52 protein-coding genes (2 of these 52 only partly in view) are annotated in these 57509 nt (G+C 62.2%); 42 read left to right on the top strand and 10 right to left on the bottom strand.

Annotated features, from left to right (window positions below; genetic code table 11):
- Positions 1-409, bottom strand: partial view of a TetR family transcriptional regulator gene (locus tag HMPREF2806_RS01140; RefSeq protein WP_049155313.1) — the 5' portion only. The gene continues 140 nt to the left of window position 1, outside the view; only the first 409 of its 549 coding nucleotides appear in the window; the start codon lies at positions 407-409; the stop codon falls past the left edge of the window.
- 176 nt (positions 410-585) lie between these two features.
- On the opposite strand from HMPREF2806_RS01140, the gene HMPREF2806_RS01135 reads away from it, so the two are divergent.
- The gene (locus tag HMPREF2806_RS01135) at positions 586-1341 is read left to right on the top strand and encodes a hypothetical protein (protein WP_049155315.1); all 756 of its coding nucleotides are present in this window, start codon (positions 586-588) and stop codon (positions 1339-1341) included.
- 8 nt (positions 1342-1349) lie between these two features.
- A complete protein-coding gene (locus HMPREF2806_RS01130; RefSeq protein WP_232745218.1) occupies positions 1350-1892 on the top strand; it encodes a hypothetical protein in 543 nt (180 codons plus the stop codon).
- Here the strand turns inward: HMPREF2806_RS01130 and HMPREF2806_RS01125 are convergent.
- The gene (locus HMPREF2806_RS01125; protein ID WP_046648000.1) at positions 1889-2812 is read right to left on the bottom strand and encodes a YbjN domain-containing protein; all 924 of its coding nucleotides are present in this window, start codon (positions 2810-2812) and stop codon (positions 1889-1891) included. The genes HMPREF2806_RS01130 and HMPREF2806_RS01125 overlap by 4 nt on opposite strands.
- A gap of 166 nt (positions 2813-2978) precedes the next feature.
- Between HMPREF2806_RS01125 and hisD the strand changes: the two genes are divergently transcribed.
- The 14 genes from hisD (at position 2979) to pyk (ending at position 15456) form a co-directional block, all read left to right on the top strand.
- Entirely contained in the window at positions 2979-4328 is a 1350-nt protein-coding gene (hisD, locus tag HMPREF2806_RS01120; protein WP_070515711.1) for a histidinol dehydrogenase, read from the top strand.
- Positions 4329-4331: 3 nt separating this feature from the next.
- The gene (locus HMPREF2806_RS01115; protein ID WP_070515709.1) at positions 4332-5435 is read left to right on the top strand and encodes a histidinol-phosphate transaminase; all 1104 of its coding nucleotides are present in this window, start codon (positions 4332-4334) and stop codon (positions 5433-5435) included.
- 43 nt (positions 5436-5478) lie between these two features.
- Complete coding sequence (gene hisB, locus HMPREF2806_RS01110) at positions 5479-6111, top strand: imidazoleglycerol-phosphate dehydratase HisB (protein ID WP_070515707.1); 633 nt, start codon at positions 5479-5481, stop codon at positions 6109-6111.
- 6 nt (positions 6112-6117) lie between these two features.
- Positions 6118-6300, top strand: coding sequence for a hypothetical protein (locus tag HMPREF2806_RS01105; RefSeq protein ID WP_070515705.1), 183 nt, complete (start codon positions 6118-6120; stop codon positions 6298-6300).
- Between the two features lie 50 nt (positions 6301-6350).
- Positions 6351-7571: an MFS transporter gene (locus tag HMPREF2806_RS01100; protein WP_049155324.1), complete on the top strand. Its 1221-nt coding sequence runs from the start codon at positions 6351-6353 to the stop codon at positions 7569-7571.
- Positions 7568-8203: an imidazole glycerol phosphate synthase subunit HisH gene (gene hisH / locus HMPREF2806_RS01095; RefSeq protein WP_046648004.1), complete on the top strand. Its 636-nt coding sequence runs from the start codon at positions 7568-7570 to the stop codon at positions 8201-8203. Before HMPREF2806_RS01100 ends, hisH begins: the two co-directional genes overlap by 4 nt.
- A 30-nt stretch (positions 8204-8233) precedes the next feature.
- The gene (gene priA, locus HMPREF2806_RS01090; RefSeq protein WP_070515704.1) at positions 8234-9016 is read left to right on the top strand and encodes a bifunctional 1-(5-phosphoribosyl)-5-((5-phosphoribosylamino)methylideneamino)imidazole-4-carboxamide isomerase/phosphoribosylanthranilate isomerase PriA; all 783 of its coding nucleotides are present in this window, start codon (positions 8234-8236) and stop codon (positions 9014-9016) included.
- A 4-nt stretch (positions 9017-9020) separates the two neighbouring features.
- Entirely contained in the window at positions 9021-9824 is an 804-nt protein-coding gene (locus HMPREF2806_RS01085; protein WP_046648132.1) for an inositol monophosphatase family protein, read from the top strand.
- Positions 9825-9985: 161 nt separating this feature from the next.
- Positions 9986-10750 carry an imidazole glycerol phosphate synthase subunit HisF gene (gene hisF, locus HMPREF2806_RS01080; protein WP_046648005.1) on the top strand — a complete coding sequence of 255 codons (765 nt, stop codon included), beginning with the start codon at positions 9986-9988 and terminating at the stop codon, positions 10748-10750.
- A complete protein-coding gene (gene hisI / locus HMPREF2806_RS01075) occupies positions 10747-11145 on the top strand; it encodes a phosphoribosyl-AMP cyclohydrolase (RefSeq protein WP_070515701.1) in 399 nt (132 codons plus the stop codon). Before hisF ends, hisI begins: the two co-directional genes overlap by 4 nt.
- Positions 11138-11767 (top strand): TIGR02234 family membrane protein, encoded by a 630-nt coding sequence (locus HMPREF2806_RS01070; protein WP_046648007.1) that lies wholly within the window; start codon positions 11138-11140, stop codon positions 11765-11767. The genes hisI and HMPREF2806_RS01070 overlap by 8 nt, the downstream gene beginning before the upstream one ends.
- 177 nt (positions 11768-11944) lie before the next feature.
- Positions 11945-12772 (top strand): indole-3-glycerol phosphate synthase TrpC, encoded by an 828-nt coding sequence (locus tag HMPREF2806_RS01065; protein ID WP_046648008.1) that lies wholly within the window; start codon positions 11945-11947, stop codon positions 12770-12772.
- A 41-nt stretch (positions 12773-12813) separates the two neighbouring features.
- Entirely contained in the window at positions 12814-13734 is a 921-nt protein-coding gene (gene lgt / locus HMPREF2806_RS01060) for a prolipoprotein diacylglyceryl transferase (RefSeq protein WP_049155334.1), read from the top strand.
- 300 nt (positions 13735-14034) lie between these two features.
- On the top strand, positions 14035-15456 hold the full coding sequence (pyk, locus tag HMPREF2806_RS01055) for a pyruvate kinase (RefSeq protein ID WP_070515803.1): 1422 nt from the start codon (positions 14035-14037) through the stop codon (positions 15454-15456).
- A gap of 169 nt (positions 15457-15625) precedes the next feature.
- Here the strand turns inward: pyk and HMPREF2806_RS01050 are convergent, their stop codons facing one another.
- Together HMPREF2806_RS01050 and HMPREF2806_RS01045 are read right to left on the bottom strand one after the other, a co-directional pair.
- Positions 15626-18016, bottom strand: coding sequence for a glycogen/starch/alpha-glucan phosphorylase (locus HMPREF2806_RS01050; RefSeq protein WP_070515700.1), 2391 nt, complete (start codon positions 18014-18016; stop codon positions 15626-15628).
- Between the two features lie 99 nt (positions 18017-18115).
- Positions 18116-19324 carry an amidohydrolase gene (locus HMPREF2806_RS01045; protein ID WP_070515698.1) on the bottom strand — a complete coding sequence of 403 codons (1209 nt, stop codon included), beginning with the start codon at positions 19322-19324 and terminating at the stop codon, positions 18116-18118.
- Positions 19325-19360: 36 nt separating this feature from the next.
- Between HMPREF2806_RS01045 and HMPREF2806_RS01040 the strand changes: the two genes are divergently transcribed.
- Positions 19361-19759, top strand: a complete 399-nt coding sequence (locus HMPREF2806_RS01040; RefSeq protein ID WP_046648013.1) for a hypothetical protein — start codon at positions 19361-19363, stop codon at positions 19757-19759.
- Positions 19760-19773: 14 nt separating this feature from the next.
- Here HMPREF2806_RS01040 and HMPREF2806_RS01035 read toward each other — a convergent pair whose 3' ends face one another.
- Positions 19774-20892, bottom strand: coding sequence for a glycerate kinase (locus HMPREF2806_RS01035; RefSeq protein ID WP_046648133.1), 1119 nt, complete (start codon positions 20890-20892; stop codon positions 19774-19776).
- 171 nt (positions 20893-21063) lie between these two features.
- Between HMPREF2806_RS01035 and gdhA the strand changes: the two genes are divergently transcribed.
- Positions 21064-22410 (top strand): NADP-specific glutamate dehydrogenase, encoded by a 1347-nt coding sequence (gdhA, locus tag HMPREF2806_RS01030; protein WP_070512568.1) that lies wholly within the window; start codon positions 21064-21066, stop codon positions 22408-22410.
- 115 nt (positions 22411-22525) lie between these two features.
- Entirely contained in the window at positions 22526-23272 is a 747-nt protein-coding gene (locus HMPREF2806_RS01025; RefSeq protein ID WP_046648014.1) for a DivIVA domain-containing protein, read from the top strand.
- Here the strand turns inward: HMPREF2806_RS01025 and HMPREF2806_RS01020 are convergent.
- A complete protein-coding gene (locus tag HMPREF2806_RS01020) occupies positions 23211-23852 on the bottom strand; it encodes a hypothetical protein (RefSeq protein WP_232745217.1) in 642 nt (213 codons plus the stop codon). The two genes, HMPREF2806_RS01025 and HMPREF2806_RS01020, sit on opposite strands and share 62 nt — an antisense overlap.
- A gap of 133 nt (positions 23853-23985) precedes the next feature.
- On the opposite strand from HMPREF2806_RS01020, the gene HMPREF2806_RS01015 reads away from it, so the two are divergent.
- From HMPREF2806_RS01015 to ffh, 17 genes are all read left to right on the top strand, one after another.
- Positions 23986-24525: a YceD family protein gene (locus HMPREF2806_RS01015; RefSeq protein WP_070515696.1), complete on the top strand. Its 540-nt coding sequence runs from the start codon at positions 23986-23988 to the stop codon at positions 24523-24525.
- Complete coding sequence (gene rnc, locus HMPREF2806_RS01010; RefSeq protein ID WP_070515694.1) at positions 24522-25295, top strand: ribonuclease III; 774 nt, start codon at positions 24522-24524, stop codon at positions 25293-25295. Before HMPREF2806_RS01015 ends, rnc begins: the two co-directional genes overlap by 4 nt.
- Positions 25296-25309: 14 nt before the next feature.
- On the top strand, positions 25310-26158 hold the full coding sequence (gene mutM, locus HMPREF2806_RS01005; RefSeq protein ID WP_070515692.1) for a bifunctional DNA-formamidopyrimidine glycosylase/DNA-(apurinic or apyrimidinic site) lyase: 849 nt from the start codon (positions 25310-25312) through the stop codon (positions 26156-26158).
- Between the two features lie 34 nt (positions 26159-26192).
- A complete protein-coding gene (locus HMPREF2806_RS01000; protein WP_046648018.1) occupies positions 26193-27719 on the top strand; it encodes an alanine/glycine:cation symporter family protein in 1527 nt (508 codons plus the stop codon).
- Positions 27720-28025 (top strand): acylphosphatase, encoded by a 306-nt coding sequence (locus HMPREF2806_RS00995; protein WP_046648019.1) that lies wholly within the window; start codon positions 27720-27722, stop codon positions 28023-28025.
- A gap of 10 nt (positions 28026-28035) precedes the next feature.
- Positions 28036-31539, top strand: coding sequence for a chromosome segregation protein SMC (gene smc, locus HMPREF2806_RS00990; protein WP_070515690.1), 3504 nt, complete (start codon positions 28036-28038; stop codon positions 31537-31539).
- Between the two features lie 74 nt (positions 31540-31613).
- Positions 31614-33491, top strand: coding sequence for a signal recognition particle-docking protein FtsY (gene ftsY, locus HMPREF2806_RS00985; protein ID WP_070515688.1), 1878 nt, complete (start codon positions 31614-31616; stop codon positions 33489-33491).
- 188 nt (positions 33492-33679) lie between these two features.
- Entirely contained in the window at positions 33680-36661 is a 2982-nt protein-coding gene (locus HMPREF2806_RS00980) for a DUF4040 family protein (RefSeq protein ID WP_070515686.1), read from the top strand.
- Entirely contained in the window at positions 36658-37095 is a 438-nt protein-coding gene (locus tag HMPREF2806_RS00975; RefSeq protein ID WP_010190439.1) for a cation:proton antiporter subunit C, read from the top strand. The genes HMPREF2806_RS00980 and HMPREF2806_RS00975 overlap by 4 nt, the downstream gene beginning before the upstream one ends.
- Positions 37096-38637 carry a monovalent cation/H+ antiporter subunit D family protein gene (locus HMPREF2806_RS00970; RefSeq protein WP_070515684.1) on the top strand — a complete coding sequence of 514 codons (1542 nt, stop codon included), beginning with the start codon at positions 37096-37098 and terminating at the stop codon, positions 38635-38637. It begins immediately after the preceding gene.
- Positions 38638-39192, top strand: a complete 555-nt coding sequence (locus HMPREF2806_RS00965) for a monovalent cation/H+ antiporter subunit E (protein ID WP_049155361.1) — start codon at positions 38638-38640, stop codon at positions 39190-39192.
- Positions 39189-39479 (top strand): cation:proton antiporter, encoded by a 291-nt coding sequence (locus HMPREF2806_RS00960; RefSeq protein WP_070515683.1) that lies wholly within the window; start codon positions 39189-39191, stop codon positions 39477-39479. Before HMPREF2806_RS00965 ends, HMPREF2806_RS00960 begins: the two co-directional genes overlap by 4 nt.
- Positions 39480-39483: 4 nt before the next feature.
- Positions 39484-39852: a Na+/H+ antiporter subunit G gene (locus HMPREF2806_RS00955; protein ID WP_046648025.1), complete on the top strand. Its 369-nt coding sequence runs from the start codon at positions 39484-39486 to the stop codon at positions 39850-39852.
- 157 nt (positions 39853-40009) lie between these two features.
- Entirely contained in the window at positions 40010-41395 is a 1386-nt protein-coding gene (locus tag HMPREF2806_RS00950; RefSeq protein ID WP_070515681.1) for an ammonium transporter, read from the top strand.
- Between the two features lie 3 nt (positions 41396-41398).
- Positions 41399-41737, top strand: a complete 339-nt coding sequence (locus HMPREF2806_RS00945) for a P-II family nitrogen regulator (RefSeq protein ID WP_046648027.1) — start codon at positions 41399-41401, stop codon at positions 41735-41737.
- A gap of 3 nt (positions 41738-41740) precedes the next feature.
- Entirely contained in the window at positions 41741-43840 is a 2100-nt protein-coding gene (locus HMPREF2806_RS00940; protein ID WP_070515679.1) for a [protein-PII] uridylyltransferase, read from the top strand.
- A 49-nt stretch (positions 43841-43889) separates the two neighbouring features.
- Positions 43890-45485 (top strand): signal recognition particle protein, encoded by a 1596-nt coding sequence (gene ffh / locus HMPREF2806_RS00935; RefSeq protein ID WP_049155367.1) that lies wholly within the window; start codon positions 43890-43892, stop codon positions 45483-45485.
- A gap of 69 nt (positions 45486-45554) precedes the next feature.
- On the opposite strand, the gene HMPREF2806_RS00930 is transcribed toward ffh, so the two are convergent.
- Complete coding sequence (locus HMPREF2806_RS00930) at positions 45555-47807, bottom strand: acyltransferase family protein (RefSeq protein WP_070515677.1); 2253 nt, start codon at positions 47805-47807, stop codon at positions 45555-45557.
- A 294-nt stretch (positions 47808-48101) separates the two neighbouring features.
- Here HMPREF2806_RS00930 and rpsP point away from each other — a divergent pair, with 294 nt between their 5' ends.
- On the top strand, positions 48102-48626 hold the full coding sequence (rpsP, locus tag HMPREF2806_RS00925; protein WP_046648030.1) for a 30S ribosomal protein S16: 525 nt from the start codon (positions 48102-48104) through the stop codon (positions 48624-48626).
- Positions 48627-48679: 53 nt separating this feature from the next.
- Here rpsP and HMPREF2806_RS00920 read toward each other — a convergent pair whose 3' ends face one another.
- Both HMPREF2806_RS00920 and HMPREF2806_RS00915 read right to left on the bottom strand, forming a co-directional pair.
- Complete coding sequence (locus HMPREF2806_RS00920) at positions 48680-49348, bottom strand: TetR/AcrR family transcriptional regulator (RefSeq protein WP_046648031.1); 669 nt, start codon at positions 49346-49348, stop codon at positions 48680-48682.
- Positions 49349-49371: 23 nt separating this feature from the next.
- On the bottom strand, positions 49372-49770 hold the full coding sequence (locus tag HMPREF2806_RS00915) for a cupin domain-containing protein (protein WP_070515676.1): 399 nt from the start codon (positions 49768-49770) through the stop codon (positions 49372-49374).
- A gap of 33 nt (positions 49771-49803) precedes the next feature.
- Between HMPREF2806_RS00915 and rimM the strand changes: the two genes are divergently transcribed.
- The 4 genes from rimM to HMPREF2806_RS00895 are packed head-to-tail and all read left to right on the top strand — an operon-like array spanning position 49804 to position 53846.
- Positions 49804-50304 carry a ribosome maturation factor RimM gene (rimM, locus tag HMPREF2806_RS00910; RefSeq protein WP_070515674.1) on the top strand — a complete coding sequence of 167 codons (501 nt, stop codon included), beginning with the start codon at positions 49804-49806 and terminating at the stop codon, positions 50302-50304.
- Positions 50301-51143, top strand: coding sequence for a tRNA (guanosine(37)-N1)-methyltransferase TrmD (trmD, locus tag HMPREF2806_RS00905; RefSeq protein ID WP_070515672.1), 843 nt, complete (start codon positions 50301-50303; stop codon positions 51141-51143). Before rimM ends, trmD begins: the two co-directional genes overlap by 4 nt.
- Position 51144: 1 nt before the next feature.
- Positions 51145-51513 carry a hypothetical protein gene (locus HMPREF2806_RS00900; protein ID WP_070515670.1) on the top strand — a complete coding sequence of 123 codons (369 nt, stop codon included), beginning with the start codon at positions 51145-51147 and terminating at the stop codon, positions 51511-51513.
- Positions 51514-51554: 41 nt separating this feature from the next.
- Positions 51555-53846 carry a Tex family protein gene (locus HMPREF2806_RS00895; RefSeq protein WP_070515668.1) on the top strand — a complete coding sequence of 764 codons (2292 nt, stop codon included), beginning with the start codon at positions 51555-51557 and terminating at the stop codon, positions 53844-53846.
- Positions 53847-54036: 190 nt separating this feature from the next.
- Here HMPREF2806_RS00895 and HMPREF2806_RS00890 read toward each other — a convergent pair whose 3' ends face one another.
- Complete coding sequence (locus HMPREF2806_RS00890) at positions 54037-55173, bottom strand: HNH endonuclease signature motif containing protein (protein ID WP_070515666.1); 1137 nt, start codon at positions 55171-55173, stop codon at positions 54037-54039.
- A 319-nt stretch (positions 55174-55492) separates the two neighbouring features.
- Here HMPREF2806_RS00890 and HMPREF2806_RS00885 point away from each other — a divergent pair, with 319 nt between their 5' ends.
- Positions 55493-57509, top strand: the 5' portion of a protein-coding gene (locus tag HMPREF2806_RS00885; RefSeq protein WP_070515664.1) for a YhgE/Pip domain-containing protein. The gene runs 149 nt beyond the window's last position; the window shows 2017 of its 2166 coding nt (coding positions 1-2017); its start codon is at positions 55493-55495; its stop codon lies off the right edge, out of view.

The following is a 57509-nucleotide window of genomic DNA, read 5'->3' as shown; positions in this document are numbered from 1 at the left end:
CTCCCAGGACGTAATGGATGAGAGCGCGGGCGGCGACGCCACTATCCTCCGGTGATGCCCCGGGGGCTTCCCGCTTCAACGCGGAGGTGAAAAGCTCCTCCAAGTCAGAACTTGCTGAGGATTCGGGGAAAGCGGCACCTGCTATGGCGACTTCGGCGCCGTCGCGCCAGCGTGTGAGTTCCCCATGAAGGGAGCTGACCAGCTCCGTTGTGGTCTCTCCTGTAACGGGGGAGAGGATCTCGGAGGTCATTGCGGCGATGAGCGATTGCTTATTGGCCACATGCCAGTACAGCGCGCCGGGAGCAACGCCGAGGTTGGTGGCAACACGGCGCATGGTGACATCGGCGAGCCCGTAGCGTGTCAAGAGCTCGAGGGCGGTGGAAACGATAGCGTCGCGAGAAAGGTGCACAACAACCCACTCTACGCGGCGCGGAAAAACACCAAGCGTGGCTCACAGGAAGCTTCAAGGTGAAGTGTAGGGTTTATACAATCATGCCTTGTTAGGGTTATGTGAAGTGCCCAAGGGCAACTGCCACGCCCAGCGTGGTTTTACTATCGCTCTCTATAGATATTAGGAGTTATCCCTTGTCTTTTCTGACACCTGCCAAGAAGTCCCTCGTCGCTGTTGCGCTCGTCGCGCCGCTCTCCTTGGCTGCTTGCGGTTCCGATGATGAGAACGCTACCGATACCGCTTCCTCCGCGGTGAAGACCACCACCACGACGGAGTCCAAGGACAAGACCTCCGAGGGGCAGTCGAAGGAGAAGGATTCTGAAAAGAAGGAGGGAGACGAAAAGAAGGAAGGCGAAGAGAATAAGGACGGCGAGAACGCCGATCCGAAGCCGGAAGGGGAGAACCCCGAGGGCGGCGAAAACCAGGCCATGGCTAACCCCTTCGAGAACGGTGTGGATCCGTTCCAGAGCATGCCGAAGGTTGAGCCGGTCCAGGGTGAGGCTGCAAGCCAGGAAGACATTGACGGCATCAATGGTCTGGTCCGTGGCATGTACGAGCAGCAGACCATGCGTTCCTTCGTGAAGTACCTCCCGGAGCACACCTGCGCTGAAGTGCGCAACGACCCGAACTCCGGCCTTGACCAGGTGGACTACAACCAGGTTCCGGATGTTCCGATGGACCAGCTCAAGGACATGATGGCGGCAGCTGGCCAGGACACCTCGCAGATGGAAGGCTTTGACTGGTCCAAGACCGGTGTTGAGTCCATCAACGATGTCGTGGTCAACGGTGACGATGCATCCGCAACCGTGAACGTCAACACCAGCAAGGGCATGGACAGCTCCACCATGCGCTTCAAGCGTGAGAACGGCAACTGGACCTTCTGCGGCTAGAACATATCGTGCCTGCACTGCGTGCACCTAGCTTTCGCATACCCCGCGCCATCGGATTTGGTGCGGGGTTGCTCGCGTTAGCGCTCCTCGGGTTTTCTGTGGCCGGCGCCGCGTGGGGGCTGTGGCGTCCTGCCCTGAAGGGGCACCGGGTTGATGATGGCGGCTACGCCCTGCGCAACGTCGCTAACGTTCAGTTTGATTCCTACATCACTTTTGTACTCATTACCGGTGCCCTGGGTATGGCGTTGGGGCTTATTGCCTATCGGCGCGGCGAGCGCTACCGCGGCGTCGGGGTATTGCTGTGGGTAGCCCTGGCTTCCTTGGCTGGCGCGGCGTCGTTCTACGTCTTTGGTGGAGCTACCGCAACGAGTATCCCGGACGATCCCGGGGAAATTGTGGAGTTCGTGCCGAAATTCTCGCCCGGCATCGCCTGGCTCGTGGGGCCGTTCATGGCCATGTTTACGTACTGGTCCGCAGTATTTGTCAATCCTCCTCGTGCCGTGGACGACGAAGAAGCGGAGGCAATGGCGGCTGAGGCAGAGGCTCCTTAGGGCCAAGCGACGGGGGAGGAGCCCACAGCATCGCGTGAAATGTCATCGATGCCGTGGAGGACGTGTTTGATGCCGCGGCCTAGGGCGGTGATCAGTTGGGCGTCGGAAAGCCCAGCGCCCGTCATAACGGCGTAGTCAATGCGCACCTGCAAGCCATCGACGTTGGAGTGGCAGAAGGCAGAAGCCGAGTGGTTGGTGCGGTTCCAGTCATTGCAGATGAGGAAAATTTTGGAGAATTCGCTGCCTGGGAGGTTGGGATCCCAATGGCCTTTAATGATGAGGCTCGGCCCAGAGTCGATAGCGAAGGCAAAGAGGACATCGTTTATCCACGCGTAGACGGCCTCTTCCGCATCTGCTTGGAAACGCGTAATACCGAGGGCGGGTAAAAGCTCCCCGAGACGAGCGGTATCGACTGTGCCGACGGGGCCGTCGAGCTCTATCTGTTCTTCCGGAGCCGCCGGGCGGGGAAGCGTCAAGACGGGGAAATAATCCGCTAATTCCTCAAGGCAGGCCGCCGCGTTGTGCAGCGCAGGGATGACAGAGGCGGAGAGCTGGGCCGCCGTGGGTTTCTGGTGCACGACGAGGAAGGAATGGCCCCACACCTCGACCTCGGTCGGGGAGGAATAATTGAGCACGAGCTGCGGCGAAAGACAATCGTGGTTCCAGTCGTTGACGAACTCGCTGAGCGCGGGGATATCGCCGAAGCCCAAGACCCCGTGGTGGGTGGTGCAGAAACGTAAAATGGGCTCGCCCTCGGTATCCATAAAGGCGCGGGTCTCCCCGAGCGGCGGATGGGGGAAGAGGAGTTCGTGCGCGCTGACCCGGATGCAGTGGAGGCTTTCGCGGTGCGCGAGGTGCTCCACACGGGCAAGCAGATCCGAGGTGGAGTGGCTGTCATTACCTTCGGCGCCGTTGCTCATCTCGCCGCCTCCCTTCGCCGAGTCGGGGTGCCGGAACGTGTTAGTAGTGACACATTCTATAACCTGCACCTGCCAGCTCGCTGGCTTTTTGGCACGGGTATAGTAATGGGAAGGTATAGAAACCGCTGCATATTATGCGGCTGTATATTATGAAAAGGGCTTGAGCATGCTACGAACCATTGACCTGCGCGGAGAGACTCTCACCACCTCCCGCCTGCGCCGAGTATTGCCGCGAGGCGGAACCGATGTTTCCTCAGTCATGGACATTGTTATCCCCATGGTGAACAAGGTGCGAGAAGGTGGTGTTGCGGCGGCCCTCGACTTTGGTGAGAAATTCGATGGCATCCGCCCCGCCGCGGTGCGGGTCCCGCATGAGGAGCTCGAGAAGGCGGCCCAAGAACTGGCCCCTCAGGTCCGGGCAGCTATCGAAGAATCTATCGCCCGCGTGCGCGCCGTTCACGCGGACCAGAAGCCGGCCCCACACACGACAACGCTGGCGCCAGGTGCAACGGTTACCGAGGTTTTTCAACCCATTGAGCGGGTAGGACTGTATGTGCCAGGAGGCAAGGCGGTGTACCCATCCTCCGTCATTATGAATGCCGTCCCGGCCCAAGAAGCAGGCGCTGAAGCGATGGTCGTGGCTTCCCCGCCGCAGAAGGAATTCGGTGGCCTGCCGCACCCGACGGTGCTGGCCACCTGCCACATGCTCGGCGTGGACGATGTCTGGGCAGTCGGTGGTGGACAAGCCATCGCGCTTCTGGCCTACGGCGACGATGAACCCGCCACGGGGGAGGATGCTCTTGAACCCGTGGATATCATCACCGGTCCCGGCAATGTCTTTGTTGCTGCTGCTAAGCGCGCGGTGCAGGGAGTGGTGGGCATCGATGCGGAAGCCGGCCCCACCGAGATCGTTATCCTGGCCGACGAGACCGCCAACCCGGTCTACGTGGCCTATGACCTCATTTCTCAGGCGGAGCATGATCCGATGGCTGCCTCCGTGCTCATCACCGACTCGGAGGAGCTTGCTGCCGCCGTGAATGCGGAAGTAGCTCAGCGCTACACCGCCACCGCGAACGCCGAGCGCGCAGCTGAGGCTTTGCGCGGCGAACAGTCCGGCATCGTGTTGGTCGATGACCTCGAAGCGGGCATTGCTGTCGCGGACGCCTATGCCGCTGAGCACTTGGAGGTTCACACGAAGAATGCCCGGGCAGTAGCGGAGCGTATCCGCCACGCCGGTGCCATTTTCGTGGGTGATTATTCGCCGGTGCCGCTCGGTGATTACTCCGCTGGCTCCAACCACGTCTTGCCCACCTCGGGAACCGCGCGGTTTAGCGCTGGGCTGTCGACGCACACCTTCCTGCGCCCGGTCAACCTCATCGAGTATGACCGCGCAGCACTCGGGGAGGTGGCGGAGAATGTGATTGCCTTTGCCACCGCGGAGGCACTGCCTGCCCACGGCGAAGCAATTGCTGCACGATTCGCCGATGCCCCAGATACCCAGAAAGTAGAGGCTTAAGTAATGGCTGAGTTGAAGGATCTTCCCCTGCGCGAAGAATTGCGCGGCTCCAGTGCCTATGGAGCCCCGCAGCTGACGGTGACCAACCAGCTCAACACCAACGAGAACCCCTACCCGCCGTCGGAGGCGCTGGTCAAGGACATCGTGGCGGCCGTCGAAAAGCACGCCCGAGAGCTCAACCGCTATCCAGAGCGCGACGCCGTCGAACTGCGCACGGCGCTGGCGGGGTATGTCAGTGAGCAGACCGGCGTGAATGTCAGCGTGGACAACGTGTGGGCGGCCAATGGTTCCAACGAGGTGCTGCAGCAGCTGCTCCAAGCCTTCGGAGGGCCGGGGCGCAGCGCGCTGGGATTTACCCCGAGCTATTCCATGCACCCCATCCTGTGCGCGGGCACCCAAACCGAATTCATCTCCTGCCCGCGGAACGAGGATTTCCGCATTGCGGAAAAGGAGGCGCTGGAGGCCGTCGCCAAGCACCGCCCCGACGTTGTCTTTATTACCACCCCGAACAATCCCACCGGTGACGTCACCCCGATCGACCTAGTGGAGAAGATCGTGCAGGCCGCGCCGGGCATCGTCATCGTGGACGAGGCCTACATGGAGTTCTCGCCTTCACCTTCTGCCACCACGCTGCTGGCGAAATATCCGACCAAGCTCGTGGTCTCACGCACGATGTCCAAGGCCTTCGATTTCGCCGGCGGACGCTTGGGCTACTTCGTGGCCGATCCGGCTTTCGTGGAAGCCGTGATGCTCGTCCGCCTGCCCTATCACCTCTCTGTCCTCTCCCAGATCGCGGCCGCCGTGGCTCTGACACACAAGGAGGAGACTTTGGGCACCGTGGCGAAGCTGTCGGCGGAGCGGGACCGGGTTGTCGCACGGCTCCAGGAGCTCGGGTACTACGTGGTGCCGAGCGAATCCAACTTCGTGTCCTTCGGACGCTTTGCCGATCAGCACGCGGTGTGGCAGGGGTTCCTGGACCGCGATGTCTTGATCCGAGATAACGGCGTACCGGGACTCCTGCGCGCCACGATTGGCCTGCCTGAAGAGAATGATGCCTTCCTTTCGGCCGCAGAGGACTTGGCAGATACAGTAGAGATGATTAACTGAGCCCCTCCTATGGGGCACGATTTGAAGGAGGAGCGTGGGGACGATGAGCGCTGATGAAGCTGCACGCCGCGATGGCGGCGACCGCATTGGCCGCGCCGAGCGCGTTACTGGGGAGACAAAAATCTCTGTAGAAATCAACCTCGATGGCACCGGCCAAGCGGATATTTCGACGGGGCTGCCGTTCTTTGATCACATGCTGAATGCTGTGTGCACCCACGGCTCCTTCGACCTTCGCGTCCACGCCGACGGCGATATCGACATCGATGCCCACCACACCGTCGAAGACACCGCGATTGTTCTCGGCCGTGCCTTCCTGGAAGCATTGGGGGACAAGTCCGGTATCCGCCGTTTCGGGTCCCAGCTGCTGCCCATGGATGAGGCACTGGTGGAGGCCGTCGTCGACATTTCTGGGCGCCCCTACTTCGTGATGAATGGCGAACCGGAAAACATGGAGTGGCAGGTCATCGGCGGGCACTACGCCACGGTGATCAACCGTCACTTCTTCGAAACCTTTGCCACGCACTCGGCGACGACTCTGCATGTCAACGTGCGGTACGGCCGCGATCCACACCACATCACGGAGGCTGAGTACAAGGCGGTGGCCCGTGCCCTGCGTCAGGCTACTGAGCGGGATCCGCGCATGACCGGAGTTCCTTCGACGAAGGGAGCTCTCTAAGCCGTTATGAACGTGTTGGTTCTCATTCTCTTTCTGGTCACCGGTTTGCTCGTCGGAGGCGCGTGGGCGGCTTATCAGAATGGCTCGGTGCTACTGACCGTGGTCGCAGGCGCGCTCGCGGCGGTGTCCGCGATCGCTGCGCTGGCCTGGATGCTTGACATCTTCTCAGCGGGGGTGGCAGCGAAGTGACGGAGCACACCCCGCAGAGCGTATGGAAGGTCGCCGGCTTTAGAGAAACCATGATCGCGGTGGTTTCCGCCTTCGGTGCCTGGTCGGTCCTGCTTCCGGTGGTGCCGCTGGCCGTGCTGGATTCTGGCGGTTCCGCGACATTGGCTGGTGCTACGACTGGCGTGTTCATGTTGGCCACGGTGCTTACCCAGATGGCGACGCCGATGCTGCTGCGCATCTTTGGCTATCGCCCGATCATGGCGGCCTCGGCACTGCTGCTGGGACTGCCGGCGTTGGGGCACATGCTGGGCGACGCCGCCCCGATCGCCCTGGGTTTCTCCGCTCTGCGCGGCATCGGTTTCGGCGCCCTCACAGTGGCGGAGAACGCTCTCATCGCAGAAATTACGCCGCGGCGTTTGCTGGGCAAGGCCACCGGTATCTTCGGTTTGTTCATCGGTGCAGCCCAGATGGCGTTCTTGCCTTTGGGTCTCGCGGTGGCTTCAGCCTTTAACTACAACACGGTGTATCTCCTAGCCGCTGGGCTTGGCCTGCTGGGATTCTTTACCTGCATTTTGGTACCGCAAATCAAGGCAGCTCCAGTGGGGTTGCCGGACCCAACGGATACCACTCCGCGGGCACCAATGTGGAAGCTTGTACTCGTCCCAGCGCTCGCTCTGACCAGTTTCTCCGTGAGCTACGGCGTCGCCTCCAATTTCATTTCCCCGGCGGTGCGCGAGCTGGATCCTGAGCGTGGCGCTGTCCTGGGTGGCCTCATGCTGTCCGTAATCGGTGGCGCGGCCATGATTTCACGCTATGTCGCCGGTGTCGTGGCGGACCGCGTGGGCCAGCCAGGCACGTTGATGATTCCAGCCCAGGCTTTCTCAGTCTTTGGCGTGGGCCTAATCGCCGCCGTGCTGTGGCAAGAATGGTCAGTATGGTTGCTCGTCTTCGGCACGGTCATCTATGGCGCGGGTTTCGGCATCGTCCAGAACGAGGCCTTGTTGTCGATGTTCGACCGCCTCCCTCGCGAGCGCCTATCCGAAGGTTCTGCGGTGTGGAATATCTTCTACGACGGTGGAACTGGACTTGGTTCGACGGTTCTCGGCGCCGTCGTGGCTATGTCCGGATACGATGGCGCCTTCGCGGCTGGTGCCGCCATCATCGCGGTTGGCCTGCTCATGTCCGTGGCTGACCGCGCTTTGGGCAAGACCCGTGTGAGCGAGCTGAATGATATTCAGACTCGCCTGCGCATGATTAGAAGGCCGAGGAGGCCCGGAAAGGAGCCACGATGAGCTCATACGACGTAGTAGTCCTGGATTATGGTGCTGGCAATGTCCGGTCGGCAGTGCGCGCGCTGGAGCGGGTCGGCGCTACCGTGACGGTCACCGCGGACCCCAAGACAGCCGTGGAAGCCGATGGCCTCCTAGTCCCCGGTGTGGGGGCCTTCGCCGCCTGCATGGAGGGGCTGCGCGCCGCGCAGGGACCAAGGATTATCGGCCAACGCTTGGCTGGCGGGCGCCCCGTCCTGGGAATCTGTGTGGGTATGCAGATTCTTTTTGACTCAGGTACCGAACACGGCGTACACACCGAAGGCTGCGGCGAGTGGCCGGGAGAGGTCTCCCGCTTGCAGGCTTCCGTTCTCCCACACATGGGATGGAACACCGTGGAGCTTCCTAGCGGAAGCCGCATGTTCGAAGGCGTGAGCGCGGAGGATCGCTTTTACTTCGTGCATTCTTATGCCGCGCGGAACTGGGAGCTCGAGACGGAGATTACCGAGCCACCGAAGGTGGCGTGGTCTGAGTACGGCGGTGACCGCTTTGTCGCCGCAGTAGAAAACGGTGCGTTGTGGGCCACGCAGTTCCACCCGGAGAAATCGGGTGACGTGGGTTCGCAGCTGCTAAAGAACTGGATTGGAACGCTTTAAAGAGCCCGCGTGAAAGGTAGACTACCCACCATGAGCTTTACACTGTTGCCCGCGGTTGACGTCGTTGATGGTCAGGCAGTACGCCTCGACCAAGGAGAAGCAGGAACCGAAAAGTCCTATGGATCGCCGCGGGAGGCCGCCCTTAAATGGCAGGCCCAAGGCGCGCAGTGGTTGCACGCGGTGGATTTGGACGCCGCCTTCGGTCGTGGCTCCAACCACGAGCTGCTCGCTGAAATTACGACGAGCGTGGATCTAGACGTGGAATTGACCGGAGGTATCCGGGACGACGATTCCTTGGCGCGAGCCTTGGCCACTGGTGCCCGCCGCGTCAATATTGGAACTGCAGCGCTGGAAAACCCAGAATGGATTGCCAAGGTCCTCGCAGAACATGGCGACCGCATTGCAGTGGACCTCGCCGTCCGAATGGTGGATGGTGAGTGGCGCACACGCGGTCACGGCTGGGTATCCGATGGCGGAGACCTCTGGGAGGTGCTCGAGCGTCTTGATGCAGCGGGTTGCACCCGTTTCGTGGTGACGGATGTGTCGAAGGATGGCACACTCCAGGGCCCCAATATCGAGCTGCTGCGTGAGGTAGCGGCCGCCACGGACGCCAAGGTGACCGCCTCCGGCGGTATTTCCACGCTCGATGATCTGCGCGAGTTGGCCCTTTACGAGAACGAAGGGATCGATTCCGCCATCATCGGTAAGGCACTCTACGAGGAGCGCTTTACCTTGGAGGAGGCTCTTGCAGCCGTTGCGGAGGTTTCCCCGCTGCCGGGAGAGGAATACATCGACCCGATCGAGGAGAAGTAAGCCTATGGCCCCGATGACAGGAACTTCAGCGTCGGATCCGCGCGAACTTGTTGCCTTTGCGGAAGCCGCAGTGGACCAGGTTGATGATCTCTTCCGCAGGGGCCTCGGCGCGGCACCCGCGCGCTTCAAAGGCGAAGGCGACTTTGCCACCGAGGTGGATCTGCTCATCGAACAGCAGTTGCGCCAGACATTGGGCCAGCTCACTGGCATTCCGGTGTTCGGCGAAGAGTCCGGTGGCAACCTGGAGGAGACGGTGTGGGTTGTGGATCCGGTAGATGGAACCGCGAACTACTCGGCCGGGAATCCGTGCTGCGGCATTCTTGTGTCGCTCCTGCACGACGCAAAGCCGGTCGTCGCCGTCGCCGACTTTCCATTGTTGAACCGCCGTGTTGTTGCGGCGCAAGGGATGCCGCTGCGCACGAGCGGCGGCCCAACGACTGGGTTTGGGGGAGGAGAAGAAGCCCAAGGCTTCGACGAAGCGCGCGGACACGTGGGTTGCTCCTCGCACCTGCCCACGAGCCTCTTCAACGACCTTCGTGAGACCGGGCTGCGCCCCCGTATGACTGGATCGGTGGGGCTAGACAATGCCTTCGTGGCTCAGGGCGTGTTCGACGGTGCAGTGAATTTCTCGCCGCACCCATGGGATAACGCGGCGGGCGCGCTCATCATTAAGGCCGCTGGTGGCCGAGTGAGCGACCCCGAGGGCAATGAGTGGACTGCAAACTCGAAGGGCTTCGTGGGCGGGACCCCGCAGGTGCATGCCACGATTTTGGAGGCCATTGCTCGAAATCCCCGTGGGGACCGCTAGCTAGCTCCCGTCCCGGGGGCTGGCACCGGTGCTCAGCACTGGCGCTGAATCCCAGACTTGTTTTTACCGTTTTACCGGTTTCCTACTATGTTCATCACCGTTCGGTGGGCCCAAGTGGACTGCCGTTCATCTCACCTTTAGCTATGAGGAGGATTGTCACCATGGCGCTTGCCGTGCGCGTGATCCCGTGTCTGGACGTTGATAATGGCCGCGTGGTCAAAGGCGTCAACTTTGAAAACCTGCGTGATGCCGGCGACCCAGTGGAGCTGGCCGCTCGCTATGGTCAGCTGGGCGCTGATGAGCTGACATTCTTGGATGTCTCCGCCTCCAAGGATGGCCGCGGCACCATGCTCGACGTCGTTCGCCGCACGGCTGATCAGGTGTTCATCCCGCTAACCGTCGGCGGCGGCGTGCGGTCGGTGGAGGACGTTCGCGAGCTGTTGCGGGCTGGTGCCGACAAGGTGTCCGTCAATTCTTCCGCCATTGCGCGGCCCGAGTTGTTGCGCGAACTCGCGGATGTGTTTGGTTCTCAGTGCATCGTGTTGTCCGTCGATGCTCGCCGTGCGGCGGGCTTTCCCAGCGGGTTTGAGGTCACTACGCATGGCGGCACACGCTCCGCGGGGATCGACGCTGTGGAATGGGCCAAGCGCGGCGAGGAATTGGGGGTCGGCGAGATTCTGCTGAACTCCATGGATGGTGACGGAACCAAGGCGGGCTTCGACCTCGAATTGATTGAGGCCGTGCGTGCGGCGGTTTCGGTGCCGATCATCGCCTCGGGTGGGGCGGGGAAGGCCGAGCACTTTCCACCGGCTATCGACGCCGGAGCGGATGCCGTGCTCGCGGCTAGTATCTTCCACTTTGGCGAGGTGGAGATTTCCGAGGTCAAGCAGGCATTGGCTGCTGCGGGAAAGGAGGTCCGTCAGTGACAAAGGACAGCACTGGCCCCGCCGGCACCACGAACGTCGGGGACTATGAGCTGAGTGACGACATTGCTCAGCAGCTCAAGCGTAATGAGGCGGGCCTGGTCCCGGCTATCGTGCAGTCGGAGCGTGGTGAGGTACTCATGCTGGCGTGGATGGATGACCACGCGCTGGCTTACACGCTGGCGACGCGCCGCGGGACCTACTACTCTCGCTCGCGTCAAGAGTATTGGATCAAGGGGCTGACGTCCGGCAATACCCAAGAGGTAGTGGGTGCGCGCCTAGATTGCGATGGTGACACCATTTTGCTCACCGTACGTCAGCGCGGCGGGGCATGCCATACCGGCGACCGAACCTGTTTCGACGCTCGAACCCTTCTTGGGGAGGAAGATCATGGCTAAGCGCAGCGGACCCGTACTAGTGTTGGTCGGGGCCATCTTATTGTGGCTATCCTCCCGCATGACGTGGGTGAAGGCGGCGGTCGAAGACGATAAGGCCGGATCGAGCGTGGTGGAGCTGTCCGGCTCCTTATGGTCCCTTGAACTCATCGCGCTGAGCGTGGTGGTCCTAGCCGGTGGCGTGGCTGCCTTCGCTCTCCGGCGCACCGGCCGGCGCATCGTCTCCGTCATCACCGCCCTCGCTGCTGCGGCTGCGGGATGGCGTCCGGTGGCGCTGTTGACTGCCGGCCCCGAGGCGGAGCGTGCCCAGGAGCTTCTACAAGGCGGGACCAACGATACCTCCGTGGATACGACGACTATTTCCGATTGGGCCGTCGTCCTCACCGCGGACGCGTCGATCGCGGGCCCAGTTCTCGCTCTCGTCGGCGCCGCCTTGGCGCTCTTTGGTGCGGTGCTGGTGGCGAGCAACCCGGGTGCCGATAAAACCCGCACAACCAAATACGAAACCCCGGCGGTGCGGCAGGAGCGCCTACAGGAAGAACTCGAAACCTCCCAAGATTCCGGCCGCGTGATGTGGGACGCGCTGGATGCTGATATTGATCCCACAGATCCCCGCTCCTCCTAAACTCCCCGCTCCTCCTAAACACTCGCAGCATGATGGAGAGCCTAGTGAGAAAGGCCCTGTTGCGGGGAACGGGTGCCCCGGATTTCTAGTTAGAGGTGGGGGCGCGCTAGCCTAAATGTGATCTCGAACGCCCCTGTTTCTTTCTTTGAGTTTCCTTCGGGGAAGGGAGGTGGAATCATGCCTACCCCGATCGCCGTCGATCACCTCGTGGCCGGAGTGCTGGCTGATGTAGCCGCGCGGGAGGCCCGTGTCCCGTTCAAGGAAATCAAAGCAAGGTCCCGCGACATGGACGCCCCACGCGATGCCGCGAAAGCTCTGCTGCGCCCGGGATGCTCTATCATCACAGAAATCAAACGCGCCGTGCCCTATGGCGGTGAAATTGCCCATTTGGATAGCCCGAAGTCGGTGGCAGAATTGGCACATAGCCTGGAGGAAGCAGGGGTACATGTGATGGCCTGCCAGACAGATCGTCGCCGCTTCCACGGGTCACTCGAGGACATGCGGGTCGCCCGTGCAGCCGTCGACATACCGATGCTGTGCCGCGACACCATCGTTGATCCCTATCAGATTCATGAGGCGCGGTGTTATGGGGCAGACGCGATTCCCTTGCAGGTGGAGCTGCTCAGTCAAGCTCGCCTCGAGTCACTTCTCGATCGCGTGGAATCCCTCGGGATGACCGCCATCCTGGAAGTCCGCACCTGTGCCGAGGTGGATCGCGTTATCAAGGCAGGGGGAACTGTCGTGGCGATCAACGCGTGGTCATTGGCCTCCGATGCTATTAATCGGGAGGCCTTTTCTGCTATTTCGCCCGGTCTTCCTGAGAGCATCACTCGCATCGCGGTGGGCGGTGTTAATAGCCCGCGCAACGTGCTGTCTTATGCCTCGCAAGGTGCTGATGCCATCCTCGTTGGTGAGTCCATCATGGCTGCCCAGGACCCGATGACCTTGGCCCGTTCCTTGGTGGCCGCAGGCCAACATCCTGCGTGCCCTTCGCGTAGAAGCTAAGCGCGTTGTAGCGGCCGTCATTTTCAGGCACACTGTTTCCCGTGCAGATTTACAACCTCGCCAATATTCCTTCCCCGCCACAAGGCGTGTGGCATCTCGGCCCGGTCCCGATTCGTGCTTATGCCATGTGCATCATCGTCGGCATTCTCGTCGCGATGTGGATGACGCTGCGCCGTTATACCGCTCGCGGAGGCAACCCTGACGTGGTGTGGGATGCTGCCCTAGTGGTGATCCCGGCCGGCATCATTGGCGGGCGCCTCTATCACGTGATTACGGATTACGATAAGTACTTTTGCTCCACGTGTGATCCCATCGATGCAGTGAAAATCACCAACGGGGGGCTCGGTATCTGGGGAGCAGTCGCGCTGGGCGCGGTGGCACTGTGGATCATGTTCAAGATTAAGGGTATTCCGTTGGGGCCCTTTGCTGATGCCGTCGCCCCAGGGCTTATCCTGGCCCAGGCCATCGGCCGCTTGGGCAATTGGTTTAACCAGGAACTGTATGGCCGTGAGACCACTGTCCCGTGGGCCCTCGACATCTACTACCGAATTAATGAAAGCGGCGAGTATGCGCCCATCAGCGGCCGCTCGACTGGGGAAGTAGTGGCCTCTGTGCATCCGACCTTTCTCTATGAGCTTGTGTGGAACGTGGCGGTATGCGTGTTCCTGCTTTGGGCGCACAAGGCGTTCAAGCTTGGCCATGGTCGTGTCTTCGCGCTGTATGTTGCCGGGTACACCGCGGGCCGCTTCGTCGTGGAAAACATGCGTGCGGACGATGCCACGCACATCTTCGGCCTCCGGGTCAACGTCATCGTTTCCGTGGTCTGCTTTGTCGTGGCGCTTATCGTGTATTTCCGGTTGCCGCGCGGGCAGGAGTCGCCGGAGGAAGTCGATCCCACCCGCGCCACGGAGACTGCGGTGGGCAGCGCTGCCGAGGGTAGCGCCGGTGAGTCTAAATGGTGACGGTGCGGGTAGTGCCCACCGTATATAGGCCCTGAGATTCTGTGGAGTAGCCGGGATCACACGTGGCTTTTGCGGTGCCTAACACGGCAACCTAAAGACCGGTGCGGCGGAACTGAAATGCCCGGATGTGCCCGGTTATTACCGTTTGTAGCTGTAATACGGGCGTCGCGTTTTCCGCTTGGAATACCGGCGTTACGGGTCGAAAACCCGGCATGAGCTTCGTTCGTGGTGGCCGAGACCAGTAAACGGGGGTAGTTTAGGAACCGTTAGAAACTCCCGATGTGAATAAGGCACTCCATGTTGGATAGAAGAACCAAAATCGTTTGTACGTTGGGTCCTGCAGTCGCAAGCAAGGAAGGAATCCTTGGGCTTGTTGAAGCAGGCATGAACGTGGCGCGTCTGAACATGTCCCACGGCGAGCATGCGGACCACGAGGCGAACTACCGCTGGGTCCGCGAGGCCACCGATGAGACCGGCCACGCAGTCGGCGTCTTGGCGGACCTGCAAGGCCCGAAGATTCGCCTAGGTCGTTTCGTCAACGGTGAAGAGATGTGGAAGGACGGCGAAATCGTCCGCATCACCGTTGATGACGTCGAAGGCACGCACGACCGCGTGTCCACCACCTACAAGAACCTGGCACAGGACGCGAAGCCAGGTGACCGCCTGCTGATCGACGACGGCAAGGTCGCCGTCGTGTGCAAGGAAGTCGACGGCAACGACGTTGTCTGCGAGGTTACCGAGGGCGGACCGGTCTCGAATAACAAGGGCGTGTCCCTGCCGGGAATGGACATTTCTGTTCCGGCGCTGTCGGAAAAGGACATCGCAGATCTTCGCTTCGCCTTGAAGCTCGGCGTAGACATGGTTGCCTTGTCCTTCGTGCGCTCCCCGGCCGACGTGGACAAGGTCCACGAGATCATGGATGAGGAAGGTCGCCGCGTTCCTGTCATCGCCAAGCTCGAGAAGCCGGAGGCAGTCGACGCCCTCGAGTCCATCGTCTTGGCCTTCGACGCCATCATGATCGCCCGCGGTGACCTCGGCGTCGAGGTTCCTCTGGAACAGGTTCCGCTGTTCCAGAAGCGCGCTATCCAGATCGCTCGTGAGAATGCCAAGCCGGTGATCGTGGCAACGCAGATGCTCGATTCCATGATCTCCAACCTGCGCCCGACTCGTGCGGAGGCCTCTGACGTTGCCAACGCAGTGCTCGATGGCGCCGATGCGGTCATGCTCTCTGGTGAGACCTCCGTCGGCATCGACCCCCACAATGTTGTGCGCACGATGTCCCGGATCGTGATGAACGCTGAGCAGGGCGGCCAGGTTCCTCCGCTGACGCACGTCCCGCGCACCAAGCGTGGTGTTGTATCTTACTCCGCACGTGATATTGCTGAGCGCCTTAACGCGAAGGCTATCGTGGCCTTTACGACGTCCGGTGATACCGCTAAGCGTGTGGCTCGACTGCACTCCCCGTTGCCGCTCTTGGCCTTTACCCCGCACCCGGCGGTGCGCTCGCAGCTGGCCTTGACGTGGGGCGCGGAGACCTTCCTGAGTGACGCGGTTGAGTCCACCGATGACATGATGGCAGCCATCGATGAGGCCCTGCTGGGGATGGACAAGTACAAGGAGGGCGATATGATCATCGTCATCGCCGGTACTCCTCCTGGAATCTCCGGTAACACGAATATGATTCAGGTCCACGAACTGGGCCAGACCCTGCGCGATAAGTAATACTGTCGCAGATAAGCAGACAGCGCCGCCTCACCCCGGTTGCTTCCTTACCCACTAAGTGGGAAGGAGGAACGGTGGTGAGGCGGCGCTTTGTCTGTGAGGAAAGCCCGTCGGGGGTTAATAGGCAACAGTGCGTCTATAAACCCCTTTTTTGTCTAGACGTTTTTGTCTAGACGTTGGAAATGGGGGTCGGGGCCAGCTTCCACACCTCGTTGGCATAGTCAGCGATGGTGCGGTCGGAAGAGAAGCGCCCGGAGTAGCAGATGTTGAGCCAAGCCTTCTTGGCCCATGCCATCTCGTCGGCGTCATAGTCGGCAGCCATGCGGTCACGGGTCTCGCGGTAGTCTGCGAAATCTCCGAGGACGTAGTAGGTGTCCTGAGCGTGCTCACCAAAGCCGTCGAGCAGCGAGGAGCGCAGATCCCCAAACATCCCGGCGTTCTCAGAGCCCAACGTGCCATCGGTAAAGGCATCGAGGACGCGGGACAGGCCCGGAACCGTGTTGTAGAGCTCGCCCGGGTTGTACTCAGCGCGAAGCTGCGGGATCTCCTCGTTGCGGGCGCCGAAGATGTAAGCATTCTCTTCGCCCACTGCCTCGACGATCTCGACGTTGGCGCCATCCATCGTGCCCAGGGTCAGTGCACCGTTCATCATGAACTTCATGTTGGAGGTGCCGGAGGCCTCCTTGCCGGCCACGGAGATCTGCTCGGAGACATCGGCGGCAGGGATGATGTGCTCGGCAGGGGAGACGTTGTAGTTCTCCACAAAGACCACGTTGAGCACGTCCTTGGTGGCCGGGTCGTTGTTGACCAAGTCACCGATGGTGTTGATGAGCTTGATGATGGCCTTTGCGCGAACGTAGCCCGGGGCGGCCTTCGCGCCGAAAATGAAGGTGCGCTTCGGAACGGTTTCGTCGTCGACCTTGATACGGAAGTACAGGTCCAGAATGTACAGAGCGTTCATCAGCTGACGCTTGTACTCGTGCAGGCGCTTGATCTGGACGTCGAAGATCGAATCCGGATCCACCGTGGCGCCTTGGTGTGCCTCAATCCATGCGGCAAAGTCCTGCTTGTTGGCGCGCTTGATGTTGATGAGCTGGCGCAGCACCTTCTCGTCCTCGGCCAAGGAATCCAGTTTGGCCAGCTCAGTCAGATCGGTGACCCAGGCATCGGAACCAGCCTGCTCAGTGAGCAGGTCGGACAGACGCGGGTTGCACATGCGCAGCCAGCGGCGCGGGGTGACGCCGTTGGTCTTGTTATTGAACTTCTCCGGCCACAGTTCGTACCACTCAGACAGCGTGTCTGCCTTGATGATCTCGGTGTGCAGCGCCGCCACGCCGTTGATGGAATAAGCGGCGTAGCAAGCAATCCATGCCATGTGGACGTGGCCATCGGACACCGGGGCCATGTAATCGATGCGGCCCTGGTCGAGGCCGCGCTGGGCCATGTCCTCGCGGAAGCGGCGGTCAATCTCTTCCACGAGCTCCCAGATGCGCCAGAAGAGCTTCTGGAAGATGGAGATCTCCCAGCTTTCCAGGGCCTCTGCCAGCACCGTGTGGTTGGTGTAGGCAAAGGTCTCGGTGACGACCTTCCATGCCTCGTCCCAGCCCATTCCGTGTTCGTCGAGAAGCAGGCGGAGCAGCTCTGGAATGGCAAGCACCGGGTGGGTGTCATTGAGCTGGATGCAGTTGTACTCGGCGAAGCCGGTGAGATCCTCGCCGTGGTGTTCGATGTAATTGTCGATCATCTGCTGCAGCGAGGCGGACACGAAGAAGTACTGCTGGCGAACGCGCAGAACCTTGCCCTCGTAGGTGGTGTCGTTGGGGTAGAGGACACGGCAGATATCCATGACTCGCTCGCGCTCCACGATGGCCTCGGTGAAGCGCTGCGAGTTGAAGGCGTCGTAATCGAACTCATCGATGGGCTCGGACTTCCACAAGCGCAGCGTGCCCACGTTGTCGGTTCCATAGCCGGTAATCGGCATGTCATAGGGGATAGCGCGGACATCCATGTCATCGAAATGGACCAGGCGCTGCTCGGAGGCGCGGCGAATGATGAAGTCATAGCCATTCTCCATCCACGCATCCGGCTCTTCGCGCTGGAAGCCGTTGTCAAAGGACTGACGGAACAGGCCGTAGCGGTAGAGCAGACCGTAGCCGGTGACGGGGAAGTCTTGGGTGACAGCGGAGTCGAGGAAGCAGGCAGCCAGGCGGCCCAAACCGCCGTTTCCTAGCGCGGCATCGTGCTCGGCCTCGAGGACATCGGCCAATTCGTGGCCGGTGGCCTGGGTGGCGGCGCGGGCCTCGTCGACGAGGCCGATGTTGGTGAGGTTGTTGAGCAGGGCTCGACCCTGCAGGAATTCAGCCGAGAAGTAGTGCTGCTGGCGGGTGGCGGCGTAGGCGCTGCGGGTGGCTTCCCAGTTGTCCGCAATCTGCTCCATTACCGAGGAGGACAGGCCGGACCAGAACTTGCGGTTGGTGGCAGCGGTGGGGGAGACGCCGGCGGCGGCGCGGACGTGTCCGGGAACTGCGGTCTGAAAATCGGAGTGCTGGGGTTGACTCATGAGAATCCTTCACCTTAGGCATAAAAAATGCGGAAAAATACCAACTCCCAAGCTTAACCAGTTCCGTACTCACTCGCAGACCGCGTTGAGTACGGAAAACTAGTTCCCAAGGAAAGACAGCACGGCGGCAGCCCCAGCGCGGGTGGCCGAGCTCATGGTGGGCTCATAGTCCGGGAGGAACGTGGACTGATGGTTGACCGGCGGGTTGTCTAGGAGGTCCTCCGGTGTGGAGCCGATGAACCAGAAGTAGTACGGCACGCCCCAGGCCTGCGGGAGGTAGCAGAAATCCTCGGACACGGTGGAGGGCGTGGCAGTGACGGAGAGATCACCGAAGACCGCGTCGAAGGCCGAGCGAACGGTTTCATGTGCGGCGGCGTCGTTGTCGGTGACTTCGCCGTGGGCGAAATACTCGAAGGTAGGTTCAGCGGGGCATCCGCTTGCTTCACATTCAGCGCGCACCATGCGCTCGAGGGAGGCGTAGACTCGCTTGGCCAACTCCGGCTTGTAGTAACGGGTGTTGAGCACCAGCTCGGCGCTGCCCGGAATGATGTTGTTCTTATCGCCCGAGTGCAGCTCGCCCACCGAGATGACGAAGAAGTCATGGGGAGGTACTTCGCGGCCGACGATGGCTTGCAGGCGGGTCACCACCATGGCGGCCACGTAGGACGGATCGATGGCCTCATGCGGCATGGAGGCGTGCGCGGAGCGCCCCGTGATGTGGATGCGGAGGGAGTCGCAACCGGCCAGGATGGGGCCGGCGGTGGACTGCACTTGGCCGGCGGGACCGGGCATGACGTGTTGTCCTAGGCAGACATCCGGGGTGGGGACTCGGTCGGTGAGTCCGTCAGCAATCATGTACTTGGCGCCCATGGATGATTCCTCCGCCGGCTGGAATAGTGCTAGGAAGGTGCCGCGCCAGGCCGCACGGTGGGCGCCGAGAATCGCGCAGGCACCGAGCAGTGCGGTGGCGTGTACGTCGTGCCCGCACGCGTGCATTGCCCCGTTGGTGGCGGCGAAGGGCACGCCGGTTTCCTCGGTCACGGGGAGGGCATCAAAGTCGGCACGCATGAGGGCGGTGGGGCCGTCGCCATTGCGGAAAATCGCGACGATGCCGTGGCCGCCGATGCCGGTGACGAGCTCGCAGTCGTAGTTCTCTAGTTGTTCGAGGATGCGCCCGGCGGTGCGTTCCTCTTCGTGGGACAGCTCCGGGTGGGCATGCAGATCTTCGTAGAAGGCGCGTTGCCAGCTGAGATCAACGGCGTCCTCCGAAAGGAGTGCAGTCAGCGTGGAAAGTGTGGGATCTGCCATAGTTACCGTCCTTGAAGTTTGGGTAGGGTTACCTACATGCCAATGATTCACTTTGATGTTCTGGTGCCGGATGCCCAAGCGGAGCGTGTGGCCGAAATCTTTAGTACTGCCACCCGTAAGTTGGTGGAAAACAACTCGCTGGCCTCTGCAGAGGTTACTCGTGTGCCTGAGCCTGTATTCCCAGAGGGGTTGGAAGAACAGCTGCGCCAGACTTACCGTGAGGAACACGAAGAGCGGGACCTGGAGGGGGCAAACGTGTATCGCTACGCCATCGCCGTCGATGGCGTGACGGGGTCCGTTAACCAGCTGACGATGGTCCTCGCGCGCCTGCTGACCCCGCATGCGGTGCTACCGAAGGATCATGTGTTGCTGGAAGATGAGCTCGCCCACGAGCGCCCGGCTATCTTCCCGTGGGCGGTGCAGGTAGCCCCTTAGTCCCACAGAAAGCTCTAATTCTGCAGGAAGTTCAGCACAAGACGCTCGGCCGCGGCGCTAAGTTGCTCGGCCACGCTAGCGTGCGCGTCGCCGTCGAGCTCTTCGAGTAGCGCGCCCTGCGGTGCCGGGGCGGTAGCGGAGCCGGCGATGATGCCGAGAGTGGGCGGTCCAGTGAGCTCGGCCAGCGTGCCTACCACCTTTCCGGTGAGTGATTGTTCGTCGAAGCGGCCTTCGCCGGTCAGGACGAGGTCCGCCTCGGCGATGCGGGCGGGAAGATCGAGGGCCTCAGCTACATAGCGGCCGCCCGGCACGATGCGGCAGTGCTCCGAGGTGCCCCAGAGTGTGCGCGAAAGCCAGCTCAGGGCGATGGGGATACCGCCGGCGGCACCAAAGAACTCGGCCTCCGGATCGGTGTCCGTGACCTCGCACAATCGCAGCATCGCGCCGGCCAGGAGCGCGACCTGGTCGCCCTTGGCCCCCTTCTGCGGCCCATACATTGTTGCGGCCTGGATGGGCACGGCGCGGGTATCGGTGACCAAAGTGTAGTCCAACATGGCCGCCTTCATGTTTAGTTGCGCCGTGTCGATGTGGTCGAGGTTGACCAGCGGAGCACCCCCTTTGGGGAGGGCATAGCCGCGGGCATCGTGTGCGGCGGCGCCGAGTGCGGCGAGGATGCCGAGCCCGCCGTCGATGCTGGCGCTACCGCCGAGGCCGAGAACGATGTGCTTGGCGCCGCGCGATTCGGCATCGGCCACCAACACGCCCGTGCCATAGGAGTCCGCATGCAGCGGGTCGAGGGCATCGGAGACAGCAGGCAGCCCAGTGGCGGCGGCGACGTCGATGAAGGCTGTATCGCCGACGAGCTGATAGCTGGCCTCGGTGAGGCGTCCAACAGCATCGGTAGTTGGCAGCGTAATGGTCTGGCCCGCAGTGCCGTGGCGAGCCACGGCGGCACTAGCGAGAACCTCCGCGGTTCCCTCGCCACCATCGGCCGTGGGAAGGGCATGTACCTTCGCCGTGTCGGCATACGGGGAGGAGCTCAGCGCGCGGCGCGCGCCGAGTGCAATGGCAGCAGCGGCTTCGGCGGCGGTGGCGGTGCCTTTAAAGGAATCGGGGGCAACAAGAATGCGCATGTTCACGAGTATATGGCAGAGATGTGAGAAAAAATTTTCGCGCTCTGACCAGCCTTTAAGGCGCGCCGCAGTACGGACGTCTTGCAATTTAGGTCAATTGATAGAAAACTATCGTTTGTTCAATGGATGACGCACCGACCGCGAGGCACGGTGTCGAATGAAAGGATAGCCATGTCCATCGACCAGCAAATCTCCGACTATTACAGCAAGCTCCTCAAGCGTAATGCGGGCGAACCGGAATTCCACCAGGCGCTCGCTGAGGTGCTTGACTCCCTGAAGATCGTCCTCAACAAGGACCCGCACTATGCTGATTACGGCCTGGTCGAGCGTCTATGCGAACCCGAGCGCCAGCTCATCTTCCGCGTTCCATGGGTAGATGACAGCGGCCAGATTCAGGTTAACCGTGGCTTCCGCGTGCAGTTTAACTCCGCCCTCGGCCCCTACAAGGGCGGCCTGCGCTTCCACCCGAGTGTGAACTTGGGCATCATCAAGTTCCTCGGCTTCGAGCAGATTTTTAAGAACTCCCTGACCGGCCTGCCTATCGGTGGTGGCAAGGGCGGTTCCGACTTCGACCCGAAGGGTAAGTCCGATGCCGAGGTCATGCGCTTCTGCCAGTCCTTCATGACGGAGCTACACAACCACATCGGCGAATACCGCGATGTCCCGGCCGGCGATATCGGCGTGGGCGGCCGCGAAATCGGTTTCCTGTTCGGGCAGTACCGCCGGCTGGAAGGCAAGCATGAGTCTGGCGTTCTTACCGGCAAGGGTCTGTCCTGGGGTGGCTCCCTCGTGCGTACCGAGGCTACCGGTTACGGCCTGGTGTATCTGACCTCGGAAATGATGAAGACCCATGGTGAGTCCTTCGACGGTGCCAAGGTTATTGTCTCCGGCTCCGGCAACGTCGCCATCTACGCTGCTGAAAAGGTGCAACAGCTCGGCGGTACCGTCGTCGCGATGTCTGACTCCTCCGGCTACATCACCACCCCGAACGGTGTGGACCTGGAGCTGCTCAAGGAGATTAAAGAAGTCCGCCGCGAGCGTATTTCCACCTACGCCGGCGAAGCGGGTGCGGGCGTGGAGTACCACGAAGGCGGCAACGTATGGGAGGTGAGCGCCGACGTTGCCCTGCCGTGCGCTACCCAAAACGAACTTGACGGTGACGATGCCAAGCTTCTGGTGAAGAATCAGGTCCGCTATGTTGCCGAAGGCGCGAACATGCCCTGTACCCCGGAGGCAGCGCACTACTTTGTGGAAAGCGGCATCGCCTTCGCGCCGGGTAAGGCCGCGAATGCGGGCGGCGTGGCGACCTCCGCGCTAGAGATGCAGCAGAATGCGTCCCGTGACTCCTGGTCCTTCGAATACACCGACCAGCGCCTGCACGAGATCATGTCCAACATCTTCCGCAACATTGACAAGACCTCCAAGGAATATGGCTTGGAGGGCGACTACGTTGCCGGCGCCAACATCGCAGGCTTCAAGAAGGTGGCCGACGCCATGCTGGCACAGGGCGTTATCTAGCCCCGCTCCTGTCCTCTATTGCCAGGTTGAGCCTCCCCGCCTAGCGGGGAGGTTTTCGCCGTTTTGCCCGCGTGGGATACGTGGTGGTGCGCTCTTGCTTGGATAGTCTGGTGCCATGTACCGCGTATTTGAGTCCCTCGATGAACTTGTTCGCAACCTGGAACAGGCCTATGCCGTTCCCATGACCTCCAATTGCATGGTTCCGCGCCACGAGATGCTGGCGCTTCTCGACGATCTCCGCAACGCCCTCCCCGTTGAAATGGATGATGCCCAAGATGTTCTGGACAAGCAGGATGAGATCCTGCAGGGTGCCGAGGAACGCGCGAACCAAATCATCTCCGATGCCAACGCAGAAGCCGATGACACCGTTACCCGTGCGCGCGAGGACTCCGACGCCATGCTGGCTGACGCCCAGCACCGCGCCACCACCATGGTGGCCCAGGCAGAAGATGAGGCCACCAACCTCGTAGAAAACGCGCGCTCTGATGCCGAGCGCACCCGCGCCCAGGCAGATGAGGAGTACCAGCGCACCGTTGCTGCGGGCCAAGCTGAGCAGGACCGTTTGGTCTCTGAATCCGAAGTTGTGCGCCGCGCCGACGACGAAGCGCACCGCATCGTGGAATCCGCCCACTCCGAATCCAACCGACTGCGCACCGAGTGCGATGAATTCGTCGACGCCAAGCTGGCGGAATTCGAAACCACCTTGTCGGATCTCCTGCGCACCGTCAACAACGATCGCTCTGCCCTGCGGCGAGGCGCCGGTGTGCGCTCCCGCGGGGAGTCCCGCGGCGAGGGGCGCACTAGTGCGCGCGAACACCGCGAGCCGGGGCGCCGTGCACCCCGCGCGCCGCGCGACTACTAACGTGAACTAACGCGCGTGCCTCCTCCGCGCGGCGGATACGGGCGGCTTCCTTAGCTGACATGGTGCTCAGTGCCGCGGCAAGTCCGGCGGAGATGAGGCCTGGGAGCGCATAGAGCAGCCACATGATGCCGAAGTCCGTGTCTACGGCGTGGGGTTCTGAGAGAGGGCCCCAGGCGGCGTCGGCAAGCATCAGCAGCACATCCACCGTTCCGACGGTGAGCATCATCAACCCAATCCCCATGCCCGCGGCCGAAAAGGACTCCCGCGCGCCCCACGCGATGAGCGCGGCAAAAAGTGAGAACAGCGCCGAAGAAATAATGACAATCGGCCCAAAGTGCAGGGGGAGAAGCGACACGGCACCGACGATCACACCTGCAAGGGCACTGGCGAGAGCCACGCGGTGCAGGGAAAGGCCAGCATCGCCAAAGATGCTCGGGCGGTATCGAGTGATGACGTGGCGGCACGCCACCCCGGCAACAGCCAGTGCTACGGCGGGGACAAGACACTGCAGCGGAAAGCTGAGTGCGAGGTCGCGTGCCGTGGCGGCCAGAGGCGCCGTGCCCGTCGCGGTGTAACTCATGGGGATTTAGGCTAAAAGCCTGAAGCAGAAGAATCGAGGCTTTTGCGCAAGTGCTTAAGTGGCTATGACCCTGCATTCAGGTCCTTGCCAGTCTAGGGCGCAGGGGGCAGCACAGGGTAAGCTGGTGGGCGCTATGAAATCACCATTGAAGTTCGACGTGACGGAATTGCTCCGCAGCCAAGGAACCGAGGCGCTGCCTGAGCACCGCGTGCAGACCGGACCCGCGCCAGAGCGCATCGGCGTGGAAATGATCGGCATCCCGGAAGGCGCTGAAGTCACGGTGGAAGCCACCTTGACCCCGTTGGGCTCCGGCGTGTTGGTAGATGCTGATGTCACCGGCACCCTCAGCGGTGAATGCGCACGCTGCTTGGCTGAGCTACAACCAGAGCTGGATCTCCACGTGTCCCAGGTGTTTTCCGCAGACGAATCCTTCGTCAGCGGGGATGAGACCGAGGAGGAGGATCGCGGTTCCGGTGATGAGGTTCCCGAGATCAAGGATGGAATCCTCGACCTCCTGCAGACCGTGATCGATGAGGCAGGATTGTCCCTTCCCTTTGCACCAACGTGCGAAGGCGGCTGTGAGGTGGACGTACCCGAAGGCGTGACCACGGGTGTATCCGGGGAAGAAGAACGCGTTGATCCGCGGTGGTCGGGGCTGGAGAAATTCCTATGAGTAAGAAGAAGAAGAAACTGACCGGTGAGCAGGCCCTTGCCGCAGCATTCGCGGAGGTAGACCACGCCCCGCTGTTGAAAGCATTCGGCGTGGAACTCAGCGATGAGCTGCTGTGTTTGGCGCTGACACACCGCTCCTTTGCTAATGAGAATGGGCACCTGCCCAACAATGAGCGCTTGGAGTTCCTCGGGGACGCGGTCTTGGGCTTGTCCGTCGCGGCCAAGCTCTACGACAAGTACCCCTCGCGCCCCGAGTCGGATATTTCCAAGATGCGTGCGTCCATCGTGTCGCGCTATGGCCTGTCCGACGTGGCCCGCGAAATCGGTGTGGGCGACCACGTCTTGTTAGGCAAGGGCGAACAGGCCACCGGAGGGCGCGACAAGGACTCCATCTTGGCCGATACCACCGAAGCGATCCTGGGGGCTATCTACCGCCAGCATGGTTTTGAGGTTGCCCGCGGGGTGGTGCTGAAGCTGTTCGCCGCCAAGATTGACAACGCCGTGGTGTCCGGCCGTCATATGGACTGGAAGACCACCTTGCAGGAGCTGTGCGCGGAGCTGAAGGCCGCGATGCCGGTTTACTCGGCCACCTCGACGGGTCCTGAGCACGACCAGACCTTCAACGCCGTGGCCACCGTGGCCGGCTTGACCGTGGGTAGGGGAACAGGGCATAACAAGAAGCTCGCTGAGCAGCAGGCAGCGGAAGAAGCGTGCCAAGCATTGCGCGAGACACCCTTGTTGGTGCAGGGCACCGCCGGCAAAGAGAGCTAAGCTACGAGGATTCGATGCCAGAACTCCCCGAAGTCGAGTCTGTTCGCAGCGGACTCGAGCCCTATCTTGTGGGCCGCTCCTTTGCTGCAGTAGACGTTCTCCACCCGCGCGCCAACCGGGGCCAGGAAGCCCCGCTGTCCGCGCTGCTGGTGGGCAGGAAGATTGCCGCGGTGGCGCGCCGCGGCAAGTTCATGTGGCTGGAGTTCGCCGACGAGGATCACACCGACCCAGCTCGCGATGTGTTCTTTATCCACCTCGGCATGTCGGGGCAGGTGCGGATCGGCGAGGTGGATTCGCCGCACGTGCGCATCGCCGCCGTGCTGGACGACGCCACCCGCCTTAGCTTCGTGGACCAGCGCACCTTCGGCTATTGGCGTCTCGGGCCGTGGCTGAGGATGGCACATATCGCTCCCGATCCTCTCGAAACAGACTTCGACCTGACCGCGGCAGGGCGGCGCCTGCGCGCGAAACGCACCGCGGTCAAGGTGGCTTTGCTCGACCAAACGGTGCTCAGCGGGGTGGGCAATATCTATGCCGATGAGGCGCTGTGGGCGGCCCAGATTTCTCCGCTGAAGAAGGCTAGCGCTCTGCGGCAGCGCGATGCCGTCGCTGTGATTTCTGCGGCCGCCGACGTCATGCGCTCCGCCCTCGCCGTTGGCGGAACCAGCTTTGACGCGTTGTACGTCAACGTCAACGGCGAATCGGGATATTTTGACCGTTCCTTACATGCCTATGGCAGGGGTGGCCAGCCCTGCGATCGCTGCGGTGAGGAAATCGTGAAAACCGTGCTTGGCGGGCGTGGGACCCACTACTGCCCGTCCTGTCAGCGCCGCGGAGAGGGGAGGCTGTCCGCGGCCAACTAGGACGATTCTGGTGTGAGTTATTAATGTGTAACGCATGCAAGAAATCTTCAGCACCGTGATCGGTGTCATTAACGACAGCCTGTGGTCTTATGTCCTGCCATGGCTGCTCATTGCCGCGGGCCTCTTCTTCGGCATCCGCACCGTCTTGGTGCAGATCCGTATGGTGCCGGACATGTTCAAGGCGGTCGTCGAAAAGCCCAAGGGCGTCGGTGCCGATGAGGATGCCGACTATGGCGGAATCTCCGCCTTCAAGGCATTCACCATTTCGGCAGCCTCCCGCGTGGGCACCGGCAACGTCGCGGGCGTGGCCGTGGCCATCTCCGTGGGCGGGCCCGGTGCGGTGTTCTGGATGTGGCTCATCGCCATCCTTGGTGGCGCGACTGCATTCGTCGAGTCCACTTTGGCGCAGCTATGGAAGGTGCGTGAAGGGGATACCTACCGTGGTGGCCCCGCCTACTACATGTCCCGCGGCTTGGGCTGGAAGCCTCTGGCGACCATCTTCTCCGTCGCCATCGCCATTACTTTTGGCTGGTTCTACAACGCTTTCCAGACCAACGCTATCTCCGATTCCTTGGCGGCCTCCTTCGGGCAGGATTCCAGTGCTTTCAAGGCAGGCGTGGGCATCGCCGTCGTCGCAGTGTCCGGTCTCATCATCATCGGTGGCGTGCAGCGCATCGCCTCGATGACTCAGTTCATCGTGCCCTTCATGGCCGGTGCTTACCTCATCATGGGCATCATCGTGGTGGTCCTGAACTTTGACAAGGTGCCGGACATGCTTGCCTCCATCATTGGATCGGCGTTCGGCTTCCGCGAAGCTGCCGGCGCGACCGTGGGCATGGCGATGCTCAAGGGCATCCAGCGAGGCTTGTTCTCCAACGAAGCGGGTGAAGGTTCTGCACCGAACGCAGCAGCTACCGCGACGGTGTCCCACCCAGTCAAGCAGGGCCTCGTGCAGACCCTCGGCGTGTACTTCGACACCCTGGTGGTGTGTACGATTACCGCCTTCATCATCCTGCTGGGTACTGATTTCGAGCGTTTCGGTTCCGATGCGATTGAGGGCGTAACCCTGACCCAGAATGCGCTCTCCGGTGTGGTGGGCGAGTGGGGCATCCACTTCGTCACCTTCATCCTCTTCTTCCTCGCCTTCTCCTCGATTCTGGGCAACTACTACCTTGCCGAGTCCAACGTGGAGTACCTCTCTGAGAAGAAGTCGGTGCTGTGGATCTTCCGTCTCATCGTTCTGGCCTTCGTCTTCTACGGCGCGGTGGCCCCGCTGGGCACGGTGTTCGACCTGGCCGATACCGGCGCTGCCATCATGGTTCTGCTCAACGTGTGCGCCATCGTGCCGCTGTCGGGCGTGGCCATCAAGCTGTTGAAGAACTACAACGAGCAGCGCCGCAAGGGCCTGGATCCGGTCTTCCACCGTGATATGCTGCCGGAACTGCAGAACGTCGAGTGCTGGGATGGCACGGATCCGGTAACCCGCCGCAGCGCGGAGGACCGCCGCCGTCTCAAGCACGAGCACGACTTGGGTGACCGCACGAACTTGAGGGAGTACTAGATGACGCAGCAGGCAGCGGCCACAGGGAATGAGCGGCTCACGGCTTTCGTCCATGGCCACGTCCAAGGCGTGGGCTTTCGCTGGTGGACGCGTTCCCGGGCACTCGAACTAGGGCTGGCAGGACACGCGACGAACCTGCAGGATGGCCGCGTCCAGGTGGTTGCTGAAGGGCCGCGTGCTGATTGCGAGAAGCTGCTGGCCTTGCTGCGTGAAGAACCGTCGACCACCCACCGCCCGGGCGTGGTGAACGCCGTGGTGGAGCAGTGGGCCGCACCGCGCGGTGAGTCGGGCTTCATCGAGCGCTAAACTAAACCGAATGCACCTCAAATCGCTCACGCTCAAAGGATTCAAGTCCTTCGCGTCCGCGACGAACCTGAAATTCGAGCCCGGCATCTGCGCCGTGGTGGGCCCGAATGGCTCGGGTAAATCGAACGTCGTCGATGCGCTCGCGTGGGTCATGGGTGAAGGCAGCGCCAAGACGCTGCGCGGCGGTAAGATGCAGGACGTCATCTTTGCCGGCGCCGGGGACCGCAAGGCCCTCGGCCGCGCCGAGGTTACGCTGACGATTGACAATTCCGATGGCGCCTTGCCCATCGAGTATTCGGAGGTCTCCGTCACCCGCCGCATGTTCCGGGATGGCGCGAGCGAATATGAGATCAATGGGGCGAAGGCGCGCCTCATGGATATTCAAGAGCTGCTGTCTGATTCCGGCATTGGCCGCGAGATGCACATCATCGTGGGCCAGGGAAAGCTGGCAGAGATTCTGGAATCCCGCCCGGAGGATCGCCGCGCCTATATCGAAGAAGCCGCGGGCGTGCTGAAACACCGCCGCCGCAAGGAAAAAGCGCAGCGCAAGCTGACCGGCATGCAGGCCAACCTGGATCGCCTGCAGGACTTGACCGATGAGCTGGGCAAACAGCTCAAGCCGCTGGCGCGCCAAGCGGAGGCCGCCCAGCGCGCAGCCACCGTGCAAGCGGATTTGCGCGATGCCCGCCTGCGTCTTGCCGGAGACCGCGTGGTGCGGTTGCGCGCGACATTCGATGACGCTGAGAAACGCGCGGCGGTGCTCGCCGAGCAGGTCGAGGAAGTGACAGCCCAGCTGGAAGAGGCGACCGAAATCCAGCTCGAGGTAGAGGCCGAGTTGGGGGATGTCACGCCGCGCGCGGAGGCCGCGCAGAAGCTGTGGTTCGAGCTATCGACCCTCAGCGAGCGAATCTCTGCCACGCAGCGCATCGCGGCCGAACGCGCCAACAACGTTGGTTCACAGGTCGCCTACGCGGGCCAGGATCCGGAGGAGCTCGAGGCACGCGCCCAGCGAGCCGATGAGGAGCACGAAGAGTTGCTGGCCGCGGCCGAAGAGGCTGCAGAGCGCTTGGAATCTATCCGGGAGGAAGTAGCCGAGCGCCGGGAAGCCTTCGAGGCTGCTGATAAAGAACACATGGCGCAACTGCGCGCCATTGCGGATCGCCGTGAAGGCGTGGTTCGCCTCATCGCCGCCGAGGAGAACTTGGCGGGTCAGGTCAGCTCCGCGGAGTCCGAGTTGGCGCGACAGGAAGAGACCTTAGCGAATACGAAGGCGCGCACTAGGGGAGCACAGGCGGAAGCTGATGAGGTGGCGGACAAGCTGGAGTACTTGGCTGCTGAGCGTGAGCCGCTGGAGGAAGCACATGTGCGCGCGGCCAGCGAATCTGCTGCGGCCGATAAACGCTTGGAGCAGCTGCGTGATGCCCAGCGGGAGCACGAGCGAAGCGTGTACAGCTTGCGCGCTCGGATCGACACTCTGGGCCAGACCGTTCCGGAAGCGCTGGATCTCGGTGAGGGCTTTAAACCTCTCGCGGAGTTCATCTCCACGCGTTATGAGACGGCCGTTGCCGCTGCGCTGGGTTCTTTCGCCGAAGCACAAGCCGGCGCGGTGAGCGGGGACATCGTGCGCGACTTGGCGCAGGCGAGCCGCACGCCGCTGATCGACGTCGCCGCGGAACCCACCGGTTCAGCTTGGCGCCTTGACGCGGACTTGCCCTCCGGTGCTCGCTGGTTGTTGGACCAGATGGTCTTGGTCCCAGAAGTCTCAGCGGCGGTAACGCGCTTGCTCTCCGACGTCGTTCTCGTAGAAGACTATGCTGCTGCCCGCGAACTCATCGCTGAGGATCCGCGCCTGCGAGCTGTGACCCCTGAGGGCCTGCTCGTCGGCGAAGGTTGGGTAGAGGCCGGAACTGGAGCTGCCTCAACGGTGGAGGTGAGCGGCCAGATTGCGGAGGCCGAGCAACAGCTGGAGACCGCCACCCATGAGCTGGAAGAACTATCCGGCACGCTGGAAGGCGCGAAGCTGGCGGCGGACGATGCGCGCGTGGGTGCGGCGAGCGCTAAGGCCGCGCTACGGGAACACGATCACGAGTTAGAGGCGTGGAAGCGCGATCACCAGCGCTTGCTCAAGCAATACGAGGCGAACAAGGCTGAGCACGAAAAGGCCGCCGCCCGCGCCATGGATATCGAGGTGCAGTTGGCCCGCCTACGCGAAGAGTTGGCGGAGGCGCGTGACCGCTTGTCGCGCGTGGACGCTGAAGAGCAGGCTGATGAACCCTCCTCGGTGGAACGCGATGCTGCCTCGACGGCCCTGGAACAGGTCAAGGCCATGGAGGTAGAGGCCCAGCTGGCGGCCCGCAGCGCCGAAGAGAAGGTCGGCCAGGCAGCGGGTAGGGGAGAGGCCCTTCGGCGCCAAGCCCAGCACGAGCGCCAGGCCAAAGCCCGCCACGATCAGGCGATGGCCCGCCGGCAAGCGCAGGCGAGGTTGGCGGGGGCCGTCGACAAGCATGCCCAAGATTTGGCCGCCCGGACCGCGCAGGCACTCGAGCGGGCCGCCGAGGAACGCGATGAGCTGGTCACCCAGCGCGGCGTGCTGCAAGGCCGTGCACAATCGGCGAAGCAAGCGGTCTCCTCGACCCGCCAGCAGCTGGATCGCTTGACCGACTCCGCGCATAACTCCGAGATCGCCCGCAGCCAAGCGCAGGTGCGCGTGGATGAGGCCGAGGAAAAAATCGTGGAGCAGCTCGGCATTGCGATTCCCGACCTGCTCAAGGACTACACCCCGGGGGAGGATTTCGATCGTTCCGCCGAAACTAAGCGGTTGAAGCAAGCCGAGAAGGACCTCAACTCCCTGGGCAAGGTCAACCCGTTGGCCTTGGAGGAGTACAAGGCACTGGAGGAGCGCTACAGCTTCCTGTCTACGCAGCTGGACGATGTCATCCAGGCGCGCAAGGATCTGACTGGCGTTATTGAAGATGTGGACGCGCAAATCTTGCAGCTGTTCACGGATGCCTGGCACGACGTGGAAGCGGAGTTTCCCAAGGTCTTCCAGACGCTGTTCCCCGGAGGCGAGGGTCGCCTCATCCTCACGGAGCCGGATGACATGCTGGCCACCGGCATCGAGGTGGAGGCCCGCCCGCCGGGTAAGAAGGTGAAGCGCTTGTCCCTGTTGTCTGGCGGCGAGAAGTCCTTGACAGCCCTGGCTATGCTCGTGGCGATTTTCCGCGCGCGCCCCTCACCGTTCTACGTCATGGACGAGGTGGAAGCCGCGCTTGACGACGTCAACCTGCGCCGTCTCATCGCCCTTTTCGAGGAGCTGCGTAAGGATTCCCAGCTCATCGTCATCACCCACCAGAAGCCGACGATGGACGTGGCCAACGTGCTGTATGGCGTCACGATGCGCGGCGATGGCGTGACGCGCGTGATTTCGCAGCGCATGTCCCGCGCCGGTGAGGCGCCGGGCACAGCACAGGCGGCGGAGGATGCGACGCGCCTCGGCGTCGATGCCCCGCGCTAGGGCGGGGCTTGCGCCCAGCACTTTTCACCCTCCTTGTCGTGCCGTACGTGGACAACCCTGGCACTATGGAAGGCATGAATACTACTTTTATGTGGATTGCGATAGCAGTCATCGTCCTGATTCTGCTCGTGGTCTTGTTCGTTGTCCTAGGCAAGAAGCGCGGCGAATCAAAGAAGGTCTCCTTTGAAAAGCCCGTGGAGGAGCCGAAGGAGCTGACCCAGCAGCAGAAGTCCGGCAACTACCAAGCCAAGTCTGGTTTTAATTTTGCCCCGGCTGGCGGCGGTGCAGTTAAGGAGCCTGTCACCGCCTCGAAGCCCGAGCAGCCGGCGCCACAGCCGCCAGTTGCCGAGCAGCCCGCGCAGGCCCCGGCTGAGCCCAAGCCCAAGCCTGAGCCGCAGGCGGAGCAGCGTGATGCCACTGATCTGGCGAATGCTCAGCTCAAGGGTGAAGAGGAGACCCCGAAGGCAGCGAAACCTGCGGCGGAACCGAAGCCTCAGGCAGAGCCTAAGCCGGAACCCGTCGGAGACGCGAAGCCGGTGAGCGAGCCGGAACCGGCTGCGCAGAACGAACCGGCAAAGGAAGAAGAGGATAAGGATTCTTCCGCTGGTGTAGCCGCTGCAGGAGCTGCGGGCGCTGCCGCCGCTGGTGCTGCCGTATCCGGCGCCGCTGCTGTTGACAAGGATGACGAAGACACGGAAGAGGATGTCCCGGCCACCGAACAAGAGATTGCTGAACCGGAGCCGGTAGTTGAGACTCCGAAGGTAGAGGAGGAACCGGAGGTACCTGAGGCTCCGGCCGAGGAGGAGCCTTCCGCCCAGTCTGAGGCCGAAGAAGAGGTAGAAGCACTGCCTGAGCCAGAAGCACCGGCCGAGTCTGAGGAAGCCGAAGCAGAGGAGGCCGCCGCGGCAGCGGGGGCGCAGGCGGCGTCGGCAAGCGCGGCACTCGAGGCTGAGCCGGAGGAGCTCGAAGTATCCGACGACGCCGAGGTTGTCGAGGCCCCGGCAGCCCAGCCGCAGGAGGACATTGCGCCGGCTGCCGGCCGCTTGGGCAAGCTGCGCGGGCGTCTGTCGCGCTCGCAGAACGCCATTGGCCAAGGCCTCATGGGCATTCTTTCTGCTGGTGACCTTGATGATGATGCCTGGGAGGAAATCGAAGACACCCTCATCATGGCGGATCTGGGTACGAAGTCCACCATGCAAGTTACCGACTCCCTGCGTGACAAGATTGCAGAGCGCGGAGTCAGTTCTGAGGCCGAAGCGCGTGCGATGCTGCGCGAGGCCCTCATCGAGGTGGGCCACCCGGAGATGGACCGTTCTATCAAGGCCATGCCGAATGAAGGCAAGCCGGCCGTCATTATGGTCGTCGGCGTCAACGGCACCGGCAAGACCACCACGACCGGCAAGCTGGCCCGCGTGCTCGTGTCCATGGGGCACAACGTCTTGCTCGGCGCGGCGGATACTTTCCGTGCAGCGGCTGCGGACCAGCTGGAGACCTGGGGCCGTCGCGTGGGCGCTACGACTGTCCGCGGCAAGGAAGGCGCGGACCCGGCCTCCGTGGCCTTTGATGCCGTGGCCGCTGGCGTTGACCAGGGCGTCGACGTTGTTCTCGTTGACACCGCTGGCCGTCTGCACACCTCCGTGGACCTCATGGACCAGCTGGGCAAGGTCAAGCGCGTGGTGGAGAAGAAGACCGAGGTTGATGAGGTCCTGCTTGTACTGGATGCGACGGTGGGGCAGAACGGCCTGACCCAGGCCCGTATCTTCCGTGATGTTGTTGATATCACCGGCGTTGTCCTCACGAAGCTGGATGGCACCGCCAAGGGCGGCATCGTCTTCCAGGTGCAGGAGGAACTGGGCGTGCCGGTCAAGCTCGTGGGCCTCGGCGAGGGTGCAGATGACCTCGCGCCGTTTGAGGTTGAAGGATTTGTTGATGCCTTGCTGGGGGAGAAGTAAGTCCTTATAGATCCCTGGGCTAGACCTAAGTTCTTTCGAGACGTAGCGCCTCCTTTGTGGGGCGCTTTCGTCGTTTTCGTCCCATTAAAGATGTGCTTTGGGGGAGGTCACAATGGTAGTCTAGGACAGTCCTGTCTATGTGAGGCTGATTAAACAGCCCTAACAACGGTTCGTGAGGCTACTCTTCCGTGACACTCTTGTATGTCGTCCTCCTCGCAGCTGTCGCAGTGGCGCTAGCACCGGTAGCCGTCAAGGTTGCTGATCGCGCAGCCGGCTACCCGCTAGCCGGCATTTTTATTATCGCCGCGGCACTGTTGGCTAAAGAATTTCCGGCACTGGCCCGTGGTGAAGAACTGTCCTATTCCGTGACGTGGGTGCGTGATGTTATCGCGCCAGGCGTCGACGTCAACCTCGCCTTCCGCGGCGATGCGCTGGGCATCTTCTTCGCAATGCTGGCTCTCGTCATCGGCGCGGTGGTTTTTACCTATTCCGCTGCCTACCTGCCTAAAGGAAAAGGAAACGTCAGTTTTTATGTCCTGATGACCGCGTTTACGCTGTCGATTCTCCTGCTCGTGCTCGCTAACGACGTCGTCGTGCTCTTCCTGGCGTGGGAGCTGGTATCGCTGGCGTCGTTCATGTTGATCGCACGCAGTGGCAAGTCCGGGGAGGCCGGTTCGCAGCGCACGCTGATCCTGACCTTCATCGGCGGCCTCACCTTGCTTTCCGGCGTGGCGATTGCCGCGACGGCAGCGGGGACGACGAACCTTGAGGGCATCTTGGCCTCCGACGTGTGGGCGGAGCGCCCAGGCCTGACCGCCGGGGTTGCCATTCTCATTGCGGTCTCGGCGTTTACCAAGTCCGCGCAGTTCCCCTTCCACTTCTGGCTGCCGGAAGCCATGGCGGCCGCGACGCCGGTCTCGGCCTTCCTGCACGCGGCAGCAGTGGTCAAGGCCGGTGCCTACCTCTTGATTCGCTTCTCCACCATCTTCCACGACGTTGCCGTGTGGAACTGGCTGCTCATCGTCGCCGGTATGGGTACCGCCGTGATGTCGGCGGTCTTCGCGGTGCAGAAGACGGACCTGAAGAAGCTGACCGCGTACTCCACCGTGTCCCACCTGGGATGGATCGTGGCCACGATTGGTGTGGGCACGCCTTTCGCCATCGCGGCGGCGCTCGTGCACACGCTGGCGCACGCGCTGTTTAAGTCCTCCATCTTCATGCTCATTGGTGTCATCGACCACGAGGCCGGTTCCCGCGATATCCGCCGCCTCGGCGTGCTGTGGAACAAGATGCCGTGGACCTTCGGCTCCATGCTTATCGGTGCTGCCTCGATGGCGGCGGTCCCGCCGCTGTTCGGATTCGTGTCGAAGGAAGGAATGCTCACCGCCTTCGAGGAGGCACCAATTGGTTCTACCGGCCAGGCGCTGCTGCTCATCGTCGCCGGCGTGGGTGCGTTCTTCACGTTTACTTACTCCGCCAAGATCGTCTTCGGCGCCTTTTTCGATGGCCCGCGCAACATGTCGCATGTCCATGAGGCACCGGTTCGGCTGTGGCTGCCCGCGGCTCTGCCGGGCGTGATGTCGGTGCCGATCATTTTCGTGATGGGAGCGCTTGATAAGCCGCTCGATAACATCGTGGCGGCCATCGGCATGGAAGGCCATTCCCACCTTGCGCTGTGGCACGGGCTGAACGTCCCACTGCTTATTTCTGTGGTGGTGCTGATCGCTGGCATCATCGCGTTGTTCTTCCGCGGGCCGCTGTGGACCGCGATGGAGGAGCGCCAGCTCCTGCCGCGTACCGGTAACCAAATCCTGAAGTGGATTCAGGATGTGTGCGCAGCCTTCGGCCGTTTCGTTGGCCGCATGTCCGATACCCACAACCCGTCGAAGCTGATCCTGCCGATCATTCTCCTAGTCATCATCCTTGCGGGCTCCACTCTGGCGTCCACGGGTGTCGACGGTGTGGCTCTCAACCCGCGCGTGGATGGCCTTGATAATCCGTGGGACGTGTTGCCGCTGGGCATCGTGGCGCTATCCATGTTTGGTCTGGTGCGCACCCGCAACCGCCTCACCGGTGCGGTCATGATTGGTACCGCGGGAACCGGCGTGACTTTGCAGATGTTCTTGCTCGGCGCACCCGACGTGGCCCTGACGCAGTTCACGGTGGAGGCGCTGTCCGTCATCGTCATGATGATGGTCCTGCGCTATCTGCCGGAGAAATTCCACCCAGTACAAAACAACAACCGCAAGGTGGGTTCCATCGTGGTGGCCGTGCTCGCTGGGCTCACCGCATTCCTGGGCGTGTGGGCGCTGATGGGGCGTCACGAGCGCTCGGACCTGGCCATGTGGTACCTCAACAACGCTCCGGATATTACTGGTGGCGACAACGTGGTGGCCACCATCATCGTGGAGTTCCGTGCACTCGATACCCTGGGTGAGCTGTCGGTGCTGGGCATGGCCGCCGTGGTTATCGCTGCGGTCACCTCGACGCTGCCGCGCTTCCCGTTCACCTCCGGTACGCGTCCGGCGCCGTTCGGCCAGTCGCAGCTCAACTCGGTGCCGCTGCGCAAGGGCATTGCCGTGGCCATCCCAATCCTGGTGGTCATGTCCTTCATTGTCTTCTACCGCGGCCACCAGGCTTCCGGCGGCGGCTTCCCGGCGGCGCTCATCATGGGTGCGGCCATCGGCCTGACCTACCTGTCCCGCGGTACCGATGAGATTGTCTTCGGGCGCATGACTCCGATTCACCTCACCGGCGTGGGCATCATCGTGGCACTGGTGGCAGGCTTCATCGGCTACATCCCGACGTCGCATAGCTCCGGCGGTTTCCTCACAGCCATCCACGGCCACGCCCTGGGGCAGCACTGGACGACGTCGCTCATCTTCGACCTCGGCATTTACCTCGCGGTGTTGGGCATGCTCACCATGGCCATCAACGCCTTGGGCGGCTACCTGCGCCCGGGCACCGAGCGGGACTACTTGCCGTGGGTTCATGACGATGATTCCGCGCTGCCGAATACCCCGCGCGTGGTCATGGAGGATGTCGACGACCCGTATCCCGAGTCCATCAACCCGTCTTCGGACCCAACGGCGTTGCTCAATGACTCCGAGGCACGCCACCGTGCGTCCTCGTCCCACCGAATCTCGGCTCAAGAGGAGAAGAACTCATGATCCTCGCACTGACCATTGCTTTGCTCATCGGTAGCGCCGTCTACCTCATCCAGCAGCGCGGCCTCGTGCACATCGTGCTGGGCATGATGGCCTTCGGCCACGGTGCCAACCTTATGCTTCTGGCTACCGGCGTGTACTCCTACCGCGGGGAGTCCTTTCCCTCGCAGGTGGGCATGGACCAGATGGCGGACCCGCTGCCGCAGGCCTTTGTGCTGACCGCCGTGGTGATTTCCATGGCTACCTCGACCATCCTGCTGACCATGGCGGCGATGGGCGCGAACGACGACACGGACGTTGTTGAGCCGGTGGATGACAACACCATTGACCACGCTTTCTCCACGCTGGGACGCGACACCCAGAACCGGGAGATTCTGGAGCGCTCGGCTAACAAGATGGATCGTTTGAAAGAACTCGAACAAGAGGAGGACAACTAGATGTATGACACCGTAAGCGCCCTCCTCCCGCTCTTCCCAGCGGTTCCCCTCGTATCGGCGGCGCTGGCGCTCCTCGCGCCATGGAGCCGCGTGCGCGATGCCATCATGCTCATCGTTCCGGGCGTGGGTATTTTCGCCTCCTTTGCGCTGTTGCTCTACACCATGAGCAACGGGGTGGTGGCGCACAGCGTGGGTAACTACCTGGGCAACGCGGGTATTGCCTTCGCCGCCGATACCTTCTCGGCACTCATGCTCATTACGACGATGATCGTGGCCTTCGGTGCCAACTGGTTTGCCATCGTGGGCGGTGAGACCAAGTCTCGCTACTACCCGTCGCTGACACTAATCCTTATCACTGGTGTGTGCGGCGCCCTGCTGACCGCTGACCTCTTTAACTTCTTCGTGTTCATCGAGGTCATGCTGCTGCCGTCCTATGGCCTCATCACGATGTCCGGTACCTGGTCGCGCTTGGCTGCCGGCCGCGCCTTCGTGCTGGTGAACTTGTTCGCATCTACGCTTTTGGTGGTCGGCGTGGGCTATATCTACTCGGTGACCGGCGTGGTCAACCTGGCGGCGCTCACGGGCGCTGCCGCCGGCAACGGCCCGGTGACGGTGGCCTCGGGCATCATCGTTATCGCCATCGCTGCGAAGGCCGGCGTGTTCCCCGTGCAGTCCTGGCTGCCACGGACCTACCCGGGAACATCGGCTGCGGTCATGGGCCTCTTCTCGGGCCTGCACACCAAGGTCGCGGTGTACATGCTCTACCGCCTGTGGGTGCAGCTGTTCGATATGGACCAGCGCTGGGGAACACTCATCATCGTCATCATGATCATCTCCATGGTGGTGGGCTCCTTCGGCGGTTTGGCCGAGAACTCCATCCGCCGCGTGCTGGGCTACCAGATGCTCAACGGTATGCCCTTCATCCTGGTGATGATGGCCTTTACCACCCACGATGCACAACGCGCACTGGCCGCCGGAATCCTGTACACCATCCACCACATGCTCACGGTGGGCTCCCTCATCTTGGCCTCCGGTGCCATTGAGGAGACCTACGGCACGGGCGGGCTCAATAAGCTTTCTGGCTTGGCGCGCCGCGATCCCATCATCGCGTGGATCTTCGCCGCCGGTGCCTTCTCTGTTGTGGGCTTCCCGCCCTTTTCCGGCATGTGGGGCAAGGTTCTCATCGTCGCGGAAGTCGCCCGCACCGGCGGGGGATGGGCATGGACCGTCATCGCGGTGATTATCATCGCCTCCTTCGCCGCGTTCCTGGCCATGCTGCGGGTGTGGCGTCGCGTCTTCTGGGGCAAGGATTTGCCCAAGGAGAAGGTGCCCGATGAGCTGGTGATCCGCAAGAAGCTGATGGCGCCCTCGGCCGCGCTCATCTTGGGCTCGCTGACCATGTTTATCCTCTCCGGGCCGGTCATTAGCATCACCATGGAAGCTTCTGCAGACTTGTTGGATACGGAGGCCTACGCACACGCTGTGCTTGGCGACGACCCCGTAGCCCTACCCGATATCGACTCCCTTCAGGAGGGCCGTTAAATGAAGACTGCGTTGCATGCTGTTGGCTACGCGCTGTGGCTGATCAAGGAAATCTTCGTTGCGGGTTTCTCGCTCGCCGCGGAATCCTTCAAGCCGCAGAATAACTACCGCCCGGTAGTGGTGCGGTACCCCCTGCGCGTGACCAGCGCGTGGGAGATCTTCTGGTTCACCTCGTCCATTACGGCAACCCCGGGGACTCTGTCCTTGGGTTTGCGCGAGCCGGTGGCAGAAGGCCTGCCGCGCATCGTGCTGGTTCAGGCGGTCATGGGGGATGACCCAGCCAGCATCATGGAGGATCTCGCGGACATGGAGGAACGCCTCGCCCCGCGAGTGAAGGGCATTGACTATGGCGTTCCTGGTCAGGGCCCCACCAAGGAGCTCGCCTCCACGTTCTACGAGTACCCGCTGGATACGCTGGGCCGCCATATGCGTGCACCCGACATTGCAAAGACCGACGATACCCCGCTGGCCGCGCACGATGTGGAGAAGTACTCCGTGTGGCCCTTGCGCCAGGTTGCACAGAACAAGGATGCCCGAAAGGATGATAAGAAATGATTGATTTTTCCTCGATGAGCGCCTTTCAATGGGTAGTTTTTGTCAGTATTTTCCTCATCGGCGCATCGGTGTGCGCGGCCCTAGTGTTGGCACTGCGCTCCCGCGACGAGCTCACCCGTACCGTGATGAGTGACATGGTCTTCTACGGCATGTTGTGCATGTACATTGCGTGGGCCATGACTAATCACGCGTCCATCGTCTACGACATCGCCATGCTCGCGGCTATTGCGGCCGGCGTGCTGCCGACGTTGTCGATGGCCCGCATCATCTCGAAGGGTAGGAGGTAAGACCATGACTATCGCGGAGATTATCGCCTCGATTCTGTTGGTCGTAGCCACGGTCTTGGTCATTGGGACCGCCATCGCCTTGTGGCGTGCGCCCGATGCCCTGACCCGCGTCAACCTGCTGGGGCCGACGGTCGGTTTGGCCGTTCCGCTGCTGCTTGTGGCGAAGTTGGTCGTGGATTTTGCTGAGAACGGGTTTTCCCTGTGGTCGCTGATCAAGGTCATGATCGCGTGTTTCGGCGTGTGGATCATCGCGTCGGTGGGCTCCTTCTACATGGGCCGTTCCATCTACGGCGTGACCGTCACCGACGTGAAGTATGCCAAGCGTATGCGCGAGCGTGAGCAAACGGTAAAGGCTTCCGAGGACGAGCTCTAGGGCGCGTGCTGGGACAAGCGGCGAGGAGAGTGCTTCCCTCGCCGCTTTTTCGATCTTAAGTGTGATCTGCAGCTCACTTTCCTTCCTAATTCTATAGTGCGATAGGTATATTAAGTCCCGTTACCTATCAAGCTATAGAAACGAGGTTAGTTGACGTATGACTCCTGAAGCATTTTCTTCCGGCGACGCAGCATGGATGCTCATCAGCGCATCCTTGGTGCTGCTCATGACCCCCGGATTGGCGTTGTTCTACGGCGGAATGGCGGGCAACCGTCACGTCCTCAACATGATGATGATGTCCTTCGGCGCACTAGCGCTCGTCCCCGTGCTCTACGTTCTGTGGGGGTGGTCCATGTCCTATGCGGAAAGCTCGCTGGCCGGTATCGTGGGCAACCCGTTTGAAGCCTGGGGGCTACGCGGCCAAATCACCGGGCCCTCCGCCGAGTACCTTGCCGGCAGTGCTGGTTACCCCAACATCATCGACATCGGTTTTCAAACAACCTTCGCCATTATTTCGACAGCCATCATCTCCGGAGCCCTCGCCGGCCGCGTGAAGTTCTCCGCGTGGCTCACCTTTGCGGGCGTGTGGATCACCTTCGCCTACTTTCCGCTCGCTCACATGGTGTGGGGCGGGGGAGTGCTCTCCCATGCCCCGCGTTCCCTCGCAGCGTGGCTCTTCGGTGTATCAAACGGTGAGGCTCTCATTGCTCCCATCGACTTCGCGGGCGGCACCGTCGTGCACATTTCCGCCGGCGCGGCTGCCCTGGTTCTGGCTATCGTCGTGGGCCCGCGCGCGGGCTTCCCGAAGCACATCGATAGGCCCCACAACCTTCCGATGGTGATGCTGGGCGCTGCGCTTCTGTGGTTCGGCTGGTTCGGCTTTAACGGCGGTTCCGCTTTCGCTGCGGACGGTCTTGCTGGCCTGGCATGGCTCAACACCACTGTTGCAGCGGCCGCAGCGATGCTCGGCTGGATGCTCGTGGAAAGAATCCGGGACCACGCCGCGACTTCTCTCGGCGCTGCATCCGGCGCGATTGCAGGTCTTGTCGCCATCACCCCGGCCGCAGGAGCACTCAGCCCGCTCGGTTCCATCGCCCTCGGGTTCCTCGGCGGCATTATCGCCTGCCTGTGTATCAGTCTGAAGTACCGCTGGGGCTTCGATGACTCCCTGGACGTCGTCGGCGTGCACCTGTGCGCTGGCCTGTGGGGAACCATCGGGTTGGCCTTCTTCGCCACGGATAACGGCATCCTCACCGGTTACCTCTCGGAAGGCTTCAAGCTGCTCGTCGTCCAGGCGGTCATCGCGCTCGTCGCCATGCTGTTCTCCGCTGCCGTTACGCTGGTTGTGGCGCTCCTCATCCGCGCCACCCTGGGGTGGAGGGCCGATGATGAAGACCAAGGCATCGACCTGAGCGAGCACCGCGAGTCCGCCTATGACTTCCGTGAGTCCGTGGCGTCTCACCGTCGCCACACCCACGACGCTAGGATTAACCCTGCACCTACCGTCCAGCCGCGGGTCGACACCGCCGGAGCTAAGGAGTAACAGATGAAGCTCATCACTGCCATCGTCAAACCGTTCACGCTGCCGGACATCCGTGAAGCCCTCGAACAGCACGACGTGCACGGCCTGACCGTGACCGAGACCCAGGGGTTTGGTCAGCAGCGCGGCCACAGCGAGGTCTACCGCGGCGCCGAGTACGCCACCGATTTCGTACCCAAGGTCAAGCTTGAGGTGGTGACGGCCGACGAGCAGGTGGAGGACATCCTCTCCGCCATCGTCGACGCCGCCTACACCGGCAAGATCGGTGACGGCAAGATTTGGATCACGCACGTCGAGGACGTCATCCGCGTACGCACCGGTGAACGCGGCGAGGCCGCTCTCTAAAAGGTGTCTACGGCCGCCCAACTGCGTGAGGACGCCTACGCTTCGGCGCTGCGCCTCACGCAGTCCTTGCAGCTTCCGCCCGGTTGTGCGCTTGCCGCCACGGGTTCTTTTGCCCGGCGGGCGATGACGCCTTTTTCGGATCTCGACTTGATTCTCCTCCACCCGGATGACACCGAGCTTCCCGAGGACGTCGTCTCCGAAATCTGGTACCCCATCTGGGACGCCAAATACCGGCTTGACTACGCCGTGCGCACCCCGCGCGAGTTCGGCGCCATCGCCGGATCTGATCCCGCCGCCGGCTTCGCGCAGCTGGATCTGGCTTTCGTCGCCGGCGACAAGCAGCTCGTGGACTCCACCCGCGCCCAGGTCTATGCCTCCTGGCGCCGCCTACTGCAGAGCAATTTCGATGCTTTCGTCGACCTAGCAATCACCCGCTGGCGCCGCTCCGGCACCCTGGCCACGATGACCCACCCAGATATCAAGAATGGGCGGGGCGGCCTGCGCGACATCCAATTCTTGCGGGCCCTCGCCCTGGGCAACCTCGCCGACGTCCCAGCGCTCGAGGAAGAGCAGGCCCTGCTTCTCGACGTCCGCACGCTCCTCCACGTCACCGCCCACCGGCACCGCGACGTCCTCGATCCTGAGTTCGCTGCGGAGATCGCCCACGAGCTTGGTTTCGCTGACCGTTATGACTTGTCCGCGGCCGTGGTCACCGCGGCTACCGCGGTAGATAAAGCCGTGGAGAGGGCATTGGCGACTGCCCGGGGAGTCGTATCCAAACGCAGCCACAACCGCACACGTAAGCCCCTCGATATCGGGGTGGTCGATGCCGGGGGCGAGATCCGCCTCGCTCGCACCGCCGATCTCGACGAGCCGTGGCTGCTCCTGCGCGTGGCTGCCGCTGCAGCGCGCTCGGGTAGAACCGTGCCCTCCCATGTCTGGGAGCAACTGCGCGAGTTGCCGGAACTGCCCGAACGCTGGCCCGCCGCCGCGACGGATGCCTTCTTCAGCCTGTTGTCCTCGCCGCTCAACACTCCGCGCCTCATCCAGGAGATGGACGCTCACGGCTTGTGGGAGCGGCTCGTCCCAGAGTGGGAGCACATCCGGGGGCTGTTGCCGCGCGAGCGCACGCACGCTCACACCGTGGACTACCACTCCATCCTTACCGTCGCGCGCTGTGCGGAAGCGCGCACCTCCGTGGCCCGGCCGGACCTGCTGCTCCTGGTGGGGCTCTATCACGACATCGGGAAAGGCTATGCGCGCCCGCACGAGATGGTGGGGGCGGAGATGGTGGCGCGAGCCGCAGCCAAGTTGGGACTCGACCTGGCGGACCGCTCCCGCGTCCAAACCGTGGTCGCTGAGCACACCACGCTGGCGCGCATCGTCTCCCGCACCGATCCTTCATCCGATGAAGCCCGTGACGAGCTCCTCGAAGCTGTGCGCTATGACTACCTCACCTTGGCTCTCCTCGTCGTGCTCGCCCGCGCCGATGCCGAATCCACCGGGCCCGGTGTGTGGAACCGCAGGCTAGAGCAGGGCATCGAAGCGGTCAGCGGGCGCGCTTTTGCGCAGTTGGAGGCACTGCGCCCAGTTCGTCCTCTGGTTGCCGCCGACCGCGACATCGGCCTGCGCCACAACCCGGAGGATGACAGCTTTACCGTCCTGTGGCGTGGCAACTACCAAAGGGAGGCCGTGCGTCCGCTGGCCCTGATTGCCGCGCTGGGCTGGAACATTCTTTCCTCGCGCCTCGTGCGCACCGAGGAGGGCTATGCCGGCGAGTTCGCCATCCGCGCTCTGCACGGTGCTATCGATCTCGCCACGGTGGAGGAGCGCCTCGTTCAGTCCTATAAATCCGGCACCTATACCGTGCTGCCCGAATTTGTGCCGGGGCCCGCGACTGCGATGTGGAGCAGGGGAGTCTTCGAGGTTCGGATCGATGACTACCCGGGTACGCTCGGCCACGTGCTGGCGCTGCTTCCCGAGTGCGAGTGGGTATCCACCGCCGCGCCGGGCGCCACGATGGTGCTCCACGCCGTGCCGCTTGGCGACGTCCCCCGCGCCGCCCTCGTCCGGAATGTGACCCAAGCACTGGTCAACGGCTAAGCTGGGGAAGTTATAAATTTATCCACGATAGTTGAGGGAGCACTGCACCGTGTTTGAGTCTTTGTCTGACCGCTTGCAATCAGCCCTGTCCGGCCTGCGCGGCAAGGGCAAGCTGACCGAGGCGGACATCAACGCCACAGCGCGCGAAATCCGCCTTGCGTTGTTGGAGGCGGACGTCTCGCTCAACGTCGTACGCGGCTTTATCAAGCGCATCAAGGAGCGTGCGGCCGGTGCCGAGGTCTCCGAGGCCCTCAACCCGGCGCAGCAGGTAGTCAAAATCGTCAACGAGGAGCTCATCGAGATTCTCGGCGGCGAGACCCGCCGCCTCAACCTGGCTAAGAATCCACCGACGGTCATCATGCTCGCCGGCCTCCAGGGTGCTGGTAAGACTACTTTGGCGGGCAAGCTTTCCAAGCACCTAGCTTCGAAGGGACATACCCCGATGCTGGTGGCCTGTGACCTCCAGCGCCCGGGCGCGGTGCAGCAGCTCCAAATCGTCGGCGAGCGCGCCGGGGTCGACGTCTACGCGCCGGATCCTGGCACCTCCCTGGACTCCCACGAGCATGAGATGGGTACCTCGCATGGGGATCCGGTGGACGTCGCCAAGCGCGGCATCGAAGAGGCTAAGCGTACGCAGCACGACATCGTCATCATCGATACCGCTGGTCGCCTCGGCATCGATGAGACCCTGATGACGCAGGCGCGCAACATCCGCGATGCCGTCAACCCGGACGAAGTGCTCTTCGTCATTGACTCCATGATCGGCCAAGACGCCGTGCAGACCGCTGAAGCTTTCCGCGATGGCGTGGACTTTACCGGTGTCGTCCTGACCAAGCTGGATGGTGATGCCCGCGGTGGTGCAGCCCTGTCCATCCGTGAGGTCACGGGTAAGCCCATCATGTTCGCCTCCACAGGTGAGAAGCTCGAGGACTTCGACGTCTTCCACCCGGAGCGCATGTCCTCGCGCATCTTGGGCATGGGTGACCTGCTGACACTTATCGAGCAGGCGGAGTCCAAGCTGGATCAGTCCAAGGCGGAGGAAGCCGCCAAGAAGATGGGCTCCGGCGAGATGACGCTCAATGACTTCTTGGACATGATGCTCATGGTGCGCAACCTGGGGCCGATGGGCAACCTGCTCAAGATGATGCCGGGCGGCAACAAGATGAACCAGATCGCCGACATGGTCGACGAGAAGCAGCTCGACCGCATCCAGGCCATCATCCGCGGTATGACCCCGGAGGAGCGCGAGAACCCGAAGATTCTCAACGCTTCGCGCCGCAAGCGTATTGCCCTTGGTTCCGGTGTGAGCGTTTCTGACGTCAACCAGCTCATCGAGCGCTTCACCGAAGCCAAGAAGATGATGTCGCAGATGGCCGGTCGTTTTGGTATGCCGGGCATGGGCGGTGGGCGTTCCGCTACCAAGAAGAAGCCGAAGGGCCGCAAGGGCAAGAACGGCAAGCGCAAGCCGCCGAAGCGTCGTGGTGGCGGCGGTATGCCGGGTGGCATGCCGTCGATGCAGGAGCTGCAAAAGATGCAGGAGCAAATGGGCGGCGGCATGCCCGGACTAGGCGATATAAAGATGCCGAAGGGCATGGAAAATATCGACCTCAGCAACCTGGACTTTGGGCAGGGCAAGAAGAAATAACCGAAGAAGAACATAGCCTTCTTCGGTGAGACAAGGGCCGGCGCTTTGTAGCGCCGGCCCTTCTGCGTACTAGATGGCTTCTCCTGTGGGGTAGGCCGGAAAGGGGATGGGCTCCGCGGGTGTGGCCGGAGGCGTCTCAGCGGACTGGGGGATCACGGGGCTATCGGCGGGAATCTGCGGGGGCTGCTGTTTGACCTGCTCGCCGTTGAGGATAGGCGCGATTGCTTCACGGATGAGCGGGATGGCAGAGTCGGCGAAGGCCTTGGTGAAGTGGTGCATATCGCGATAGACCATAATATTGCCGATGATGACCGGGCAATCGCCGTCGGCGTTGCAGAACCACTTCGAGGTGTCCACGGCGAGCATGTTGTCGTACTGCGAGAGGACTTCAGCGCCGGGGTCATAGGGCGCGTAGACCTCCTCGAAACGCATGCCACACCCGAGGGAATCCTTGGTGGCCACGTAGCACTCATCAAACTGGCGGCCATTGCCGTGTTCATCGAAGCCCCACGGGTTGTCGCGGAAGCCTACAAAGGGGATATCGTGCTTGGCCAGCTCGTCCCAGAAGGCTATGTAGCCTGGTGGGACAGCATCGGGGCCGTGGCCGAACGGCTGTCCTGGCCGCGTGGAATTGGACACAACCAACGCTGGGTCCGCGTCGATGATGCGCTTGACCACTTCCTTGCTCCATTCGGCGCAAGAGGGCTTCACACTCAGTTCATCGCCCAACTCGATGGGGCAACCCACGCGGGTAAGCGGGACGAGCTTAAAGCCCATCTCGCGGCCCAAGTAATCCAGCGCCGAGGAGAACTGCTCCGCATGCGAGCCACCAACCAAGTAGACCTCGACGTCGGAATCAACGTCACCAAAGATGCACGGCGTCACGCCGTCTTTCTGCGTCTCGATGAAGTAGTCCGTTGGTTCCTGCTCCGGAATGAAGCACCAATTATCAGCGACCGGCGGCTGGATGCCGCGCGCGAGAATCGGGTCAGGCTTGATTTCCACGTTCTCAGGCGGCGTGATGTTCTCAACGAAGGTCGTGGCTCCCGGGTAGAGCCTCGGATCTAGGATTTCGCGGTTGGCCTCCTGCAGGCTACGCAGCCACAGCGGCTGAACGGCCACGAGAGCAATGGTGCAGGCAGCAACGACGACGCCACCGACCCCGCGGAGAGCGCCGGTGCGGGTGCGGAGGTCGGCGAGGCCGCGGTGGACGGGGAGGTCGTCAGCAAGCGGGCGTTTGCGATGCTGGCGCAGGGGCTTCTCGACGAAACGATGCGTCACATCCGCCAAGCCCAGCGACACCACGATAATGATGGCACCGAGCCACCACGGAGGGGTTTCCAGGCCGAGGGCGGCGATGGAAATGATGAGCAGAGGCCAGTGCCACAGATAGAGCGGGTAGGCGATATCACCGAGCCAGCGAGAAACCCGGGTGGTGAGCACCCGCGAGAAAGACCCGCCGGAACCAATGATGATGAGTACTGCACCGCCGATGGGCAAAAGAGACAGCGGCCCTGGGAACGCCAAGGTATCGGAAATGACCAGACCGGTGCAGGCGAGCGCGGCCAGACCGACGGCGGTGGCGAGGTTGGACAAGTGCTGCGGCATGCGCAGGTGCGAACCATAGATGACGAGCACCGCGCCCAAAGTCAGCTCCCAGGCGCGCGACCATGTGGAGTAGTAGTTCTCCGGGGTGCCAAAGAGCCCGTCGCGGGATGCATAGGCAAAAGAAGCGACGGTAACTACGAGGAGAATCGGGCCAGCGATGGAATTAATGGAAGAGAAGCGCTGTTCTCGCAGGCCCGTGTTCTTGGGGCGCAGGCGCATGAAAGCAGCTAGGCCGAGAGCGAAGAAGATGCCGATGAGGTAGAACTGGCCCTGGACCGCCATGGACCACATGTGCTGCAGTGGTGATGTGCTTGCGGAGGCAGCGGCGTAGTCGGCGTTTTGTCGCGCCAGTTCCCAGTTTTGGTAGTAGAAGACCGTGGCCGTGATCTGCTTGGTGAGCTCCGTGTTCATGAGCTTCGGAGCGAAAAGCCGGACGAGTAGATAGCTCACGCCGATGACGAGCACGAGGGAAGGAACAAGCCGGCGGAGCGTGCGCCAGATGGGCCACCACGGGTTCAGGGAGGCGTTGGGCCGCGCGGCATAGCGCAGCTGCGAGCCCAAGAAGAAGTACCCGGAAAGCAGGAGGAAGACATCGACACCACCTGAGACACGCCCGACGAAGACGTGGTACAGAACAACCAAGGCGATCGCGATGCCGCGGAGGCCGTCGAGGTCGTAACGGTAGCGGAATGTAGAGGGGGCTTGTTTATTCATAAAAAGAGGATTGTGTGGCGTCGAAATAACCGCATTACAGACTACCCCCTTCGCGGGGTAAGGCCTAACTCTGCAAGAGCTAAAGGGAATTTCCTATCTCGTGTGGGTTCCGCTAAAGTTGTTGAGGTTGTTCACGCACCGCGTGGAGGACACGTAAAACTTCATCTCTGCGTAACGCCGGTACCGCCTACGGACGGCCGGCACGTCACGCGCAGGATAAATCCAAGGGTTGAACCGGCGCGCCAGAAAGCGGCGCGTGTCTGAACTGCCCGGTGACTAGAAAAGGAGCCAATCATGGCCGTTAAGATCAAGCTGCAGCGTATGGGTAAGATCCGCAACGCTGAGTACCGCGTCATCGTCGCTGATGCACGCACCCGCCGCTCCGGCAAGGCTATCGAGAACATCGGTATCTACCAGCCGAAGCAGGAGCCGTCCCTGATCCAGATCGATTCCGAGCGCGCTCAGTACTGGCTGGGTGTCGGCGCACAGCCGACCGAGCCGGTTCTCGCACTGCTCAAGGTGACCGGTGACTGGCAGAAGTTCAAGGGTCTGCCGGGCGCAGAGGGCACCTTGAAGGTTGCTGAGCCGAAGCCGTCCAAGCTGGACCTCTTCAACGCTGCTCTGGCTGAGGCCAACAACGGCCCGACCATCGAGGCCATCACCGAGAAGAAGCGCAAGGCCAAGGAAGAGGCTGAGGCTAAGGCTGCCGCCGAGAAGGCTGCTGAGGAAGCCGCTGCCGCTGAGGCTGCTAAGGCCGAGGAAGAGGCCGCTAAGGCTGAAGAGGCCGACTCCGCTGAGGCTGAGGAGTCCGCAGAGTAATTCCTGCACTCCAAACGTAATATCCCCGCTGACCAGTAGGTCGCGGGGATTATCTAGTTTTTCGGCCGTGGGAGGCGGACCTCCAGAGGGTTTTCGAAGTCCAAGCCGCGGACAGCGGAGGCAATAACTGACTGCGCCATAGCTTCCACCTTTTCCTCCGGTAGCGACCCCAAATGACCGCTGAGGCACAAGACCGTGAAGCCGTGCACCGTTGACCAGCCGGCCAGGCAATTTTGCATCATGTGCTGCCTCTTGGGTTGCTGGCCGATGGATCGCGCGTACTGCTCCATGTAGCCGTAGAAATTGAACATGGCTTGCACACGTGGATCTTCGCCGGGCCCCTCAGCCGCGGCTACGAGCCCGGCCGGAATATCAAAGCTGCTCGCGGCCATCATGCACATAAAGAAGTGCGGCTCTTCCAAGGCGTGGTGGAAGTAGGTGAAACCGGCCGCCATCATCTTGTCAATGATGGTGCCCTCAGTCGTTTCGAAGGTATCGCTGAGCTTGTTGATGAGTTCGTAGGTGGCGACGGCCCCGACGGCGTCGAGAAGCGCGGCTTGGTCCTTGAAGTGACGGTAGGCGGCGGTGGGGGAGACGCCCACCGCGCGCGTTGCGGCGCGAATCGTCACAGCCTCCGGTCCGCCCTCCCGGCCGAGCTTAATGGCCTCCCGGAGGATCTCTTCATGCAAATTTCCATGGTGATACGGCTTCGAACTACTCACGATCTTAGAATCGTACTAAAAGTCTAGACATTCGCGCCAGTGTTCGGTGTCAACATGGTGAGCAGCATGAGTGCAGGTTCCTCGCTACATGTCACCGCATGCGGCACGTACGCCGGAAGGTGCACTATGCGTCCGGGAGCGAGCACCTCATCTTGTTCCCCGCAACTAAAAATCACCGATCCCTGGAGCACCTGGACGGTGATGGGGTGCGCGGCCTTGTGATCAGGTAGGTCTTGTCCAGGCAGGAAGGAGAAGAGGATGAGGTTTGCGCCGTCGGCACTGAGGACCCTCTTAACGGCTGGTCTGGGGCGTGTGGGGTTCGGCTCGGGGGCCTCATCGAGCAGATTCAGCGTTGTGAGGGCGGCACTGTTGTGGGAGGCGTCGCCAAAGGTGGTTGCATCATTGATGGGAAGCTCAGTCATGCCGCCCCAGCGTAGCCCGTTAAGCTAGCAGGCATGGAACTACTCATTGGTCGCGTGGTGAAATCCCACGGCATTAAAGGCGAGGTCTCCGTCGAGGTGACCACCGATTCCCCGGAGACCCGATTCGCCGTCGGCGAGGTTCTCCACGGCACACAAGGCAAAAAGGAGCACGAACTCACCATCGCAGCGGTGCGTGCCCACAAGGGGCGCCTGCTCATCACCTTTAAGGAAATCCCGGACCGCACGGCCGCGGACTCGCTGCGTGGCACCCAGTTCTTTGCCGAGCCCCTGGATGATCCGGAAGATGACGGCTTCTATGACCACGAGTTAGAAGGGCTGCGCGTCCTCCTCGATGGCATAGAGGTGGGCGAGGTGACCGGCGTGACCCACGGCCCCACGCAGTCCCTCCTGGAGGTCACGCTCACCGATGGCAAAGAAGCGCTCGTCCCCTTCGTGGAGGAGATCGTGCCGGAGGTCGATCTGGAGGAAGGAACCTGCACGATTACCCCACCGGAGGGGCTGCTCGACCTATGAGAATCGACGTTGTCACCATCTTTCCGGAGTACCTCGACCCGCTGCGCCACGCATTGCTGGGCAAGGCCATCGAGCAGGGGAAGCTCGCGGTGGGCGTGCATGACCTGCGCCAGTGGGCCACCGACGTGCATAAATCCGTCGATGATTCCCCCTATGGCGGCGGGCCCGGCATGGTGATGAAGCCAGAGGTGTGGGGGCCCGCGCTTGACGACGTCTCCTCCGGCACCGCCTCCACTCAGGACCTGCAGAGCGCTCTGCCGCACCTGAGCAAGCCGCGCCACGACGATATCCATGGCGTCGAGGCGCGCTCCTATAGCGAAAGCGAGGGGTCGGATAAGCCGCTGCTCATCGTGCCGACTCCCGCGGGAGAGCCTTTTACTCAGGCTGATGCGCAAACGTGGTCTGCGGAGGAGCACATTGTCTTTGCGTGCGGGCGCTACGAGGGCATCGACCAGCGCGTCGTCGACGATGCGCAGCACCGTTACCGCGTACGCGAGGTCTCCATCGGCGACTACGTGCTCATCGGAGGTGAGGTGGCCGTGCTGGTCATCGCCGAAGCCGTCGTGCGCCTCATCCCTGGTGTGCTGGGGAACCGGCGCTCGCACGAAGAAGATTCCTTCTCCGATGGCCTGCTGGAGGGGCCCAGCTACACCAAGCCGCGCGAGTGGCGTGGCCTGGCGGTGCCGGACGTGCTGACCTCCGGTGACCACGCCCGTGTGGACCGGTGGCGCCGCGAGCAGTCGCTGGCGCGGACGTGGCAGCGCCGCCCAGAGCTGCTGGATGCAGCGGAGCTAAGTGACGCCGATCGCGCCTACCTGGAAACCTTAAAGGAGGATTGAGATGGACGTCAGCACTGACTTGTCAATACTTATGACTGAGGCTGAATGGAACAAGGTCCTCGAAGGTATGCCGCAGCGTTTGCGTGAAGGCGGAGTCGAACCGCAGGACATCAACGCCGAGGTCGTGTCATTTACCTGCGAACCCGACAACATTCTGGTCAACGAGTACATGGATAAGCACGGCCAGCCGCCGGTGAGCGAACACGTGTGGCGCGTCATCGTCAACGGTACCTCTGACCTGCCGCTGACCAAGGTCACCGCGGCCGTCGCGGACTGTTTGCCGCCGCACACATTGTGGTACGGGACCTCCGAGATCGGCCACACCGAGTTTGGCCTGGGTACTTCCTGCGCGTGGCAGGGCGGGGTATAGGGTAGGAAGGTCTTTTAGTCCCCGACCCATAAAGAGGTTTTGTGAATATCGCAGCCACCATCGCTGGAGAGCTGGGCGTCAAAGAGCAGTTTGTCGAAGCCGCCCTCAAGCTCATGGCGGAAGGTAACACCGTTCCGTTCATCGCCCGTTACCGCAAGGAAGCCACCGGCGGGCTGGATGACTCGCAGCTGCGTATCATCGAGGAGCGCTCGACCTACCTGCGGGAACTGGAGGAGCGCAAGGAAACGGTGCTCGCCGCGATTGAGGAGCAGGGCAAGCTGACCGACGAGCTGCGTGCCCTCATCCAAGGCTGCGAAACCAAGGCGCGCCTGGAGGATCTGTACCTGCCGTATAAGAAGCGCCGCAAGACCAAGGCGGATATCGCGCGTGAGGCCGGCCTGGAGCCGCTGACCGACAAACTCATTGAGAACCCTTCGGCGGATCCGGCCGAGCTGGCAGGGGAGTACCTCACTGAAGGCTTCGAGGAAGCGAAGAAAGCCCTCGAGGGCGCTCGCGCTATCTTGGTGGACCGTTTTGCGCTGGATGCGGACCTCGTCGGCGAAGTGCGCGAGCGCATGTACACCAGCGGTTCCATGAACGCCGGCGTGGTCGAGGGTAAGGAAACCGAGGGCGCGAAGTTCAAGGACTACTTCGAGTTCTCTGAGCCTTTCGACAAGCTTCCCTCGCACCGCATCTTGGCGCTGCTGCGCGGTGAGAACGAGGGCGTGCTGCAGCTCAACCTCGATGCCGGCGATGACGCCATCTACGAGGGCATGATCGCAGATCGCTTCGACCTAGACGTTGACACCTCCCGCTGGCTTGCCGACGCCGTCCACTGGGGCTGGCGCACCAAACTCTCCATCTCCTCGGGCCTCGACGTGCGCATGCGCCTGAAAGAGAAGGCGGAGGAAGGCGCGCTCAAGGTTTTCGCGACCAACCTGCGCGATGTTCTGCTGGCGGCCCCGGCGGGCCAGCGCGCGACGCTGGGCTTGGACCCGGGCTACCGCAACGGCGTCAAGTGTGCGGTCGTCGACCCGACGGGCAAGGTCCTTGCCACCACCATCGTCTACCCGCACCAGCCGCAGCAGAAGTGGGCTGAGGCGGTGAGAGAGTTGGCGTCGTTAAGCGCGGCTCATTCGGTGGACCTCATGGCAATTGGTAATGGCACCGCGTCGCGGGAGACGGAGAAGCTTGCCGGTGAAGTCGCGGACCTCATCGCGCAGGCGGGTGGGAAGCGGCCGAGCCCGGTCGTGGTGTCGGAGGCGGGCGCGTCGGTGTATTCGGCTTCGCAGCTGGCGGCCGATGAGTTCCCCGACATGGATGTCTCACTGCGCGGCGCGGTGTCCATCGCGCGCCGCCTGCAGGACCCGCTGGCGGAGCTGGTGAAGATTGACCCGAAGGCCATTGGCGTGGGGCAGTACCAACATGACGTCAACCAGGTCGCACTCGCGCGCACGCTCGATGGCGTGGTGGAAGACGCGGTGAATGGCGTCGGCGTGGACCTGAACACGGCGTCGGCCCCGCTGCTGGAGCGCGTGGCTGGTGTGAACTCCACGATTGCGGCCAACATCGTGGCCTACCGCGATGAGAATGGCACGTTTGCCTCGCGCAAGGAGCTGAAGAAGGTGCCGCGCTTGGGGCCGAAGGCTTTCGAGCAGGCGGCGGGCTTCCTGCGCATCAATGGCGGTAAGGATCCGCTCGATGCCTCGGCCGTGCACCCGGAGGCCTACCCGGTGGTGGCGCGCATCGCGGAGAAGACTGGTCTGGGGGTCTCGGAGCTCATCGGCAATTCGCGGGTGTTGACGAAGCTGTCGCCGGCGGACTTCGCCGACGACACCTTCGGTGTGCCGACGGTGACGGATATCATCGCGGAGCTGGACAAGCCGGGCCGCGACCCGCGCCCGGAGTTTAAGACCGCGACGTTCAAGGAGGGCGTGGATAAGGTCTCGGACTTGAAACCGGGCATGATTCTGGAGGGCACCGTGACCAACGTTGCGGCCTTCGGTGCGTTCGTCGACGTCGGAGTGCACCAAGACGGCCTTGTGCACGTCTCTGCGATGAGCCACAAGTTCGTCTCTGACCCGCATGATGTGGTCCGTTCTGGCCAGGTGGTGAAGGTCAAGGTCATGGAGGTCGACGTGGAGCGCCAGCGCATTGGTTTGTCGCTGCGGCTGGATGACGAACCCGGCCAGCCCGCCCCCAAGCGCCGCAACGGCGGCGGCCGTTCCGAGGGGCGAGGCGGCCGTTCCGGCCGGCGCAACGGTGGGCGTGGCCGCGCGGACCGCGGCGGCGGTGGCTCGATGGCCGATGCCCTCAAGAAAGCCGGCTTTTAAAACTCACCTAGTCACGCGCCACAAACCCCTGACTGTTCAAACGGTTGGGGGTTCGTGAGTTTTTCGGCGGGCTGTTCTGTACGGACGGTGCATTGGACAAGCCCGTGGGATGGAGCGATCGCCGAAGGCGCGGAAGACCTTCTAAACGTTGAGGTTTCCGCGTGGCCCAGGGCTGAGTCCGCCGTAAAGATTATTCGGGCGGCGCAGTGCTGGGTGGCGATGGGTGTGTGTCCGGCGGATCGGGTGGTTGGCCTGGAGGAGTGCGCGTCGGGCTCGTGACCTGCCGGTTTATGGCTTCTTGGTAGGCAGGCTGCCCGGTAATCGGTGTTCCCCAGGGCGGGATATAGTCAACGGGTCCTCTCAACCGAAAGACATAGCCTCGGCCGGTCGGGCTGGTGGGGTCATCGTCGTTGATGCCGTTGTGGTAGGCGCACAGCATGGTCAGGTTGGGCGGGTTGGTCTCCCCGCCTGCCTGCCAGGGAATGATGTGGTGGACTTGGCAGTAGTCCGCCGGTTTATTGCAGTCCTCGATAGCGCAGGTGGGGTGTTCGGCGCTGGCCATGATGCGCTGCTCGAGGCTGGCAAAGCGCGAAAGTCGGTGCAACCACACCGGCCCGATGGTGGGGTGGACCAATGTGGCGTAGCCAGTTTCGGCGAACTTGTAGGTGAGAAACTCTGCGCCACTCATGCGCCCGCCGTTGGTGAGCTCGAGTTCGATGTCGTCGCCGTCATGGCGGACGACTTTGTCGAGCTCGTCGAGCGTTATCACGACGTTGGTTCCCACCGCCGGCCGCGAGCCCACGCCTTCTTTGAAGAAAACCTGGTGGGTGGCGTCCAGGAGGTCGGCGGGGTTGATGGACTCGAGTGTGCTGCGAATGGTGGATATGTTCAGAGCGGTATCGGTAACCGTGAGCGAGTGCGGGCCATTCTTGCGGTAGGTCAGCCGCACCCCTGGTGAAGGCACGCGTTTGGGCCTGAGCTCCTTCAAGCGCTCCACCGCCACTGAAGCAACCCGTTCTGAAGGCGTGGATGCCAGCGCGACGCGCAAATTCCAGACATCGAGCTGTTTCTTCAACTTGGCGGTGTAGGACTCAATCAGGTTCAACGTGGCCAGGTCGTGGCCCTGGCGTTGGGCCGCCTGACGCGCTGCGCGCTGCTTTCCGGTGAAGCGGGTATCGCCGAAATAAATGGCATGAAGCGACGCCAGCTCCGCGGCATCACCGGCCGAGGCGCCGAGCGCACGTAAGCCTTCGGGTGTGCTGGTTGCTGCTTCCACCAACGCAATCCCCGAATTGCGAAGGCGGATGTAGGTTTCGATATCCCCCATGGGCACAGAGACTAAAACAGGCCTTAATGCCTCGCAACCGGAGGAGAAAACGCCCTGTTCATGTGCCTCATAACTTGGATCTCACGCGGGAATGGCCAGCACCCACACGGCCAAACGCAGCCCCGAGCTCGTAATCCACGCGAGAATAACTGGACTGGGCGCAATGACACGAATGGCTATAAGTTCACAGGGCCAACATATCAAGTGGTATGTTTGGTGAAACAAATGAACTAGCGTCCCGCTCATCTTTGTTCTGCCGCTGAAAGTCCTGGGCAGAAGGTTAAGAGCGGACCTGAGCTATCACTATAAGGAGGCGGGAATGAGCCGTGAGACTGAAGAAGACCGGAAGAATGGTTCTTCGCCTGGTCGGGCGAATGAGGGGAGTGCTGCGACCCGCGACAGCGAAGCCATGGGCTGGCACCGCGTCCTGGATTGGCGCCCCACGAGTACCGTGTCGCGCGTGCTCATCGTTTTTCTTCTCGTTGCACCGCTGATCGTCGCCGGCACCATGATGTGGGCCATGTGGGACCCGTCAAAGTACATGCGCAACATTGACCTGGCGGTGGTGAATGAGGATGCGGGCGTCGAGAAGCAGGGCAAATACACCAATTACGGTGATCAGGTCGTCGAAGGCCTGTTGGAGACGGGGTACCTGAACTTCGCCGAGGTCAGCAAAGACGATGGGGACGAGGGGTTGCTCAAGGGCAAGTACCTCATGGTGGTGACCATCCCGGAGAACTTTTCCGAGCAGGCCGTCACCATCATCAGCGATAAACCAGTCAAACCGGAGATTCATTTCGCCACCAATGATTATTACGGCACGAATGGCTCGGTGATTTCCTCCAGCCTCATCCCGCAGGTCCAGACCAGCGTGGAAAATGCGATTTCCAAGAAATACGCCGACCAGGTCATCGAAGGTCTCAACAAACTCAGCGACGGCCTAGGCACCGCGGCGGAGGGCGCCGGCCGTCTCGATGAGGGTGCGGGCAAATTGCAGGAAGGCGGCGGGCGCGCGGTCGAGGGAATCGCCAAGCTGGACGCCGGCGCGGGCGATCTCAACAACGGTACGGGCCAGCTGCTGGACGGCACGAACCGCTTGAATGACGGAGTAGGACGCCTCAGCGATGGCGCCGCGCAGCTCGATGATGGCGCCGCCCAGCTTGCCGACGGCTCCGACAAACTCCTTGCCGGCACCGGCCGCCTAGCGGATGGCGCGGGTCAGATCGACGGCGGTGTTAACCAGCTCACGGGCATGCTCATCCCGGTGCTCAAGCAGGCGCAGGCTGTGGCCCCGGCACTCCTGCAGCTTGTCGACGTCCTCCGCGGCCTCGGCATGCACCAACAAGCTGAGCAGCTTTATTCACTGGTCTCCAAGCTGGACCCGGCCGCCAGCGGCAACATGGTGGCGCAGTTGGAGAAGCTTTCTGCCGGCACCGGCCAGCTCTACTACAACCTGGCTGATCCCAATTCGGAGTACCTGGGCGGCATGATGGCTCTTAATGACGGTGCGCACCGCTTGTCCGATGGTTCCCAGCAGCTGCGTGCGGGTGTTGGCGAACTGAGCGACGGTGCCGCCCAGCTGAAGGACGGTGCTTCCCGCTTGCACGAGGGCACCGGCACGTTGAAGGATGGCACGAGCCAGCTCGCCGCCGGTGGCACGGAGTTGAAGGATGGCATGGACCAGCTCAAGGCGGGCTCGAACGAATTGGCCACCAAGCTTGCCGACGGCGCCGCCAAGGCCCCCTCCATTACCCAGCCGGATACGTCTGCGCAGAACATGGCCGTGCCCATCAACTTCACCTCCTCCAACCTTCACCCAGTGCAGACGGTGGTCGACCCGGTCGATCCAACCCAGAAGAACATCACCGGTGGCGTATCGATGCTCTTCGTGCTCGTCTTCGGATTCCTCGTCATGCTGCTGGTTGCCATGACACTGCCGTACTACCTGGGGCGCCGGGGCGAGTCGGCCACGAGCCCGGTGCGCGGTATCCTCGCAGCCTTTGGAGTCGTGGCGGGCTTGAATTTCCTCGTCCTAGCCTTCATGGCCTTCATGTCCTCCATGATGGGATGGTCACCGGCGAGCTGGCCGATGATGCTGCTAGTTATCGCCGCCATCGCCGCCGTGGGGGCGGCGACCTACCAGTTCTTCCTGGTCACCTTTGGACGCAAGATCGGCGCCATCTTCGCCGTAGGTGCGTTCGCTCTGGGCATCATGGTCTTCGGCGGTGTATGGCCGGTGGCGGCGATTCCGCGCCCGTTGAGCATGCTGCATCCTTTCCACCCGATGTCCTATGCGAAGAATGCCTTTACTCGCGCCACCGACGGCATCCACGACG

The sequence above is a fragment of the Corynebacterium sp. HMSC076G08 genome (assembly GCF_001811515.1).
GTDB classification, from domain to species: Bacteria; Actinomycetota; Actinomycetes; order Mycobacteriales; family Mycobacteriaceae; genus Corynebacterium; species Corynebacterium hiratae.
The sequence above is the reverse complement of the archived record's forward strand: the minus strand, read 5'-3'. Positions and strand labels throughout refer to the sequence as shown.

Bases quoted from the DNA above. Each gene is read 5' to 3' on its own strand.
- HMPREF2806_RS01125 (WP_046648000.1), bottom strand. From the start codon at position 2,812: ATGAGCAACGGCGCCGAAGGTAATGACAGCCACTCCACCTCGGATCTG.
- hisD (WP_070515711.1), top strand. From the start codon at position 2,979: ATGCTACGAACCATTGACCTGCGCGGAGAGACTCTCACCACCTCCCGC.
- HMPREF2806_RS01115 (WP_070515709.1), top strand. From the start codon at position 4,332: ATGGCTGAGTTGAAGGATCTTCCCCTGCGCGAAGAATTGCGCGGCTCC.
- hisB (WP_070515707.1), top strand. From the start codon at position 5,479: ATGAGCGCTGATGAAGCTGCACGCCGCGATGGCGGCGACCGCATTGGC.
- HMPREF2806_RS01105 (WP_070515705.1), top strand. From the start codon at position 6,118: ATGAACGTGTTGGTTCTCATTCTCTTTCTGGTCACCGGTTTGCTCGTC.
- HMPREF2806_RS01100 (WP_049155324.1), top strand. From the start codon at position 6,351: ATGATCGCGGTGGTTTCCGCCTTCGGTGCCTGGTCGGTCCTGCTTCCG.
- hisH (WP_046648004.1), top strand. From the start codon at position 7,568: ATGAGCTCATACGACGTAGTAGTCCTGGATTATGGTGCTGGCAATGTC.
- priA (WP_070515704.1), top strand. From the start codon at position 8,234: ATGAGCTTTACACTGTTGCCCGCGGTTGACGTCGTTGATGGTCAGGCA.
- HMPREF2806_RS01085 (WP_046648132.1), top strand. From the start codon at position 9,021: ATGGCCCCGATGACAGGAACTTCAGCGTCGGATCCGCGCGAACTTGTT.
- hisF (WP_046648005.1), top strand. From the start codon at position 9,986: ATGGCGCTTGCCGTGCGCGTGATCCCGTGTCTGGACGTTGATAATGGC.
- HMPREF2806_RS01070 (WP_046648007.1), top strand. From the start codon at position 11,138: ATGGCTAAGCGCAGCGGACCCGTACTAGTGTTGGTCGGGGCCATCTTA.
- HMPREF2806_RS01065 (WP_046648008.1), top strand. From the start codon at position 11,945: ATGCCTACCCCGATCGCCGTCGATCACCTCGTGGCCGGAGTGCTGGCT.
- HMPREF2806_RS01050 (WP_070515700.1), bottom strand. From the start codon at position 18,016: ATGAGTCAACCCCAGCACTCCGATTTTCAGACCGCAGTTCCCGGACAC.
- HMPREF2806_RS01045 (WP_070515698.1), bottom strand. From the start codon at position 19,324: ATGGCAGATCCCACACTTTCCACGCTGACTGCACTCCTTTCGGAGGAC.
- HMPREF2806_RS01040 (WP_046648013.1), top strand. From the start codon at position 19,361: ATGCCAATGATTCACTTTGATGTTCTGGTGCCGGATGCCCAAGCGGAG.
- HMPREF2806_RS01035 (WP_046648133.1), bottom strand. From the start codon at position 20,892: ATGCGCATTCTTGTTGCCCCCGATTCCTTTAAAGGCACCGCCACCGCC.
- gdhA (WP_070512568.1), top strand. From the start codon at position 21,064: ATGTCCATCGACCAGCAAATCTCCGACTATTACAGCAAGCTCCTCAAG.
- HMPREF2806_RS01025 (WP_046648014.1), top strand. From the start codon at position 22,526: ATGTACCGCGTATTTGAGTCCCTCGATGAACTTGTTCGCAACCTGGAA.
- HMPREF2806_RS01020 (WP_232745217.1), bottom strand. From the start codon at position 23,852: ATGAGTTACACCGCGACGGGCACGGCGCCTCTGGCCGCCACGGCACGC.
- HMPREF2806_RS01015 (WP_070515696.1), top strand. From the start codon at position 23,986: ATGAAATCACCATTGAAGTTCGACGTGACGGAATTGCTCCGCAGCCAA.
- rnc (WP_070515694.1), top strand. From the start codon at position 24,522: ATGAGTAAGAAGAAGAAGAAACTGACCGGTGAGCAGGCCCTTGCCGCA.
- mutM (WP_070515692.1), top strand. From the start codon at position 25,310: ATGCCAGAACTCCCCGAAGTCGAGTCTGTTCGCAGCGGACTCGAGCCC.
- HMPREF2806_RS01000 (WP_046648018.1), top strand. From the start codon at position 26,193: ATGCAAGAAATCTTCAGCACCGTGATCGGTGTCATTAACGACAGCCTG.
- HMPREF2806_RS00995 (WP_046648019.1), top strand. From the start codon at position 27,720: ATGACGCAGCAGGCAGCGGCCACAGGGAATGAGCGGCTCACGGCTTTC.
- smc (WP_070515690.1), top strand. From the start codon at position 28,036: ATGCACCTCAAATCGCTCACGCTCAAAGGATTCAAGTCCTTCGCGTCC.
- ftsY (WP_070515688.1), top strand. From the start codon at position 31,614: ATGAATACTACTTTTATGTGGATTGCGATAGCAGTCATCGTCCTGATT.
- HMPREF2806_RS00975 (WP_010190439.1), top strand. From the start codon at position 36,658: ATGATCCTCGCACTGACCATTGCTTTGCTCATCGGTAGCGCCGTCTAC.
- HMPREF2806_RS00970 (WP_070515684.1), top strand. From the start codon at position 37,096: ATGTATGACACCGTAAGCGCCCTCCTCCCGCTCTTCCCAGCGGTTCCC.
- HMPREF2806_RS00965 (WP_049155361.1), top strand. From the start codon at position 38,638: ATGAAGACTGCGTTGCATGCTGTTGGCTACGCGCTGTGGCTGATCAAG.
- HMPREF2806_RS00960 (WP_070515683.1), top strand. From the start codon at position 39,189: ATGATTGATTTTTCCTCGATGAGCGCCTTTCAATGGGTAGTTTTTGTC.
- HMPREF2806_RS00955 (WP_046648025.1), top strand. From the start codon at position 39,484: ATGACTATCGCGGAGATTATCGCCTCGATTCTGTTGGTCGTAGCCACG.
- HMPREF2806_RS00950 (WP_070515681.1), top strand. From the start codon at position 40,010: ATGACTCCTGAAGCATTTTCTTCCGGCGACGCAGCATGGATGCTCATC.
- HMPREF2806_RS00945 (WP_046648027.1), top strand. From the start codon at position 41,399: ATGAAGCTCATCACTGCCATCGTCAAACCGTTCACGCTGCCGGACATC.
- HMPREF2806_RS00930 (WP_070515677.1), bottom strand. From the start codon at position 47,807: ATGAATAAACAAGCCCCCTCTACATTCCGCTACCGTTACGACCTCGAC.
- rpsP (WP_046648030.1), top strand. From the start codon at position 48,102: ATGGCCGTTAAGATCAAGCTGCAGCGTATGGGTAAGATCCGCAACGCT.
- HMPREF2806_RS00915 (WP_070515676.1), bottom strand. From the start codon at position 49,770: ATGACTGAGCTTCCCATCAATGATGCAACCACCTTTGGCGACGCCTCC.
- rimM (WP_070515674.1), top strand. From the start codon at position 49,804: ATGGAACTACTCATTGGTCGCGTGGTGAAATCCCACGGCATTAAAGGC.
- trmD (WP_070515672.1), top strand. From the start codon at position 50,301: ATGAGAATCGACGTTGTCACCATCTTTCCGGAGTACCTCGACCCGCTG.
- HMPREF2806_RS00900 (WP_070515670.1), top strand. From the start codon at position 51,145: ATGGACGTCAGCACTGACTTGTCAATACTTATGACTGAGGCTGAATGG.
- HMPREF2806_RS00890 (WP_070515666.1), bottom strand. From the start codon at position 55,173: ATGGGGGATATCGAAACCTACATCCGCCTTCGCAATTCGGGGATTGCG.